The sequence below is a fragment of the Pseudonocardia yunnanensis genome (genome assembly GCF_039534065.1).
GTDB classification, from domain to species: domain Bacteria; phylum Actinomycetota; class Actinomycetes; order Mycobacteriales; family Pseudonocardiaceae; genus Pseudonocardia; species Pseudonocardia yunnanensis.
Window position 1 is genome coordinate 1 of the sequence record NZ_BAAAUS010000013.1, and the last position, 57,671, is coordinate 57,671.

The window sequence follows — 57,671 nt, forward strand, 5'->3', positions numbered from 1 at the left end:
GGCGAGCACTCTGATCGTGTCGACCGCCCTCCTGTCGAGATCGGTCCAGTCGCTGGGCACGTTGGCTCGAGTCAGGGTCTCGATTTCGGTGTCGGCCACGGCACTTCCTAGGGGGTCTTGTGGAGGCACGGGCGCGGGACGCCTCGACGCATCCGGCTTGCGGGTCAGCCTACCGAGGTGACGCAGGCAGGTGTGATCACTGGCAGAACGGTCACCCGCCGGTCTACCCGCGAGCACGCCCCGGCATGCCCCCGGTTACCATCGACAAGCCGTAGAACTCGGGAAGTCCGATTCCCCCACACGTTGGATTGAGGTTGCCGGTGAGTGTGCCCGTGTCGCAGCAGGGGGCGTCGCAGGTGCCGCCTGCCCCGGGCTTCCGAGCCGTGCTGCAGCGGGCGCAGGACACCTTCCGGGCGTACCTCGGCCTCACCAAGACGCGCATCATCGAGCAGCTACTCGTTGTCACCGTTCCGGCGATGTTCCTCGCCCAGCGGGGCATCCCGTCCGTGTGGCTGATCGCCGCCACACTTCTGGGTGGCGCGGCAGCGGCGGCGAGCGCGCACGCCCTCAACTGCGTGGTCGACGCCGACATCGACGCCGTGATGAAGCGCACGGCACGACGCCCGCTCGCGAAGGGCCAGGTGCCTCCCCGCAATGCACTGATCTTCGGGCTCACGCTCGGGGCGCTCAGTGCCGTCTGGCTGGGGCTCACCACGAACTGGCTGGCAGCGGGGCTGTCGGTGGCTGCCATCGCGTTCTACGTGCTGGTGTACACGCTGCTGCTCAAGCGGCGGACGTCGCAGAACATCGTGTGGGGCGGCGCGGCGGGCTGCATGCCGGTGGTGATCGGATGGGCCGCCGTGACCGGCACGGTGCAGTGGCCCGCACTGGTGATGTTCGGTGTGATCTTCTTCTGGACCCCACCGCACTTCTGGGCGCTTGCCATGCGTTACCGCGAGGACTACGCCGCCGCCGGTGTGCCGATGCTCCCCGTGGTGGCCACGCCGGCCCAGGTCTCGCGCCGCATCGTCGCCTACTCGTGGGTGATGGCCGCATGGACGCTCCTGCTGGTACCGGCCACCTCCTGGATCTACACGGGCGTGGCGCTGCTCGGGGGTGCCTGGTTCGTGTTCCAGGCGCATCGGCTGCACGCCGGTGTCGCGGCCGGGCGTGACGTCACCCCGATGAAGCTCTTCCACCTGTCGAACATGTATCTCTGCATCCTCTTCGCCGCCATCGCGGTGGACGCCGCGGTCGGTCTTCCCGTCCTGCGGTTCTGACCGACCATCGGGTCGCGTCCCGAGTCTCGGTGCAGCGGGGGCGTGCCCGTCGCCGCTAGCGTGCGTAGCCCGACCCGGTGCCCGCGGAGGGCGGCCGTCCGTGGAGGCGCTCATGCCGAACTCGCGATCCGTCCTCGTCATCGGCGGTGGCGTCGCCGGGCTGTCCACCGCGCTGCTCCTGGCCCAGGACGGCCACCGCGTGACCGTCCTGGAGCGGGATGCAGCGCCCGCGCCCGAGCCGGACCGGGCATGGGACGGCTGGGACCGGCGGGGCTGCGCCCAGTTCCGGTTGCCGCACTACTTCCTCCCGCGGTTCCGGCAGCAGTTGGAGGCCGAACTGCCCGAGCCGGCCGCTGCGCTTCTTGCGGCGGGCGCCGTCCACTACGACGTCATCGGCGAGCTGCCCGAGGCGCTGACGGGCGGCCGACGCGCCGATGACGACCGCTACACCGCGCTCGCCGTTCGTCGGCCGGTGCTCGAGGCCGTGCTCGCCCGGGCCGCGGCCGCGCAGCCGGGAGTCGAGGTGCGCCGCGGCGTGGTGGTGCGGGGCCTGCTGACGGGCACTCCTGATGTGCCGGGCATTCCCCACGTCGTCGGGGTGCTCACCGGCGACGGCGGCGAGGTGCGGGCCGACCTGGTCATCGACGCCGGCGGCCGCCGCTCGGCCCTGCCCGCGCTGCTCTCCGCGCTCGGCGGCCCCGTTCCCGTCGAGGAGCGGGAGGACAGCGGATTCATCTACTACGCCCGGTTCTTCCGGACCGACCGTGCCGGCTTTCCGGCGTTGCGCGGCATGGTCCACCAGTTCTACAACTCCGTCTCGGTGCTGACCCTGCCCTCGGACGACCGGACCTGGAGCGTCACGCTCGTGGCCGCCTCCCGGGATAGGGAGCTGCGGGTGCTGCACGAGCCCGACCGGTGGACGGCGGTGGCGCGCTGCTTCCCGTCCAGCGTGGCGTGGCTCGACGGCGAGCCGGTGACCGGTGTCGTGGCGATGGCGGGGATCGAGAACCGCATCCGCCACTACGTCGTCGACGGGCGCCCGGTCGTCACCAGTGTGCTGCCCGTGGGCGACGCGTGGGCGTGTACCAACCCCTCCCTCGGGCGCGGTGTGTCGATGACGCTGGCCCACGCGGTGCTGCTGCGCGACGCGCTGCGTGCGGGGGACGGGGAGCGCCCGGGGCAGCGGTCCGTGCGGTGGGCGGAGATGACGGGCACGGTGCTCGAGCCGTGGTACCGCTCCACCGTCGCCGGTGACGGCCTGCGGCTCGCCGAGATCGAGAACGACCGCGCCGGCGTTGACTACACGCCCGGTGACACCCGCTTCGCGCCGACCAAGGCGTTGCAGACAGCCGCTCATCGTGACCCGGATGTCCTGCGTGGGCTGCTCGACATCAGCTCGATGCAGGTACTGCCGCCGGAGGTGCTCAGCCGCCCGGGAATGGCCGCCCGCGTACGTGCGGCGGCCGGGACGAACGTGCCGCAGTACCCGGTGCCGGGCCCCGACCGCGCGGCCCTGCGCGCCGCCGCGGGGCTCGACGGACGCACCTCGCAGCACGTGAGGTGACCTCGCAACGCGCCGGCCTGCTGCGACGATGCACGGCGGGCTGCGACGACGCGGTTGTCCACAGGTTCTCCTGATTGACCGTTCCGGACCCGCGCGGCCGGGCAGGGTTGTCGTGTGGATCACGTAAAAGGCTGGATCACCTGGCGGCGGGAGCTGCTCGCCGCCGGGTTCGCGGCCGGTGAGGTGCGGCAGCGGCTGCGGGTCGGAGCGCTCGTGTCCGTGCGCCGCGGCGCCTACCTGACGCGTGCGCTCCCGCCCGATCGCGAGTTGCGGCACGTCATCCTGGTGCGAGCTGCCCTCCCCGACCTCGCCGCGGACGCCGTGGTGAGTCACGCCTCCGCCGCAGTGCTGCTCGGGTTCCCGCTGTGGAACGTGCCGCTCGGGCATGTGCACGTCACCCGGTGCCGCAGGTCGGGCGCCCGGCGCAGCAGCGGCGTACATGTCCATGCCGCGCCGCTGGAGCCGGATGAGATCGTCGAGGTCGACGGGCTGCGGCTCACCTCGCCGGCGCGCACGGTCGTCGACCTCGTCCGGTGGTTGCCGTTCGAGCAGGCGGTCGTGGCCGCGGATGGAGCGCTCCGCCTCCAGCTCGTCACGCGGGCGGGCCTGGCCCAGGCCGCCGAGCGCGCCGCACGCGACGAGAGTCTCCGCGTGGTCCGCTGGACGTGGTAGGAGTTGGACCACTTCGATCCGGTGGCCGAGCGGCTCCGGCGCGCGTTCGGTGCCCCGGAACGCACCTCGCAGCACGTGGGGTGACCTCGCAACGCGCCGGCGCGCTGCGACGATGCCCGACGGGCTGCGACGACGAGCCGGCGACGACCCTGCGACGAGCCCGCGACGACGACGCCCCCTGGCGGCCGCAGCCGTCAGGGGGCGCCGGGTCGGCGTTATGCGGCGGGGATCAACCCGTTGGGGTCGAGCACGTACTTGCGTGCTGCGCCCTGATCGAACTCCTGGTAGCCACGCGGTGCGTCATCGAGAGGAATCACGGTGGCGTTGACCGCGTCGGCGATGTGGGCCCTGTCGTGCAGGATGGCCATCATCAACTGGCGGTTGTACTTCATGACGGGGCACTGGCCGGTGGTGAACGAGTGGCTCTTCGCCCAGCCGAGCCCCAGCCGCACCTTGAGCGTGCCCGTCTTGGCGTCCTCGTCCGCCGCACCGGGGTCGCCGGTGACGTAGAGACCGGGGATGCCGAGCTTGCCGCCCGCACGGGTGACGGTCATGATCGAGTTGAGCACGGTGGCCGGGGCCTCGTGCCCGTCCCTTCCGGCTGCGCTGGCCTCGAAGCCGACGGCGTCGACTGCACTGTCCACCTCGGGCACGCCGAGGATCTCGGCGATCTGGTCCTCCAACGAGGCGTCCTGCGTGATGTCGACCGTCTCGCAACCGAACGAACGCGCCTGCGCCAGCCGGTCGGCGTTGCGGTCCCCGACGATGACCACGGCCGCACCGAGCAACATCGACGAGTACGCCGCCGCCAGCCCCACAGGTCCGGCACCGGCGACGTACACGGTCGACCCGGTGGTCACACCAGCGGTGTAGGCGCCGTGGTAGCCGGTGGGGAAGATGTCCGACAGCATCGTGAGGTCGAGCACCTTCTCGAGCGCCTGCTCCCGGCTGGGGATCTTCAGCAGGTTGAAGTCGGCGAACGGCACCATGACGTACTGCGCCTGGCCGCCTTCCCAGCCACCCATGTCGACGTACCCGTATGCCGACCCGGCGCGGGCGGGGTTGACGTTGAGGCAGACGCCGGTCTGGCCCTCCTTACAGTTGCGACACCGCCCGCAGGCGATGTTGAACGGCACCGAACAGATGTCGCCGATGTCCAGGAACTGGACGTCCTCGCCCTTCTCGACGACCTCGCCCATGATCTCGTGGCCGAGCGTCTGTCCGGGCGGGGCGGTGGTGCGACCGCGCACCATGTGCTGGTCGGATCCGCAGATGTTGGTGGCGATGTTGCGCAGGATCACCCCATGGACGGCTTTCTGCGTCAGCCCCTTGGCCTTCGCGACATCGGTAGGTACCTCGAGCTTCGGAGGGTCGTGGTCCTCAACCGTGACGACCCCGGGCTCCTTGTAGACGACGATCTTGTTACCACCCATGTGCTCCTCCAGACTGTGCCGACGTTGGCGTGCCCACGGGACATGAGCCATAAGCCGCCGAGAGGTGTGCGCAATCCCGAGTCTTCTCGGCCCGCGAATTTGCGCAAGGGCCCGTTAGCGCAGAATTTCCGGGGTTTGCCAGTCCTTGCCGTGCACATGGTGATCGAGAAATGCGGTGACCGTCTCGTACCAGAGCGCTGCGTGCTGAGGTGAAAGCACCCAGTGATTCTCGTCGGGGAAATAGAGGAACCGGTGCGGCAGGGTGGCGGGGTCGCCTTCGTGCCGGGAGACGAGGTCCCACCACAGGCGCAGGGCCTCGCCGATCGGCACGCGATAGTCCTTGTCGCCGTGGATGACGAGCATGGGCGTGCTGATGGCATCGGCGTGCCGGTGCGGGCTGTTGTGCTCGGCCATCTCCTCGGTCATCTCGCGCAACCAGTAGTGGGGAGCGTCAGTGGTGGTGCCGAACTGGTCGAGCGCCCAGAGGCTCGCGTGGGTGACGATCGCCCGGAAGCGGTCGGTGTGCCCGGCGATCCAGTTGGCCATGTACCCGCCGAAGGAGCCACCCATCGCCGCGGTGTGCTCGGCGTCGATGTCGGGCCGGGCCTCGGCGGCGTCGGTGATCGCCATCAGATCCGTGTAGGGCGCCGCGCCCCACGCGCCCCACCCGCGCTGGATGAAGTCGAGTCCGTACCCGGTGGACAGGGCCGGGTCGGGCAGCAGCACCGCGTAGCCGCGGGCGGCCATCAGCCACGGGTTCCAACGCCACTGCCAGGCGTTCCAGCTGCCCAGCGGGCCACCGTGCACCCACAGCAGCAACGGCGCCGGGGTCGTCTCCGACGCGGCGTCGGGCAACACGAGCCAGGCCCGCAGCGGGCTGCCGTCCTCGGCCGTGGCGTGGACCTCGGTGAGCGAGCCGGGCAGCGCGGGCGACGGTGCCGGAGCGGGCAGCGGCACGGGCTGCTGGTTCGCGGTGGTCGCGTCGAGCCGGACGGGCGCGGGTGGGTGGTCGACCGCGCTGCGCAGCGCGTAGACGTGCGCGCCGTCCGGTGCCACCTGCAGGTCGGTGTAGGCGCCGTCGTCGCCGGTCAGGCGCGTGATCGTGGAGTCGGCCAGCTCGATGCGGAAGACGGGGGAGCGGCCGCCGTCGTCGGCGGTGACGATCAGCGCGGTCGAGTCGGGAGTCCACCGGACGTCGCCGGGCCAGCGGTCCCAGCCGGGTGCCACGTCCCGTGGTTCTCCGCCGGCCAGTGGCACCACCACGAGCCGGGTGTCGGGAGCAGTGGTCGGAGTGGTGATCAGCTGCTGCCAGAACGCCACCTGCGCGCCGTCGGGGCTGACGACCGGGCCGCCGAACTCGTGGCCGGGGTCGTCGGCGAGTACTCGTCGGTCGCCGGTGGCCACATCGATCGCCACGAGCACGCTGCGGGTGGACGCGCCGGACTCGGTGATCTGCCATGAGGTGACGACCGTGGCACCGTCCGGCGAGATGTCGTGGTCCGTCTCGACGAGGGCCATGCCCGGGGCCGGGGTGAGATCGCGCCACTCGACCGGGCCCGCGGAGTCGGACACCGCCACCGTGCCGGCAATCAGCCGCGGCTCGTCCGGGCCGAGGTCGTGGTCCCAGAACCGCACGGGGTAGCCGGCGTGCAGGATCGCGCCGACCTTCTTCTCGCGGCGCTCCTTGCGGCGCTTCTCGTCGTCCTCGGCGGAGACGGCGGCCGGGAACGTCATCGAGGTGGCGAGGACGGTGCCCGCGACGCGGGCGACCACGGGCGCGCTCAGGCCGCCCGGCCGGCTGCCGACGAGGTGCGCCTCACCGCTCTCCGGAAGCCGCCACAGGGCCTGGGGAGCGTCCTCGGGCTGGTCCTTCGCCTCGGGGTCGGGGCGGGCCGAGGTGAACAGCAGCGCGCCGTCGGGGGTGAAGGCGGGGGAGGACTCGCCCGTCGGGCCGCTGGTGAGCCTGCGTGCGGATCGCCTGCCGGTCGGGTCGATCTCCCAGAGCGCGGTGCGGTAGCGGTTCTTCTCCGGGGCGAGCCCAGCCACGGTGGTGACCAGCCGGCTGCCGTCCGGGGACAGTGCGAGCCCGCTCAGGCGGGGCAGCGCCACGTAGTCCTGCAGGTCGTGGAAGGGGGTCGGGGAGGTCTGCGGGGTCTCCGTCACAGCCCGATGTCTAGCACGGTTTCGGGTGATCATCTCGGTGCTGGTTAGTCTCCTGCTGCGCACGACGGAGAGGACCCCATGGATCGACGACCCCTGCTCGCGCGGGGGAGCAGCATCGGCGCCGCAGGAGCAGCTGTGATCGCCCTGCTGGCCGGCTGTGCCGGTCCGGAGCAGGCCGGTCTGCCCGGCGGCGGGGGATCCGCTCCCACACTGACGATCTACTCGGGGCGCAGCGAGGAGCTCGTTGCGCCCCTGATCCCGCAGCTGGAGAGCGCGGTCGGACGTGATGTCGAGATTCGCTACGGCAGCACCGACGCCCTCGAGACGCAGGTCATGCAGGAGGGACCGGACTCTCCGGCGGACGTCTTCCTCGGTCAGGACGGCGGTGCGCTGGGCACGCTGAGCCGAGCTGGGCTCCTTGCCCCGCTCCCCGCCGATGTGGTGGCCCCGGTCCCGGAGCGCTACCGGGCGCCCGACCTCACCTGGGTGGCCACCTCCGCCCGCGCCAGGGTCGTGGCCTACAACCCCGGCCGGGTGGCGGCGACCGACCTGCCCTCGGGCCTGGACGACCTGCTCGCCCCGCGGTGGTCGGGGCGGCTCGGCTTCGCCCCGACCAACGCCTCCTGGCTCTCGTTCGTCACCGGCGTGCGTCTCGTTCGCGGAGAGGAGGGCGCCCGGCAGTGGCTCACCGCCTTCGCGGCGCAGCACCCCCGGCGTTTCGACGGCAACGGCGAAATCGTGGAAGCGGTGGCCGAGGGCACCATCGATGCGGGTCTGGTGAACCACTACTACCTGTACCGGAAGACCGAGCGGCTGGACCCGGCCACCTATCCGGTGCGCAACCACTACGTGCCCGACGACCCGCTCGGCCTGGTCAACGTGGCGGGCGCGGCCGTGCTGGCCTCGAGCGACGACCAGGAGGCCGCGCGCCGAGCCGTCGCGTTCCTGCTGTCGCGCCCGGCCCAGCAGCACGTCGTGGACGAGACGGGGGAGTACCCCGTGCTCGCCGGCGTGACGCCGAGCCGGCCCTACGACCTCGCGCCGCTGGAGTCGCTGTCCCCACCGGTGCTGGATCTGTCCGACCTCGGGTCGCTGGAGCGCTCCGAGACCATGCTGCAGGAGGTCGGACTGCTCTGACCAGCAGATATGCGGCGGTCAGGGCAGCAGGAGCAGCTTCCCCGTGGTGCGCCTGCCCTGCAGGTCCTCGTGGGCGGTGACGGCGTCCGCGAGCGCATACCGGTGGCCGATCCGCACGTCGAGCGTGCCGTCGACGACCTCGGCGAACACGTCGGTGGCCCTGGTCCGCAGCTCCTCCGGCGTGGGGATGTAGTCGAACAGCTTCGGGCGGGTGAGGAAGAGCGAGCCGCCGGCGTTGAGCCGCATGGGGTCGACGGGGGGCACGGGCCCGCTCGAGCCGCCGAACAGCACCAGCATCCCGCGGCGGCGCAGGCTCGCGAGGCTCGCGTCGAAGGTCGAGCGCCCGACGCTGTCGTACGCGGCGTGGACCCCCGCACCACCGGTCAGGCTCCTGACCGCGTCGGCGAGATCGGCGACGTCGCCGTAGCGGATCACGTCGGCCGCTCCGGCGGCGCGGGCGAGCTCCTCCTTCTCGGCGGTGGACACCGTGGCGATGACCCGGGCGCCACGGGCCGCGGCGAGCTGGGTGAGCAGCAGGCCGACCCCGCCCGCCGCGGCATGCACCAGTACGTCCTCGCCGTGCTGCACCGGGTGGGTGTCGTTGACGAGGAAATGCGCGGTCATCCCCTGCAGCAGAAGACCGGCAGCGACCTCGTCGGAGACCCCGGGTGGTACGGGCACCGTCTTGTCCACCGCCACCGTCACGCGCTCGGCGTAGCTACCCAGCGCCTCGACCCACGCGACACGGTCACCCACGGCGAAGTCGGTGGCGCCCGGACCGAGAGCGAGCACGCGACCGGCACCCTCCAGCCCGGGGACGTACGGCATCGCCATGGGATAGGTGCCGTTGCGCTGGTAGACGTCGATGTAGTTGACCCCTGCCGCGGCGACGCCGACGAGGAGCTCGCCCGGGCCCGGCTCGGGGTCGGGCAGCTCGGCCGGGATCAGGACCTCGGGCCCTCCTGCGTTGCTGATCTGGATGGCGCGCATCTGCCGATCCTGCACCCCGCACCCGGACGGTCGCGCACCCCTGCCGGGTGACGGGAGGTCAGTTCAGATCGGCGAGCGCGGGTTGCGGCTCGGACGCGACCGGCGCGGCGGCGGAGACGGCGGCCTGCGGGCGTTCCGTGGTGGCGGACCACAGGGCCGCGGCGGCAACCGTGACGAGTGCGGCCCCGAGGACGTGCAGCGACACGAGCGCCTCGGGCACGCCGAGTGCGTACTGGATGCCGCCGAGGGCGCCCTGGGCCACCACGGCGACGATGAGCGCGACGTACCGGCGACGCAGCCGCGACGGCGCGCGCACGGCCGCCAGGGTGAACCCGAGCGCCACGAGCATCCCGAGGTAGGCGAAGAGCAGGTCGGCGTGCAACTGCGCCGCCGCCGGCACACCGATGCCGAGGCGGGGGGTGTCCGCGTCGCCGGCGTGCGGTCCGGCCGCGGTGACGAGGGTGCCGGCGGCGAGCAGCGCGGCGAACACGACCGTGCTCGTGGCGATGAGCCCGCGAACGGCGCCCGGCACCGTGCGGCGCGGTGGCCCGTCGCCGTCGGAGGCGGCGTCGACGAGTTGCATCCCGAGCCACACCAGCACCATCGAGACGAGGAAGTGGACCGACACGCTCCACCAGACCAGGCCGGTGAGCACCGTGAACCCGCCGATCACCGCCTGGGCGACCACGCCGAGCGGCTGGACCAGCGCGAGGCTCGTGAGCCGCGCCCGGCGCGGGCGCGTGGCGAATGCCGCGATCAGGCAGGCGCCGGCGACGAGCACCACGGCGATCGTCAGCAGGCGGTTGCTGAACTCGATCCACTGATGGAGTCCGGCGACCTCGGGGTGCGGGGCGGGCACGAGACTGCCCGGGAAGCACTCCGGCCACGTCGGGCAGCCGAGTCCGGATCCCGTCACGCGCACCACGGAGCCGGTGACCGCGATGCCGCCCTGCGCGATGACGGCGGCCACGGCGAGCCGGCGCATCAGGGCGGGCGGGGTCGAGGGCAGGCGGTGCAGGAGTGCAGGTCGGGCCACACCCTGATGGTAGGTGGCACCCGCAGTCGGCCACCCACGGCGGGCCGGATGCCGCGGGCGGGACGGATCTCGGGCGAACCGGAAATTAACGCGTTCGTGCATTTTCCCGGGCACACGTGATCCGAGCGTGATTGGTCGATCCCGTCCGCGACATGGTCACGTATCGCTGTTCGACCGGCAATTGATCAGCGATCTGTGTCCATGTCGCGCTCCTGCCCACGGGGGCAGGCGGCGGCATTATGTGCGGGTGACGGTTCTGGCGGCCGGGTTGGCGCTACTCGCGGCCGGCCTCTTCGCGGTCTCGACGGTGGCGCAGCAGCGCTCCGCGGCCACCGTCTCGGACGAGCGCGCACGCGGCCTCGGGCTGATCCGCGTGCTGGTCGGGCGTCCCCGGTGGTGGGCGGGTGTGATCGGCGACGGCGGCGGCTACCTGGTGCAGGCCGCCGCGCTGGGGTTCGGTTCGCTGTTGCTCGTCCAGCCGTTGCTGGTCACCACGCTGCTCTTCGCGTTGCCGCTCGGCGCTGCGTGGGCGGGCCGGACGCTCACCCGGACGGACTGGGTCTGGGCCGCGCTGCTCGCGGTGTCGCTGGCGGTGTTCGTCGTCTCGGGCGACCCGACCGACGGGGTCGACCGCGCGCCCGTGCGTGACTGGCTGCCGGCGGGCGCCGTCCTCGCCGGGTTGTTCCTGGTCTGCGTCGTCGCCGCGGCCCGCACCAGGGGCGTGACGCGGGCGGTGCTGCTCGCAGCGGCCACGGCGCTGGCGTACGGAGTGGCGGCCGCGCTGACCAAAGGTGTCGTCGGGCAGCTCGACGAGGGCCTCGTCGCGTTGCTGGCGAGCTGGGAGGTCTACGTGCTCGTCGCCGTCTCGATCGCCGGCACGGTGCTGCAGCAGTCGGCGTTCCAGGCGGGTGAGCTCGGGGCGTCGCTGCCCACGATGATCGTGGGCGAGCCGGTGGTGGCCGTGGTGCTCGGGGCCGTGGTGCTGCAGGAGGAGCTGCGGGCGGACGGTGCCGAGTGGGCTCTCATCGTGCTGCTCGTCGCCGTCATGGTGGCAGCCACCACGGCACTCGCCCGCTCGTCCGCACGGACGACGGCGGTGCCCCGGCCCGCACCCGCCTGACGCACGGAGCGTCGGCCCACCGTCCGAGATCTCACGCGCGGGCCTCGGCCGGCAGCCCGCGCTCGACCACACGCGCCAGCGCGGGGATGACGGCGGCATAGCTCTCGGCGGTGAGATGGAGTCCGTCGTCCTCCAGGGGAGCGAAGTCGACATCCGCCAGCACCGTGGCGAGGTCGACGCAGGCGGCGGGCCCCACTGCCACGCGCAGGATCTCGCGGTACCGGTCGAGCTCGGCGTTGGTCCGCCCTGCCGTCTCCGGCCTGCCGACCTCGCGGATCACCGGCGGGAGCAACCCCACGACCGACGAGCTGCGGAACGCCTCGACCACGATCCTGACGTTCTCGGCGAACTCCTCGGGCGGCACCCGCTTCCAGGGGGCGCAGTCGTTCGCACCGAGGGAGACGACCACGACCGCGGGTGCGAGGCGGGCGAGGACGGCTGCTCTCGGCGCGCAGTCGGAGCTGTCCCACCCGCCGGCGGCGCAGTTGTAGACGGTGGCGGCATCGTTCAGCTCGCGTTCGAGCGCAAGGATGCGTGGCTTGGTGAACCTGCCCAGCATGCTGTCGCCGAACAGCATGACCATCGGCTCCGCAGCCACTCTCAGAACCTGAGCTGCCGGCGGACCGCGGTCAGGGTGTGCGAGGCCTGCACCGTGCGCTCGACGTCGGACGCGGCAACGGCCTGCGCCAGCGCGTCGGCCACGACGAGTGCGCTGACCGGCTCGCCGGTGAGTCCGGTCGGCGTGTTCGGTGCCTCGAGGACCACCGACACCGCGTCGGCGAGGCGCTCGACCAGCTCGTCGGTCACCAGGATCGTGCTCGCGCCGACGGCGCGGGAGCGCTCGATCAGCACCTCGACGTCGGTGGGCAGGCGCGCGGGGGCGAACAGGACCACGGCGTCGCCCTGCTCGATCCCCAGGAGATCGTCGGCCAGCCGGAAGCCAGAGGAGTGGACGGCACGGGAGCGGCGGCCCATCCGGCGCAGCTTCATGGCGAGATGCTCGGCGACGACGTAGGAGGCGCCGAAGCCGTAGGCGGTGATCTCGCGGGCGGCGAGCAGGAGGCCGACGGCGGCGCTGTAGCGGTCGAGGGAGAAGTTGCTGCGCAGGAGCTCGATCCGGTCGATCGACTCCTGCGTGACCCGATCCCAGATGTTCCCGAGGTCCCCGCCGGTCGACTCGATGCGCCGCCGCGCCCGATCGACCGGCGACGTCTCGCTCGTGAAGGGCCCCGCCACCTTGCCCTTCAGCTCGGCGAGGCCGGAGTAGCCGAGTCTCTGAAGTGTTCGGATGACCGTGGCGTTGCTCGTGCGCGTCTCGGTGCCGAGGTCGGCGGCCGTCGTATAGAGCAGCTGCTCCGGTGTGATCTCGGCCAACCTCCGGCAGACGGCGTGCGCGGCGGGCGCGAAGTCGTCCCAGTTCTCGCGGATGCGGGCTCGCAGCTCGTCGATCGCAGGGTTTCTCGTAGCGCCTATTACATCCCGGATGCCGTGTGTAGCATCCCGCTCATCCATGTATCGAACAATACAAGAGCCCGGCATCTGTAATGAGTCGATACACGACGGACCGGGGGTTCCCACGCATGTCACGTCCCAGAGTCATCGAGATCTCCGGCTCGACACCGCTCGAACGCGGCACCCGGTACGGAAGCGCAGCAGCCGACCTGATCGCCGACTCGATCGCGTACTACCGCCAAGCGTTCGCGCGTCAGGCCGGCCTCAGCTGGGAGCAGGTGCTGGACCACACCCGGCCGTGGCACCGGCTCGTCGAGGCCGAGTTCCCGGAGATGCTCGAGGAGATGGCCGGCATCGCCCGCGGCGCGAACCTCGAGCTTGCCGAGGTGGTGGCGCTCAACTGCCGCGGCGAGATCATGTACGACAACTGGTTCTCGCGGGTCGACTCATCCGATCCTGCCGGTGAGCAGCCCGACGGCTGCACGTCCTTCTCCCTCACCGACCAGGCCGCGGGGGACGGCCACGTCTATGCCGGGCAGAACTGGGACTGGCGCCACGCCGTTCGCGACACGGTCGTCGTCCTGCGGATCGTCCAGCCCCCCAAGCCCACGGTGATCATGCAGGTCGAGGCCGGGCAGATCGGCAGGCACGGAGCGAACTCCGAAGGTCTCGCCCTCAACGCGAACGGGCTCGGTGGGCGCTTCGACGATTCGGTGGGCATTCCGCAGACCGTCATCCGGCGCGCTGTCCTGGACGCCGCCGGCGTCTCCGACGCCCTCAAGATCCTCGTGCGCACGAGGGCGCACATCCCGAGCAACGCGCTGCTCACCCACCGCTCCGGGTTCTCGATCGACATCGAGACCACCCCCGGTCCGCACGGGTGGGAGTACCCCGTGGACGGGCTCCTCGTCCACGGCAACCACTACCAGGCCTTCGTGCCGCCCCAGCTGGCCGACCACCACCGGCCGATGTCACCGGACTCGCTCCTGCGCGTGCCGCAGGCTCGCAGGGGGCTCGTCGAGGCAGCGCGCCCGGAGAAGTCGGTGGACGTCCGCACCGCCATCCGGACCGCCATGTCGGATCACCTCGGCCGGCCGGACTCGCTGTGCGCCCACCCCGATCCCCGCATGCCGGAGATCGACCAGTGGTCGACGTTCCTGTCCAGCTGCGTCGACCTCACCTCTGGCGACTACTTCCTCACGTGCGGCCCGCCCTGCGCGAGCAGCTACGAGCTCATGCCGTTCAACCTCTACGGCTAGGAGCCCAGGACGGGAGTCTGGATGACCATGCACAAACCTGACGCACCGACGTCGGCGTTCTACGAGCGGGGCGCAACGCCGTTCTTCGCGTCGCAGTACGACCAGCGGCTGCACTACTGCCTGTATGTCCCGCGCGGGCTCGAGGACGCCGCAGCTCCACTCGTGGTGGTGCAACACGGCACGTCACGCGGGGCCGCGAGCTACCGTGACCGGCTCCGCGGCTTCGCCGACAGCCACGGCGCCGTCGTCCTCGCACCGCTGTTCCCGGCGGGCCTCGTCGACCCCGGCGACCTGCACAACTTCAAGTTCATCGCGTACGAGGGCATCCGGTTCGACAACGCCCTGCTCGCCATCGTGGACGAGGTCGCCGAACGCTTCCCGGTGGCCCCCGACCGCTTCTACCTGCACGGCTTCTCCGGCGGCGGCCAGTTCGCGCACCGGTTCCTCTACCTGCACCCCGATCGTCTGGCCGCGGTGTCGATCGGTGCGCCCGGACGCATCACGCAACTCGACGACACCCTGCCGTGGTGGCTCGGGACGCGGGACGTCGAGGCGCGGTTCGGCCGCCGGATCGATCTGGAGGCGGTGCGTCGCGTCCCCGTGCAGATGGTGGTCGGATCAGACGACGTGGAGACCTGGGAGATCAACAACCCGGGTGAGTCCAACTGGATGGACGGTGCCGAGAAGACGGGGACCACCCGCATCGAGCGGTTGCGGACACTCGAGCGGAACTTCGTCGCGCACGGGATCGACGTGACGTTCGACGTCGTGCCCGGTGTGGCCCACCGCGGGTCGCTCGTGCTGCCGACGGTCGAGACGTTCTTCGGCCGGCTCATCGACGCGACGAGGTCGATCACCCGATGACCGCCACGGTGTCGACGACCCGGACCCGACGGACAGGGCTCAGGCCACGGTCGTGCCCGTAGTGGCGCCGGGGCCCGACGGCGCGGTCACGCCCCCGACGGCCTTGGGCACCAGCAGCTCCCCGATCACGGGCACGGCGAGGAAGCCCTCGGCGCCGGCGTAGAGCAGCCCGACGCGCGGCAGGTCGATGTGGTGGCGGTAGGCGAGCACGCGGGGCAGCCACTCGGGGTCGAACTTGGCGTTGAAGTCGTGCAACGACCTGATCTGGAAGAACGGGTTGAGCACGCCGACCGCCCAGCGGGCCGCACGCTGGGCGGGGCTGAACGGGATGTCGTCGGCGAAGAGGCGGCCCCACATCGCGAAGTTCATCGAGAGGCGCCGCACACCGCGCTGCCCCAGCGCCGCGGCGGCGCCGGCGATGAGGAACTCCGTCATCCCGTTGGGGGCGTCCGGGTCGTGGCGCATGAGGTCGAGCGTGTAGCCGAACGATGGGCCGTAGGCCGGCACCACGCGCAGGAACCCGCCCGGGACGCCGTTCTCGTCCAGGGCGACGCAGAGCAGGAACTCCTGGTTCGCGCCGGCGCCGGTGACGTCCTGCGACAGCGACATCGTGAACCCGCGCTCGGGTGCCTTGCCCCGCCACTTCGCACTGATCGCGTTGAGCTGCTCCACCAGGCGTGGCGGGGCGTTGGACTCGGCGATGAGCTGGAAGCGGTGGGTCCGTCCGACGCGGCGCACCGCGGCCCGCAGGCTCTTGCGCCCCGGGCCGTCGAGGGTGAACCGCGCGCAGTCGAGGATGGCCTCGTCGCCCAGGTAGAAGCTGGTGAAGCCGCGGGAGGCGTAGAGCGGCATGCTGGCCTCGCGCACGGCGAGGAACGCGGGGTTCCAGGCGCGCTCGTCGCACATGTCGAGGAACTCGTCGAGCGCCCGCACCACCGACTCCGGCGCCCCGATCGGATCGGCGGAGACCAGTGCGTAGCCGCCGAGGTAGGTGTAGGCGAGCACCGCCTCGCCGTCGGAGGAGAAGAAGAAGCTCTTGTCGTCGCGCAGAGAGAAGTAGGCGAGGGTGTCCCACCCGTAGGTGCGGACGAGGCGGTTGGCGTGCTCCCAGTCGCTCTCGGTGTGGGGGCGGCGCCCGACCAGCGGCCGGAACAGCAGGATCGCGAACACGACCAGCCCGGCGATGCCGAGCGCCAGCAGCGCCGTGGGGAAGAAGTCGGCGAAGAACCGGGAGCGGTAGGTGTACGGGCCGTCCACCCCGACCAGCCCGCCCGCGACGGTGGCGAGCGCGCCATCCAGGGTGAACCCGGGTTCGATGCGGTCGCTTTCCACCCACAGCGCGACGAGCCCGAAGGCGAACACGCCGGCCAGGTAGAGCGGCACGAACCGGACCAGCCGCAGCAACGACGGAGGGTCGGCCGGGGCGCGGAACTCGTCGCGGTACCAGACCAGTGCCAGCAGCATCGCGACGCAGATCGTGACAGCCACGGGGTGCGGGCCCTTCGACAGGTGCGCGATGCCGCCCACGATGAAGAGTGCGACGGCCACCCGCCAGGCCAGGCGTTTGCGCTTGGCCAGCTGGTCGGCCAGCAGGATCAGGAGCAGCCCGACGATCACCGAGACGACGTGCCCGGCCACCGGGAGCCAGAGCTGGTCGATCGCGTCCTCGCGACCGTCCAGCCGGGCGTGCACGATCGGGATCTGGGCGAGCAACTGCAACACCCCGCCGAGCGCCGTGAGCACGGCGATGATCTTCACGGCGCGCCTGCCGTGTTCGGGATGCCGCTGTGGCGCCGGGATCGGGTGTGCGGCAGGGGCGAGATCGGGCAGCGCCGTCACCGGGGCCGTCACGTGGGTCGGCACGGAGCCGTCGCCGGCCGGGGTGGTGCCTGCCACGGGTGTCGGAGGCAGCACGGGACGCAGGGCACCCGCCGGTCCGGCGCCTTCGGGTGCGGCGAACTCGGGCCGTAGCGTCGGGAAGAGGATCACCTCGCGGATCGAGTCGACGCCGGCCAGCAGCATCACCAGGCGGTCGATGCCGACACCGAGGCCACCGGTGCACGGCATCCCGTGCTCCAGCGCGCGGATGTAGTCGAGGTCGATGTCGCCGGCCTCCGGGTCACCGCCTGCCTTGGCGCGGGCCTCCGCCTCGAACGCCGCGAGCTGCTCGACCGGGTCGTTCTGCTCCGAGTAGGCGTTGCAGAGCTCGAACCCGGCGACGATCAGCTCGAAACGCTCGACGTACGCGGGGTCGTCCCGATGCGCCCTGGCCAGAGGGGAGACCTCGCGGGGGTAGTCGATGCAGAACACCGGCCCGACGACGTCGTGCTGCACCTTGTCGTCGTAGACCTCCTTCATGAGCCTGCCCGCGCCCCAGCCGCGTTCGTAGGGGATGCGCAGCCGGTCCAGCACGGCCCTGGCCTCGTCGATCGGCATGCCGGGGTGCATGGTGGCGCCGGTCTTCTCGGCGATCATGTCGGCGAAGCGGACCCGCGGCCACGGTGTGGCACCCAGGTCGATGGCGTGCCCGCCGTGGTGCACGACCAGCGAGCCGTCGGAGCCGCCGAGGGCTGCCCGCGCCGCGGTCGTGATCATGCCCTCGACCAGGTCCATCATGTCGTGGTAGTCGGCGAAGGCCTGGTAGGCCTCGAGCATCGTGAACTCGGGGTTGTGCCGGGTGTCGATGCCCTCGTTGCGGAACACCCTGCCGATCTCGAACACCCGCTCCAGCCCGCCGACGATCAGCCGCTTGAGGTGCAGCTCCAGCGCGATGCGCAGGTACATGTCGAGGTCGAGCGCGTTGTGGTGGGTGACGAACGGGCGAGCCGACGCCCCGCCCTGGATCGTCTGCAGCACCGGGCCTTCGACCTCGGTGAAGTCGTGGTCCTCCAGATACCGGCGGATCGCGCGGATCGCGGTGTGCCGGATCCGGAAGATCTCGCGGGTGTGCTCGTTGGCAGCGAGGTCGACATAGCGCTGCCGGTAGCGGGTCTCCACGTCGCTGAGGCCGTGGTGCTTGTCCGGCGCTTCGAGCAGCGACTTGCCCAGCAGGGCGAAGTCCTGGACGCAGATCGAGAGCTCGCCGCGCCGCGTGGTCATCACCGTGCCCTCGACACCCACCCAGTCGCCGCGGTCGAGCTCGTCGAACTCGTGGTGGCGATCGGGCCCGAGCACGACCGTGTCGACGAACAGCTGGATCGTGCCCGTGCGGTCGCGCAGGACTGCGAAGCTCAGGCCGCCCTGGTGCCGGACGAGCTCGACACGGCCGGCGATGCGCACGTGCTCGGCTGTGCGGGTGTCGGGCCCCAGCGCGTGGTGGGACGCCCGGATCTCCGCGGTGGTGTGGTCGGTGGGATAGCGGTAGGGCAGCGCGTGTCCGGAACGTGCGGCCTCGAGCTTGCGCAAGCGGTGTTCCCGCTGGTCTGCGCCATGCCGGCCATCTGTACCGGACGTCATCATGGAAACGATAGAGTCGCCGGCCCCTCGGGCCCACAGGCTTCGATACCCCCGTTCGGGGTGTTCGGCAGATGAGGCGCCGCCAGGTCGGAACTCACGCGAAGACCAGTGCGAGGTGGGCCGCCAGGTCGTCGCCGCGCAACCGCGCGGCCCGATACCCGACGTGGCCGTCCGGGCGCACGAGGTAGCAACATCCGCCGACCGCGCCGTACGCGGCGCGGAACTCCCCGGCGGCGTCGCGCAGCACGGGCACCGGTGTGCCGCCGAGCAACCCGTCGGCCATGTTGTCCGGGATGTCCGCTCCGTCGGCGAGGACGATCCGGGCGTCGAGGTGGTCGCGTTCCCGCGGCCGCGCGATGGCCGCTCCCGCGGCGGCGAGCTCGGCGATCTGCTCCGCCTGGTCGACGTAGACGAGCAGCGTGTGCCGGCATCCGTCGAGCACCTCGTACAGCCGCAGGGGGAACGCCACGCTGGAGCGCCGCAGGCCGCGGCAGTCCGGAGCGCGCTCGCCCGGCGCCGGTCCGCCCTTGAGCTCCCCGGCCCCGTTGTCCCCGCCGACGATGGGGCTGTCGGGATAGCTCACGAGCAGCTGGGCCTCGCGCAGCATGATGGTGGCCGGATCGTCGCTCTGGTATCCGCCGCGAGCGTGTCGCACGGTGCGGCCCACCACTTCCTCGCCGACCGGCCGTCGTTCGGCGTCGTAGCTGGCCAGGAGTCCGTCGGCCGCGTCGCCGTGCACGGCGAGCGCGACCCGCCACGCCAGGGCGACGGCGTCCTGGATCCCCGTGTTCATGCCCTGCGCCCCGGTGGGCGGGTGGATGTGCGCCGCGTCCCCGGCGACGAACACGCGGCCGCTGCCGTAGGAGTCGACGATGCGGTGGCTGATCCGGAACACCGACGACCAGCGCAGGTGGGAGGCGTGCGTCGGCTCGGGGGCGAGCCTGTCCAGCACGGCCTGGATGTGGCGCAGCTCCGGCCTGGGGCCGGCACTCATCCCGTGTTCGACGGACTTGTCGGCGCCGTCGCCGTCATGGCTGAGCGTGGATCCGTTGTCCTGAGCGGACAGCTCCTCGGGCACCAGCATCGACATCCGGTACCGACGCCGTCCCGGGAGCGGAATGGCGACGAGCAGGTCGTCGACATTGCCACCGTCGGCGATGTGCTGGGCGCGGACGGCGTAGCCCGAGGGCAGGTGCCAGTCCACCTCCACGTCCCCGAGCATGTACTGCTCGGGGAAGGCGTCGCCCTCGAACTTGAGGCCCAGGCCCTTCCGGACCGTGCTGTGGGCCCCGTCGGCGCCGATGAGGTACCCGGCCCGCAGCTGCGACTCCCCGTCCGGCCCGCGGAGCTTGACCGAGACTCCCTCGGCGTCCTGTTCGAAGCGCACGAGCTCGACACCGCGCTCGACGTGGCCACCGACCTCGTTGTAGCGCTGCTCGAGCAGCCGCTCCGTCTCGTACTGGGGTAGCGCGGCGAAGCCGTACGGAACCTCCGGTGGCAGTTCGAAGTCCACCCTCGCCACCTGCTCGCCGTTCACGTACACGAGTTGGCCGCGCATCGGCGTCGAGGCGTCGAGGGCGCGCGCGAGCACCCCTGCCGACTCCCACAGCTCGAGGGTGCGGGGCTGGACCCCCACCGCCTTGGCGTACGGGATCGGCGCGAGAAGCCGGTCGATGATCCGGCACTCCACCCCACGGCGCCGCAGCTCGACGCCTGCAGTGAGCCCGACCGGGCCCGCCCCCACGATCAGCACGTTCTCAGCCATGCATCCTCCGTGGTCGTTGCTCAGGTCGTCTCCTCGCGTTTCGTTCCGGTAACGGGGACTCGCGGTGCGCATGGTCGGCGTTACTGCTGGTGGGAGGCTCGCTACACCCTGTACTCAGCTGAGTGAGGCCGTCCGGGCGGGCTCCGGACCGGACGGCGGGCCGGGGCCAGGGCCTGTTCCACCCGCTCCAGCTCGTCCACGAGCCTGTGGATCCAGCCCCAGCCATCGAACGCCCGCAGCGCCGCGGCCGGCGCCTCGGCGAAGCGCACGGCCAGGTGCTGGGCGGCGACCTGCGCGCGCAGCGCCGTCGCGTCCCCCGATGGCGCCTTGCCTGCCGCGACCGCCGCCGCGGCCGCGCGGTAGGCGTCGGCGACCTCCTCGGCGTCCGCCCGGAGGAGGACACCGAAGTCCGGCCAGGGCAGCGGATCGGTCACCGGGTAGCGCACGCACAGGGTCCGCGAGTACTCCGCGATGCGGTTCGCGACCGCAAGCACGACCAGCCATTCGGGCTCGGGGCCCGGTCTGGGCGGCTCGGAGCGGTACTGGGCATAGGTGTACTCGAACAGCGTCGACAGCCGGTTGAGCGGTTCCGTGGAGGGCGGAGGGCCCGTGCCGGTCAGGTACGCCGCGGACGCGACGATCTCGTCGGCTCCGGCGCGCATGCAGTCCGCGGCCACCCGGCGCACCTCGCCGGCGCCGCCGCGCGGCCACACTGCCGCCCCGATCAGCGCGCCCACCAGGCCACCGATGATCACGGCGAACACCCGATCCTCGGCGAGCTCCCAGTTCGCCGGTGCCACCTGGGCGAAGACGACCGAGACGACCAGCGTGAAGCCCGCCTGCGCCGCTCCCAGCCCGAGCAGTGGGCCCGCCGCGAAGGCCGCGAGCATCAGCAACGGGGTGAGCCAGGCGTAGACGTGGGTTTCCGGGCCGACCAGCGTCAGCAGGACAGCCGCGATGATCGCCCCGATGATCGTGCCGGTGAACGCCTGCAGGAGCACCGCACGGCTGGCGACGGCCGAGGTGCGCATCAGGCTCAAGGTGGCGAGCAGCACCCAGAAACCGTGGGTGAGCGCGAGCACGCCCGCGATGACCCGCGCGACGGCGAGGCCGACAGCGAGCCGGATGGCGTTCTGCAGGTAGACCGAGCGGGGCGTCAGGTGGGCCCGCAGTCGCCGCCACCACAGCGTGACGGGGGAGGCGTGCAGGAACCAGAAGTCGACGGGTGTGTCGGCCGGCGGCGGAGCAGGCGCGCCGAGGGTGGCCCGGGCCCCGAGCACCAGGCTCCGGACGGACTCCGTGACCGCGGAGACCGCGAGCTCGCCGCGCAGCCACGGGGCGGGGTCGACCGCACCGGCGAGCCGGAACGTCTCGCGCTCGACGTAGCCCGAGAGCGCGTGGTCGATGACGTCCCTGGGCGGCGGCGCGCTCTCGCCGAGCAGTGCATCGCGCACGGTCGCCAGCGCTCTCGCGTCCGTTTCGAGCAGGTCGGCGGTCTCGGGCGACGTGCCCGGTTGCCCCGGCAACGAGCGCGCCCCGGCGGGTGCCGGCGCGCCGGCCTGCTCGGTGGAGGTGGCCGCGGTGCGCTGCTCGGCCAGCCGGTCGGCGGCCAGCCCGAGCCGCCCGATGACCACCCGGACGGCGAGGGACGCGTGGGTGACGCTCCGGTCGTGGCGGCTGGGACCGGTGGGACGTGCGGCGGGTGGGAGGGTGCTCGCCCTCAGCTGCGCGCCGGCGCGGGCTGCCTCGGCGCGCAGGGCGTCGATCCGGCCGTCCACGTCGGGAACACCGGCGACGAGCCAGGTGCGCAGCCCGTCGGCGAGCGCTGCCGCGGTACCCGCCGCGTAGGCGATGCGTGGCACCAGGTCCGGGGGTGACGGAGCGGGCCACAGCAGCCGGTCGGCGAGCACGAGCAGCCCGACCCCGACCGTCAGGCCGATGAGGCGTTCGCCGAGCAGATCGGGCGTGTAGGGCGGAAAGCACGGCAGCACGTAGAACAGCTGCAGGCCGCTGGCGACGGCGGCGACCCGGGGGCCACCGACGGCGGCGAAGGACACCAGGAACCCGACCACCAGCATCCCGGCCGCGGCGGCCCAGGTGTTCACGGCGAGAACCGTGCCGAGCGACGCCAGTGCCAGACCGACGACGAGGGCACCGATGTAGGTGCGGGTGCGCTGGGCCGGCGTTCCGCTGACCTCTGACAACGCACCCAGCGCGACCGTCGCGAACAGCGCGTAGACGCCGGTGTTCACGTCGCCGACCAGATAGAGGCACAGGAAGAAGCCCGAGCTGGCGGCAATGGTGACGCGCAACGCGCGGTGGACGATGAGGAGCCCGGGGTCGCGCTCGTGCAGGAACGCCGCCGGCCGCCCCAACAGCCGCGGCCGGCGGCGTTCGTCGGTCACGTGTCCTGCCACCGCCGTCCCCGGCGACCTCCGGCCCGGTCGCCGGTCACGTCGGGCCCCACGTGCCGGGGGCGTAGGGCAGAGGCGCTGTGCCCGGGTCGAGGATCGGTTCGACGATTCGCCAGGCCTCCTCCAGGGAGTCCATCCGCGCGAAATGGGTGGGATCCCCGGCGAGGGCGTCGGCGAAGATCCGCTCGTACGCCTCGTGCACCGGGCCGAGCGCCTGCCGGAAGTCGACCCCCATCGGCAGCTCCGTCGCGATGTCGCCGCCACCGGGTTGCTTCGCGAGCAGGAAGAACGTCACCCCGGCATCGGGCTGCAGACACAACCGGATCCGGTTGGGCTCGAGCGTCCTGCCCCCTTCGCCGTGGAACAGCCGGCGGGGCGGCGGTCGGAACGTGACGACGATGTCCAGCAGGGTCTCGGCCAACGCCTTGCCCGCCCGGATGTGCACGGGTACCCCGGCCCAGCGCCAGGAGTCGATGTGCAGGGTGAGGGCCACGTACGTCTCGGTCGTCGAGTCGGGGGCCACCCCGCGCACGTCGCGATAGCCGGTGTACTGCCCGCGCACCACCTCGGACGGATCCACGGCCCGCACGGACGACAGGAGGGTGTACTTCGCGTCGCGCTGGTCGTCGGCGGTGTCGTGCTGCGGGCTTTCCATCGTGAGCAGGGCGAGCACCTGTAGCAGATGGTTCTGCACCACGTCGCGGACGGTGCCCACGGCGTCGTAGAACGAGCCGCGGTCGGCCACGTCGAAGTCCTCGGCCATCGTGATCTCGACGCTGTCGATCCAGGTGCGGTCCCACAACGGTTCGATCAGGGTGTTGGCGAAGCGCAGCACCAGGAGGTCCTCGACGGGCTCCTTGCCGAGGTAATGGTCCACGCGGAACAGCCGCTCCTCGGGCACGTGCCGGCGCAGCTGCGCGTTCAGCTCCCGTGCCGAGGCGAGGTCGTGGCCGAACGGCTTCTCCACCACCAGCCGGCACCGGTCGGTGAGCCCGACGGCGGCGAGCGCGTCGGCCACCGTGCCGAACAGCGAGGGCGGCACGGCCAGGTAGTGCACGACGAAGGCGTCCTGCCCGGCCTGCTCGCGAACGGCCGCAGCGAGCTGCTCGAACGTCGTGGGGTCGTTGTAGTCGCCCGCCACCATGTTCATGCTGCGTTGGAGCCGTTCGAGCACCGCGCCGTCGACGTCGGGCACCACGGCCCCCACCGCGTCCCCGACGTGCTTGCGCAACTCGTCGGAGCTCCAGTCGGACCGTGCGACGCCGATGACCGGCACCGTCAGCTCGCCCCGCTCGGTGAGCCGATACAGAGCGGGCAGGATCATCTTGCGTGCCAGGTCGCCGGTGACGCCGAACAGCACCAGCGCGTCGGCCGCCGGGCCCGGGCCCGTGATCGATCCTGTCGTGGGCGTCGTCATGACGCGGCCGGCTTCTCGTCGTGACCGCCGAACTCCTTGCGCTGCGCCGACTCGACCTTGTCGGCGAACAGTTCGCTCCCGCGCGAGGCGAACCGGCTGTAGAGCGCAGCGGTGAGCAGCGGCGCCGAGACGCCCTCCTCGATCGCGGCGATCGACGTCCAGCGCCCCTCACCGGAGTCGGAGACCCGGCCGGAGAACTGCTCCAGCTGCGGGTCGGCCGCCATCGCCTCGGCAGTGAGATCCAGCAACCACGAGCCGATGACGCTGCCGCGCCGCCAGACCTCGGTGACCTCCGCGAGGTCGATGCCGTCGTAGGGGTAGTAGCGGGGCTCGCGTAGCGGTGCCGTCTCGGCGTCGGCTTTCTCCTGGTGCTTGCCGACACCGGCGCTGCGGATGACGTTCAGCCCCTCGGCGTAGGCGGCCATGATCGCGTACTCGATGCCGTTGTGCACCATCTTCACGAAGTGCCCGGCACCGGACGGGCCGCAGTGCAGGTAGCCCTGCTCGGAGCGGGACACCTCGCCGGTGCGGCCCGGGGTGCGGCCCGCCGCGCCGACGCCGGGGGCGAGTGACGCGAAGACGGGGTCGAGCCGGTCCACCGCCCGGTCGGGGCCACCGATCATCAGGCAGTAACCGCGCTCGAGCCCCCAGACCCCGCCGCTGGTGCCGCAGTCGACGTAGTCGATGTTGTGGACGGCGGCCACCTCGGCCCGGTCGATGTCGTCGCGGTAGGAGGAGTTGCCCCCGTCGACGATCGCGTCACCGGGCTCGAGCAGGTCGAGCAGGTCGGTCACCGTGTTGCCGGTGACGGCCGCGGGGAGCATGAGCCACACCGTGCGGGGTGGCGCGAGTGCGTCGACGAGCTCTTTCAGGCTGCCCGCGCCCTCGGCACCCTCGGCGACCATCTGCTGCACGGCCTCCTTGGAGAGGTCGTGGACGACGCACTCGTGGCCGTCGCGGAGCAGGCGGCGCACCATGTTCGCGCCCATCCGGCCCAGGCCCACCATCGCGATCCTCATGCTCGGCTCCTCTGCTGCGAGACTGTTCTGCCCCTGGTGCTGATGTGCGGTGCGACTGCCGCGGACACGTGTCGCCCCGTCGGTCAGGGCGTCGGCCACCGCCGCACTGGGCGGTTCCCCCCATCGGCCCGGCGCCGGCCGGCAGGGTCACCGGGAGGCCGTCGCGGCCGTCGCGCCCCACGTCGGACGCCGGCCTCGGCCGCGGTCTCGCGGCGCGGGCCTGGCGCGAAACTACCGCGTCAGGGCCACCGAGAACCCCGATGAGCCGCAACAAAGGCCGGAGTGCCAACGAACGGGTGTCGACATTCCGGTACCGCAGCTCATACGGTCCACGCACGCGGATGTCGGCCGAATCGCAGCTGCATGCACAGGAGGCCCGCTCATGACCGCTGTCTCGCCGAAGCCGGTTGTCGCACGCCCCTACCCGGCGCGCCGATCGGTCAAGGGTTCGACGCTGGTCAGAATGCTGAAGACAACGGATCCTAAGGACATCGCGATCCTGTACCTGACGACGTCGTTCGGGTTCTTCCTCGCAGGCGGCCTGATGGCCTTGTTGATGCGCGGTGAGCTGGCGGTGCCGGGGGAGCAGTTCCTGTCCAACGAGCAGTACAACCAGCTCTTCACCATGCACGGCACGATCATGTTGCTGCTCTACGCGACGCCGATCCTGTTCGGCTTCGCCAACTACATCGTGCCGCTGCAGATCGGTGCACCGGATGTGGCCTTCCCGCGGCTGAACGCCTTCTCGTACTGGTTGTTCCTGTTCGGCGGGTTGATCGTGCTGAGCGGGTTCATCACCCCGGGCGGGGCGGCCGACTTCGGGTGGTTCGCCTATGCGCCCCTGCACAGCTCGACGTTCTCGCCCGGCGCAGGCGGAAGCCTGTGGACCGCCGGCCTGATCGTCGCCGGCCTCGGCACGATTCTCGGTGGCGTCAACTTCATCACCACGATCATCTGCATGCGTGCGCCGGGCATGACGATGTTCCGGATGCCGATCTTCACCTGGAACATCTTCGTCACCGCGATCCTGATCCTCGTCGCGTTCCCGATCCTCACGGCCGGGCTGTTCGCCATGCTGGCCGACCGGCAGCTCGGCACGCACGCGTTCGACCCTGCGAACGGTGGTGCGATCCTCTGGCAGCACCTGTTCTGGTTCTTCGGCCACCCCGAGGTCTACATCGTGGCGCTGCCGTTCTTCGGCATCGTCACCGAGGTCTTCCCGGTCTTCGCGCGCAAGCCGATCTTCGGTTACAAGGGGCTGGTCTACGCGACCCTCTCGATCGGCGTGCTGTCGGCGGCAGTGTGGGCGCACCACATGTATGCCACCGGGGCCGTCCTGCTCGCCTTCTTCTCCTTGACCACGTTCCTGATCGCGATCCCCACCGGGGTCAAGTTCGTGAACTGGATCGGCACGCTGTGGAAGGGAAGTCTGACGTTCGAGTCGCCCATGCTGTTCGCGCTGGGCTTCCTGGTCACGTTCCTGCTCGGCGGCCTCACGGGCATCGTGCTGGCCTCCCCGCCGCTGGACTTCCACGTCTCGGACACCTACTTCGTGGTGGCGCACTTCCACTACGTGCTGTTCGGCACGATCGTGTTCGCCACCTACTCCGGCATCTACTTCTGGTTCCCGAAGATGACCGGCCGGATGATGGACGAAACCCTGGGGAAGATCCATTTCTGGCTGACCTTCATCGGTTTTCACCTGACGTTCCTGGTGCAGCACTGGCTGGGCAACGAGGGCATGCCGCGCCGCTATGTCGACTACCTGCCCACCGACGGGTTCACCACGCTGAACATGGTGTCGTCGATCGGTGCGTTCGTGCTGGGGCTCTCGGTGCTTCCGTTCATCTGGAACGTGTTCCGCAGCTACCGCTACGGGCGGATCGTCACGGTGGACGATCCGTGGGGCTTCGGCAACTCGCTGGAGTGGGCCACGAGTTGCCCGCCGCCCCGGCACAACTTCACGGAGCTGCCGCGGATCCGTTCGGAGCGTCCGGCGTTCGAGCTGCACTACCCGCACCTGGTGGAGCGCTTCCGTGAGGAGGCGCACGCCGGGAACCGGCCGGCCGTGGCGGAGCAGATAACCCATGAGGTCGCCGAGGAGCAGCAGCCGGATACCGACGACCCGCGTTCGCGGTGACGCCGTTCAGCCGAAGCCGACCATCTGCAGGTTGAGCGGTAGCTGGTCGCGGTGCGGGCCGGCAAGCCTGCCCCTGTCGACCGGGATGACCGGGGCCACGCCGGGTGTCGTCTCCTCCAGGGCCTCTTCGCCGGCCACGACGCCTTCCCCGGTGAACCGGGACAGGACGAACGGCAGCCCGTTCGACTCGAGCGGGGACGGCCCGTCCATGACGTGGAAGTGCAGGTGGGGTGCATCGGTGTTGCCGCTGTTGCCCAGCCGCCCGATGACGTCGCCGGTGCGCACCTGCTGGCCCGGGCGTACCCGCAGCGATCCCGGCTGCAGATGTGCGTAGAGGGCGAAGCGGCCCCCGCTGAGATCGACCACGACGTGGTTGCCGGCCGCCGTCTCCACGGTGACGCCGCCGGGGCGCTTCCCGGGCGTCTGCTCGGGCATCCCGTCCTCGGCCGTCACCACCATGCCGTCGGCGGCCGACAGGACCTCGGTGCCGAAGTACGGGTAGGAGGTGACGTCGGTGGGCGGACCGCTGTAGAGCCGGCGCTGGGCGTCGAGCTGTACGAGGTCGACCGCGAAGCGCTCCGCGGCGTGCACAGTGCCGTTGATGGGGAGGACGGCCCCGCGGTGCGAGGTGATCGTGTCGCAGCAGCCGTTGGCGACGACCCATCCGGATCCGCGCAGCGGGGGCGCAAGGGTCACTGCCGGCTGCCCGGTGACCGCGACGGGGACGCCGGTGAAGTCGAGGTCGCGCATCGGTGGGGGTGCGGGGTCGGCATCGCGAGGGCCCACGTCCTCCGGGGCCTGTGCGGGCTGCGTCGCGACCGCGAACCGGTGGCGGACGAGGCGGGGCAGCGGGGCGTCGGGCGCCAGGGTGGCGTCCACGAAGAGGTAGCCGGACTCACCCGGCCGCAGGCTCGGCCCTGGCGAGTCGCCGGCAGGACGGAAGAGCCTGCCCAGTGCATCTGCGTCGAGCGTGGACAGCGCGGAGTCGCCGTGGGTGCCGTCGAGGACGGTCACGCTGCGTAGATGAACCTCCTCGCTGCTCGGGTTCGTGACGGCGAGCTCGTAGGCCAGGTGCACGCGGTCGTCGGCGCCCAGAACCGGGGCGATCTCGGCGACCGGGGACACCGCGATCGGGGTGAGCACCGTTGCGCCGGTACCGGGTTCGAGCGTCGGCACGCGGGTGGTCGGCGGCGCTGCGGTGCTGGTCGGGGCCGGGGCGGGGGGCGTGCCGGTCGGCGCGCACGCGGTGAGGACGCCCGCGAGCAGCACGGCGACGCGCGCGCGGGTCGCTGTCGCCATCGCCCCTCCCGAGTCGGGCCAGTCACTCCGGACCCATGAGTATCGCCCGGTCACAGGAGGGTCACCATGACTCGTTAGAGTTACTGCGCCACGGTAATGACATTCCGACACTCCCGGCGCTTACGCTGGCCGTCATGCCGTTCGCGCAGCCGCCCTCCGAGACCAACGGGGCCGCCCGTGCCCTCCCGGTGAACCCGGTGTTCGCGGCCGAGCCACTGGTCGTGCCGCGCAACGCGCTCCCCGAGGAGGGGATCGACTCCCAGATCGCCTACCAGATCGTGCACGACGAGCTGATGCTCGACGGCAACGCCCGGCTCAACCTGGCCACATTCGTCACCACCTGGGTGGAGCCGGGTGCGCGCCGGTTGATGACCGAGACCCTGGACAAGAACATCGTCGACAAGGACGAGTACCCGCGCACGGCCGACCTCGAGCTGCGCTGCGTGCGGATGCTGTCGCGCCTGTGGAACGCCGCCGACCCGATGGCGGCTCCCGGCTGCTCGACCACCGGCTCGAGCGAGGCCTGCATGCTCGGCGGGTTGGCGCTCAAACGGCGCTGGCAGCACGCCCGCCGGGCTGCCGGTCTGCCGACGGACCGGCCCAACATCGTGATGGGCATCAACGTGCAGGTGTGCTGGGACAAGTTCGCCAACTACTTCGACGTCGAGCCGCGGCTGGTGCCGATGGCCCCCGGCCGCTACCACCTGACCGCGGAGGAGGTGGTGGCGCGCTGCGACGACAACACCATCGGCGTGGTGGCGGTGCTCGGTTCCACCTTCGACGGCAGCTACGAGCCCGTGGCCGAGATCTGCGCCGCCCTCGACGCGCTGCAAGCGCGCACCGGCCTCGACGTCCCCGTACACGTGGACGGCGCTTCCGGCGCGATGATCGCGCCGTTCTGCGACCCGGATCTGGAGTGGGACTTCCGGCTGCCCCGGGTGGCCTCGATCAACACGTCGGGGCACAAGTTCGGCCTGGTCCCCCCGGGTGTCGGCTGGGTCGTCTGGCGGGACGCGGAGGCGCTGCCCGAGGACCTCGTGTTCCGGGTGAACTACCTCGGCGGCGACATGCCGAGCTTCGCGCTGAACTTCTCGCGCCCGGGCGGGCAGGTGATCGCGCAGTACTACATGTTCCTGCGCCTGGGCATGGACGGGTTCCGGCGGGTACAGCAGACCTGCCGCGACGTGGCAGTCTCCCTGGCCTCGCGGATCGGGGAGCTCGGTCCGTTCCGGCTGATCACCGACGGCAGTGAGCTCCCGGTCTTCGCGTTCACCCTGGCCGACGACATCACCAACTACTCGGTCTTCGACGTCTCCGCGAGCCTGCGGGAGCAGGGCTGGCTCGTCCCGGCCTACACGTTCCCCGCCGACGTCACCGATCTCGCCGTGCTGCGGATCGTCGTGCGCAACGGGATGTCGCACGACCTCGCCGACCTGCTGATGGACGACCTGCGGCGGGTGGTGGAGCGGCTCGAGTCGCAGAAGGCGCCGCAGCGGGGCCCGGAGTCGGCCTCCTTCGCCCACGGTGTGAAGGCCTCCACCTCCGCAGCGACTACGGCGTCCGGTGTAGGTCGCTGACCGGCGGCGGGGCCGAGGCGAACACGTCGACGAGCCGGTCCCAGCGGTTGCGGCGCCCGGCCGGGAAGCGGGCGCGCGCCCTGGCCATCCTGTGCTCGTCGTAGCGGCGCCGGGCCCACGCGGACGTGGGCCGCGCGAGGCGGAAAGCGGCGTAGAGCGACAGCAGCGGGACGAACACGCCGATCACGCCGAGCAGCGTGCGGCCCTTCAGGATCGCGATGAACGCGAACCCGAAGTTGAACAGCACGGTGACGGCGATGCCTGGAGCCCCGTCGCCGGTGTCGGGGTCGAACGGATCGGCGCCGACGAGCAGCAGGGCGAAGATCAGGGACGCGACCAGCACGGCGTCCACCGAGCTGCGGCCCTCCCGTGTCCAGTACACGTCGTCGAGGTGCAGCCACAGCGCGAACTCGTCGAGGGTGAGGGCCGCGCCTGCGCCGAAGAGCGCCGCCAGGATGTCCACCCAGGGCGAATCGGGGCGGTAGGTGAACTCGATCGTCCCGACCACGAGCAGCAGGAAGATGCCGTAGACCTGGTGGTGCACATGCACGCCGCCCACGCTCGCGTTCTTGAACGGGCCCTGGCCGCGCCGGATGGCCTTCGTGACAGCGCGAGTGACGAGGAACGTGATCAGGAAGGCCGCGAGTATCCAGCCGACGAGCAGGTGGCGACGCGTCAGCTCGGGCGAGAACACGAGGTCGATACCGGACAGGGGCGCACCTCCTGCCGAGGACGAGCCGGGCCTCCGAGGTCCTCGACGTGTGTCGTGCCCAGCGGGTACCCGCCGGAGCAGTGGCTCGATCCTGACACGAAACACCACTGAGCCGGATCGGAGTCACCGAGATGGCCGGGTCGCCGCCGCGTGCACCGGGCGGCTTCCGCCCGGGTGACGAGTCCGAGCCCTCGCTAACGGGCGCGGGACGGTCGCCGAGAGCGCGGGTGTCGGCGCTCGGCCGGCGCAGACAGGAGGGGCTCGTGGGTCGTTCGTGCAGGTCGTTCGCGGTGCTGGTGGCGCTTCTGGCGCTCGTCGGCGCCTGTACGACGTCGCCCGGCGGGGGTTCCGGTCTCGTGCCCCTGGAACCGGCGGACGCCGGCAGCCCCTTCGCACCCGCCACCGCGGCGGGGATCGAACGGATCGTGCACGATCAGATGCGCGCCGGTGCCGTGCCGGGGATGGCCGTCGGGGTGTGGGTCCCTGGGCGGGGACGTCTGGTGCAGGGGTACGGCGTGTCCGATGTCACGACCGGGTCCGCCTTCGCCCTCGCCGACCATGTGCGGATCGCGAGCATCACCAAGACGTTCACCGCCACCGCCACGCTCATGCTCGTCGACCAGGGCAGACTCGCCCTCGACGACCGGCTGCAGTCGTTCGTTCCCGGGATCCCGAACGGCCGTGACATCACCATGCGGCAGCTGTTGAACATGACGGCCGGCGTCTACGACTACACCCGGTCTCCGGAGTTCGACGCCGCCTTCGACGCCGATCCGCTCGCGCCTTTCCCGGTCGACCAGGTGCTCGCGATCCTGCGGAGCCGCCCGGCCGCGTTCACACCGGGCCAGCCGGGGGCCTGGCAGTACAGCGACTCCAACTACATCCTGCTCGGCCAGATCATCGAGAACGTGACGGGCGAGCCTGCCGGCACCTTCATCCAGCGCGAGATCGTCGACGCGCTCGGCCTGCCGGGCACGAGCTACCCGACGTCGCCGGAGATCCCCCCGCCCGCGTCACGCGGCTACATGATCGTCCCGCCGGGGGCGCCGGAGCGGGACGTCACCGCGCTCGACCCGGCGGTGGCGGGCACCGCAGGCGCGATGATCTCCACGGTCGAGGGGCTGCGGGCCTGGGCGGGTGCGCTGGCCGCGGGCACGCTGCTCAGCCCCGCCGCCCACGCCGAACAGATGGCCTTCGTGAACACGCGTCTCTCGCCGCCACTGCAGATCGGGTACGGCGCAGGCGTGATCGAGATCAACGGCTTCGTCGGCCACAACGGCGCGATCTACGGTTTCACCACGGCGATGTTCCAGTTGCCGGAGACCGGCGCCATCATCGTCGTGGTCGCCAACAAGGCGTCGAACGTCGACGGGGTCGGCCTGGAGACGTTCCTGCAGATCGCGAAGCTGCTCTACCCGGAACGGTTCTCGGCATGACGGCGCCGGGGACGCCGCCGGAGGACGTGGCCGGGCAGGCCCGCGCCATCGCCGCCGCCTGGTCGCCGGAGGGCGCCCCCGAGAGCTGGTGGCTCACGGCCGAGACGCTGACGGCGATCGCGGAGGAGGACGTGCTTCTCGATCTGGCCGCCGGGATCCCGCCCGACCGCCTGCCGCCGCTGCTGCTCGGAGCGGCCGTGGCGTACCTGGTACAGCAGCGACGGCCCGCGCTGGCGCGCTTCTACCCGGAACCGGGTGGCCCGCAGCCGCCGCGTGACGGCGGCTTCCGCGCCGAGCTCGTGGATTTCGCACGGACGGAACGGGACGGCCTCGCCGAGCTGTGTGCCACCCACCGCTACCAGATGAACGAGGTGGCCCGCTGCGCCGACGTGCTTCCCGCCCTCGCCGCGATCGGGGAGGAGGACGGGAGGCCTCTCGCGCTGGTGGATCTCGGCACCGGTGCAGGCCTGGGTCTGCACCTGGACCGCTACCACTACACCTACCGCAGCGTGGGCTCGCCGGACCGGACCGTGGGGGACCGCTCGTCTCCTGTGCAGCTGACCTGCGAGGTCCGGCCCGGGGGAGAGCCCCCGGTGCCCCGCGATCCCCCGGTGGTGGCCGACCGCGCCGGGATCGACGTCGAGCCGCTCGACGTCGCCGATCCGCACACCTATGCCTGGCTGGCGGCGTGCGTACCGCCGGAGGCCGGTGCCGTCACGCGCTTCGCGGCCGCGGCCGGTGTCGCACGTGCCGATCCGGCGCGCTCGGTGCGCGGAAACCTGCTCGACGTGCTGGGCGACGTCGTCGCGTCCACCCCGCCGGACGCGCTTCTCTGCCTCGTCGACGCGTACGTGCACGTCTTCCTGCCGCCGGCCGAACTGCGGCGGTTCGACCAGATCCTCGGCGAGCTCGGGCGGGAGCGCGACCTGGAGTGGATCTCGGTCGATCCACTCGTGCCACTCGGCCCGGAGGCCCGAGAGAGCGTGCAGGGCCTCGACGTGCCCGCGGGATGGGTGCAGGACGTCCGTCGCGGTGGCGTCTTCGGCGTGATCGGTCGGGTCGGCATCCGCCGGGGCCTGCGCACCGGATCGGTGCTCGGCCGGGCGCACCCCGGTGGCAGCTGGTTGGAATGGCGCTAGCGGACCTCGCCCGAGATCAGCGCAGCTTGACCGTGCGCACTGCCAGCAGGGATGCCGCTGCCGTCCAGAGCAGCAGCACGAGCACCTGCGTGGCACTCGGCGCGTGCCCGGCCGACAGGGCCGCGCGCAGACCCTCGGCCAGCGCGCCGGACGGCAGCGCCGCACCGACGGCCGCGAGCGGCCCCGGGAGCAGCCCGAGCGGGACGATGATCCCCCCGGCCAGCAGCAACACGAACCACACGAGGTTGGCCACCGCGAGGGTGATCTCGGCACGCACCGACCCGCCGAGGAGGATCCCCAACGAGCCGAACGCGGCAGTGCCGAGCACCAGGAGCAGCAGCGCCCAGCCCACGCCGGACGCCGCGGGTCGCCACCCCAGTGCGGCGGCGAGGCCGCAGAGCAGCACCACTTGGATCGCGACGACGCCCAGCACCGCCACCAGCCGGCCCGCGACCAGCAGCCAGCGTGGCAACGCCGTGGCGGCGAGGCGCCGGACCACGCCGTAGCGCCGGTCGAAGCCCAGCGCGATGGCCTGGCCGGTGAAGGCGCTGGACATCACCGCCAGCGCGAGCACGCCGGGGAGCACCGCCGCGATCCGCGGTTGCGGCAGCGGCACCAGATCGAGGGTGCTCAGGCCGACCAGCAGCACGATCGGGATGAGGAGGGTGAGCAGCACCTGCTCGCCGTTGCGCATGGCGAGGCGCAGTTCGGTGACCGACTGCACCGCGAGCATCCGCAGCGGCGAACCGGCGCCGGGGCGGGGCGTGAAGGTGCCGGGCGGGAAGAGGGTCACGAGCGCAGCTCCCGTCCGGTCAGCTCGAGGAACACGTCCTCGAGGCTGCGCTTGGCCACCTGTACGTCGTCGGCGAGCGCTCCCTGCCTCGCGCACCACGACGTGATGATCGACAGCACGGTGGGGTCGATCCGGCCCTGCACGACGTAGCGGCCGGCGATCGGCTCGGCCGCGCCGTACCCGTCGGGCAGGGCCGCCACGAGATCCTCGACGTCCATGCCGGACCGCGCACGGAACCGCAGCTCCTGCTGGTCGGTGTTGGCCGTGAGCGCCGCGGGGGAGCCCTGCGCGACCACGCGCCCGTGGTCGACGATCACCACCTCGTCGGCGAGGGCCTCGGCCTCTTCCATGAGGTGGGTGGTGAGCAGCACGGCCACCCCGTCGCGGCGCAGCGCCTCGACCAGGTCCCACACCACCCGGCGGCCCTGAGGGTCCATTCCGGCGGTCGGCTCGTCGAGGAATACCAGCTCGGGACGCCCGACGACGGCGCAGGCGAGCGCGAGACGCTGCTGCTGGCCGCCCGACAGACGCTTGTAGGGCGTGCGGGCGCAGCCTTCGAGTCCGAGCACGCCGGTGAGCCACTCGACGTCGAGCGGGTGCGCCGAGCACGCGGCGACGAGCCGCAGCATCTCCGTGGCGTGCACGGCAGGGTAGGCACCCCCGCCCTGAGGCATCACACCGATGCGGGCGCGGAGGCTGTCGGGGGCGGTGGCCGGATCGAGACCGAGCACACGCACCTCGCCGGCGTCGGCGGGGAGAAAACCCTCGCAGACCTCGACGGTGGTGGTCTTGCCCGCACCGTTGGGGCCGAGCAGGGCCAGCACCGATCCGGCGGCCAGATCGAGATCGAGCCCGTCGACCGCGGTGGTGCGGCCGTACCGCTTCACCAGCCCCCGGACCGCGACAGGGGGCGGCGGAGTCTTCACAGCAAAGCAGTCTAATGAGGTGCGGGATCCGGGCCCGGAGTCGGCACACGGCCCGGCCACGCGTCGACGTCCACGCCCCGCTGCCCGGCGAGCTGACGCCGCTGCACGAGCAGCAGGAGCACGAGCATGACGAGCCCGGCCACGATCGCCATGGGCAGCTGATAGGCGCGGAAGTTGAAGTCGGCCCCGGTGGGCGGGACGAGCAGGGCGAGGATGGCGGAGGCGGCCAGCGCAGCGCGCCGGTAGCGGGGAAGGCCCTGGGTGGCGGCGAGCGGGATCGCGGCCCAGAGCAGGTACCACGGATGCACGATCGGTCCGAGCAGCACGACCGCGCCCAGGCCGACGCCCATCCCGGTGACGGGGTCGAGCCGGCCGCGTAGCGAGGCGAGCAGCAGTATCAGGACCACGATGCCCCCGGCGAGCCCACCCAGGCCGCGGGTGAGCACGAGCACGGTGTCGGTGTGGTCACCGAGGCCGCCCACGATGCCGACCTGGCCCCCGATCAGACCGAGGTCGGTGGACACGGACATCCAGCTGCGGATGAGGCTCGGCGTGTCCAGCGTGGTGACCCACCCGAGCCCGAGACCGGTGACGAGTGCCAGCACGCCGTAGCCGACGACCGTGACCCCGCCGAGTACCCCCGCCGACACGGCGACGTCGCGCACCCGCGCGCCGCGGCGCCTGGCCCATTCCGTGCCGAGGAAGCCGAGTGCCAGCAGGGCGGGAATCTTGACCGCGGAGGCGCCGACGATCAGCAGGGCGCCGCACAGGAACCGCGTGTCGAGCACCCGTGGTCCTGCGCGGAGGCCGATCTCCATGCCGGCGAGCATCATCCCGATCATCAGTGACTCGTTGTGGATGCCGCTGACCAGATGGAACAGCACCAGCGGGTTGGCGGCGCCGAGCCACAGCGCGAGTCCGGTGTCGAGCCCGCAGCGCCGGGCGAGCTTGGGTAGCGCCCAGACGATCAGGCCGACGCCCATGAGGGCGAGTACGCGGTGCGTGAACAGGCCGAGGACGACGTCGTTGCCGGTGAGCGCGGTGATGCCGCGGCCGAGCCAGAGGAAGAACGGCCCGTAGGGAGCCGGGGTGTCGCGCCAGATGGTGGGGATGCTGCGGGTCAGCGGATCGTCGACGCCCAGGGCCTGTGCCGGCCCGAGAACGTAGGGGTCGAGCCCGCGGGCGAGGATGGCGCTCTGCGCCAGGTAGCTGTAGACGTCGCGGGAGAACAGCGGCGGTGCCACGGCCAGCGGGATGGCCCACAGCACAGCCGTGCGGGCCAGTTGTGCACGGTTGGGAGCGGGCGGCACGGCCCCGTTCGACCGCAGCATCTTCCCGATCCACAGCCACGCGACCACCAGCAGGCCGATGCCGGCGTAGGTGATGGCGATGGAGATGGTGGCGTTGCGGCTGGGCAGACCCAGCAGTCGCAGGCCGAACAACGGGTTGGGGACGGGGAGCGCGCCTGCACCGAGAGCGCCCACTCCCATCAGCAGCGTTCCGGTGAGCCCTAGCCGGCGAGCAGCGCGGCTCGGGTCGCGCGGGGGTGCCTCCACCGGAACCGGAGCGCGTGCGCCGTCCAGCTCCCCTGCGACCATGCGTGCAGCCTAGTGCCGAGGAAACGAGGTCGTCCTACCCGCCTCCGGCGCCTCGCGGCGTTGTCGTCGGCGCCGATTCAACACCTCCCCCACGTGAGCGTCGTCACCCGCCGCACGCCGCCTTTGCCCCAGTCGCCGATATACGCAACACTGGTGTTGTGAAAAGCAGGGGACAGCCGTCGGTCGACGCCCATGAGGGGCAGTCGAGCGGTGACGGCCGCACCCGGGCGAGCGTCGCCCGCCTGCTCATGGAGCAGGGGCCGATCACGGCCACGGCGGTCGCCGCCGAGCTCTCGCTGTCGGCTCCCGCGGTGCGGCGTCATCTCGACGCCCTGCTCGCCGACGGGGAGGCCGAGGTGCGGCAGGCGCCGCGCCGCGGCCCGCGGGGCCGGGGGCGCCCGGCTCGCCACTACCTGCTCAGCGACGCCGGGCGGGCCCGGTTCGGCCACGGTTACGACGACCTCGCCGTTGCCGCGCTGCGCTACCTCGCCGAGCACGGGGGAGAGGCGGCGGTGCGCGACTTCGCGCGCAGCCGGGTCGAGAACCTGCTCGGCTCCGAAGCCGAGCAGGTCGCGGCCACCGACGGGCGCGACGCACGCACGGGGGCGCTCGCCGACGTGCTCACGTCCCGCGGCTACGCCGCACAGGCCCGGGAAGCCGGGTCGGGTGTGCAGCTGTGCCAGCACCATTGCCCGGTCGCCCACGTCGCGGCCGAGTTCCCGGAGCTGTGCGAGGCTGAGACCCAGGCGTTCGCCGAGTTGCTCGGCACGCATGTGCAGCGGCTGGCCACCATCGCGCGTGGCGACACCGCGTGCACCACCCACGTTCCGCTGGAAGCTCCCGAAATCCAGCGGGGTTGCACCACTACCACCACGATCTCGACAGGGATCCCCACAGGTACGTCCCTGAGAGGGAGGCAGTCCGAATGACGACCACTCCTGAGGCACTCACCCAGGAGGAGACGCTCGCGACGCTCGGCCGCTACGACTTCGGCTGGGCCGATCCGGACGCCGCCGGCGCTACCGCACGTCGCGGTCTCTCCGCCGACGTCGTCGCCGACATCTCCGCACTGAAGAACGAGCCCCAGTGGATGCTCGACTTCCGGCTCAAGGCACTCGACCTGTTCGAACGCAAGCCGATGCCTCGTTGGGGCGCGGACCTGTCGGGCATCGACTTCGACAACATCAAGTACTTCGTGCGCTCCACGGAGAAGCAGGCCACGTCCTGGGACGACCTGCCGGCCGACATCAAGAACACCTACGACAAGCTGGGCATCCCGGAGGCCGAGAAGGCCCGCCTCGTCGCCGGTGTCGCCGCGCAGTACGAGTCCGAGGTCGTCTACCACCAGATCCGCGAGGACCTGGAGGAGCAGGGTGTCATCTTCCTCGACACCGACACGGGCCTGCGTGAGCACCCGGAGCTGTTCAAGGAGTACTTCGGCTCGGTCATCCCGAGCGGCGACAACAAGTTCTCCGCGCTCAACTCGGCGGTGTGGTCGGGCGGCTCGTTCATCTACGTCCCCAAGGGCGTCAAGGTGGACATCCCGCTGCAGGCCTACTTCCGGATCAACACCGAGAACATGGGCCAGTTCGAGCGCACGCTGATCATCGTCGACGAGGGTGCCTACGTGCACTACGTCGAGGGCTGCACCGCGCCGATCTACAAGTCCGACTCGCTGCACTCGGCCGTGGTCGAGATCGTCGTGAAGAAGGGCGGCCGCTGCCGCTACACGACGATCCAGAACTGGTCGAACAACGTCTACAACCTGGTGACCAAGCGGGCCAAGGCCGAAGAGGGCGCCACCATGGAGTGGGTCGACGGCAACCTCGGCTCCAAGGTCACCATGAAGTACCCGGCCGTCTGGCTGATGGGTGAGCACGCCAAGGGCGAGGTCCTGTCCATCGCCTTCGCGGGCGAGGGCCAGCACCAGGACGCCGGGGCGAAGATGGTGCACCTGGCGCCGCACACGTCCTCGACGATCATCTCGAAGTCGGTGGCGCGTGGCGGTGGGCGCACCTCGTACCGCGGTCTCGTGCAGGTCAACCCGCGGGCGCACCACAGCCGCTCCACGGTCAAGTGCGACGCGCTCCTGGTCGACACGATCAGCCGGTCCGACACCTATCCCTATGTCGACGTCCGCAACGACGAGGTCTCGATGGGCCACGAGGCCACGGTCTCGAAGGTCAGCGGCGACCAGCTCTTCTACCTGATGAGCCGCGGGCTGACCGAGGACGAGGCCATGGCGATGGTCGTGCGCGGGTTCGTCGAGCCCATCGCGCGCGAGCTGCCCATGGAGTACGCGCTGGAGCTGAACAGGCTCATCGAGCTGCAGATGGAGGGCTCGGTCGGATGACCGCACGCCTTTCCCACCTGCAGAGAAGGACTCACGAATCATGACCGTTCCGGAGACCGCGACCGAGGTCGCCGGCCTCGCCCCCGAGCTCGAGGGAGCCAAGAAGGGGCAGGGCGAGTCGCCTCTCGCGTCGGCGAGCGAGCGCTTCACCTCCTACGACGTCGAGGCCTTCGAGGTCCCCGGCGGCCGTGAGGAGAACTGGCGCTTCACGCCGATGCGGCGGCTGCGCGGCCTGCACGACGGCACCGCGGCGCTCGACGGCACCGCGAAGATCGAAGCCCCCGCAGCCGAGGGCGTCACGGTCGAGACCGTCGGCCGCGACGACGCGCGTATCGGCGAGGGCGGCGTCCCCGCCGACCGTGTCGCGGCCGCGGCCTGGTCCTCGTTCCGTGAGGCCACGGTCGTCACGCTGCACGGCACCCCGGCACCGGTCACCGTCACGGTCACCGGCCCGGGAGAGGGCGTCACCGCCGCAGGCCACCTGCAGCTGCGCACCACGCCCAACACCGAGGCCACCGCGGTGGTGGAATACCGCGGCTCGGGCGCGCTGGCCGACAATCTCGAGGTCGTACTGGCCGAGGGGTCACGGCTCACGCTGGTCGTCACGGGTGAGTGGGCCGACGACGCCGTGCACGTCGGTGCGCAGCACATGTCGATCGGGCGCGACGCGGTCCTGCGGGCCACATCGGTGTCGCTGGGCGGCGACCTGGTGCGGATCAGCCCCACCGTGAAGTACAGCGGCCCGGGCGGCGACGCCGAGCTGGCCGGGCTGGGGTTCGCCGACGCGGGCCAGCACCTGGAGCAGCGGCTGCTGGTCGACCACGCCGTGGCGAACTGCACCTCCAACGTGATCTACAAGAACGCGCTGCAGAGCGCGAAGGGCCTCACCGCCCACACCGTGTGGATCGGCGACGTGCTGATCCGCGCGGCTGCGGAGAACACGCGGACGTTCGAGTTCAACCGCAACCTGGTGCTCACCGAGCACGCGCGGGCCGACTCGGTACCGAACCTGGAGATCGAGACCGGCGAGATCGCCGGTGCCGGCCACGCGAGCGCCACCGGCCGGTTCGACGACGAGCAGCTGTTCTACCTGCAGAGCCGCGGTATCCCGGAGGACGTTGCCCGACGGCTCGTCGTCCGCGGCTTCTTCGGCGAGGTCCTGAGCCGGATCACCCTTCCCGAGCTGCGCGAGCGCCTGGAAGCGGCGATCGAGGCCGAGCTGGCCGTCACCGGCGCCTGACGCACCCAACCACACGGAGCACTGAACCAATGTCCACCTTGGAGATCAAGGACCTGCACGTCTCGGTCGCGACCGAGGACGGCCCCAAGGAGATCCTGAAGGGCGTCGACCTCACGATCCGCGCAGGCGAGACGCACGCCATCATGGGCCCCAACGGCTCCGGCAAGTCGACGCTCGCCTACGCGATCGCGGGGCACCCCAAGTACGAGGTCACCTCCGGTGAGGTCCTCCTCGACGGCCAGGACGTCCTCGGCATGACCGTCGACGAGCGCGCCCGCGCCGGCCTGTTCCTCGCCATGCAGTACCCGGTCGAGGTCCCCGGCGTCTCGACGGCCAACTTCCTGCGCGCGGCGGCCACCGCCATCCGCGGTGAGGCGCCGAAGCTGCGCACCTGGGTCAAGGAGGTCAAGGGCGCGATGAGCGACCTCGACATCGACCCGGACTTCGCCGAGCGCAACGTCAACGAGGGCTTCTCCGGCGGCGAGAAGAAGCGCCACGAGGTGCTGCAGCTCGCGCTGCTCAAGCCGAAGTTCGCGGTGCTCGACGAGACCGACTCCGGCCTGGACGTCGACGCACTGCGCGTCGTGTCCGAGGGGGTCAACCGCTACCGGGCGGGTGGCGACACCGGTGTCCTGCTGATCACGCACTACACGCGGATCCTGCAGCACATCACGCCCGACGTGGTGCACGTCTTCGCAGGCGGGCGCATCGTCGAGTCCGGTGGCCCCGAGCTGGCCGACGAGCTGGAGAAGACCGGGTACGTGCGGTTCACCGGGTCGGCGGCCGACGCGGCGGTGGCTGAGGCCTCGGTCTGATGACCACCGTCGAGGGCGTCGACGTCCAGAAGCTGCGGGCGGACTTCCCGATACTCGCGCGCACCGTCCGCGACGGCCGCCCGCTGGTCTACCTGGACTCGGGCGCCACGTCGCAGCGCCCGCGCCAGGTGCTCGACGCCGAGCGGGCGTTCCTCGAGCAGCACAACGCCGCCGTGCACCGCGGCGCGCACCAGCTCGCCGAGGAGGCCACCGACGCCTACGAGTCGGCTCGGGCGCGGATCGCCGCGCTCATCGGTGCCACGGCAGGCGAGCTCGTGTTCACCAAGAACGCCACGGAGGGCATCAACCTCGTGGCGTACGCGATGAGCAACTCGAGCATCCGCACCGGTCTCGGGCCGGAGTCGGAGCGCTTCGCACTCGGGCCGGGCGACGAGATCGTGATCACCGAGCTGGAGCACCACGCCAACCTGGTGCCCTGGCAGGAGCTGTGCCGGCGCACCGGCGCCACGCTGCGGTGGTACTCGATCACCGACACCGGGCGCGTGGATCTCGACTCGATCGAGCTCACCGAGCGCACGAAGGTCGTGGCGTTCGCGCACCAGTCCAACGTGCTGGGCACCGTCCTGCCGGTGGCGGAGCTGGTGCGCCGCGCCCGCGAGGTCGGCGCCCTGGTGCTGCTCGACGCGTGCCAGTCGGTGCCGCACATGCCGGTGCACCTCGGTGAGCTCGGCGTCGACTTCGCCGTCTTCTCGGGGCACAAGATGCTCGGGCCGTCCGGCATCGGCGTGCTCTACGGGCGCGCGGAGCTGCTCGACGCGATGCCGCCCTTCCTCACGGGCGGGTCGATGATCGAGCTCGTGCGGATGGAGCACACCACCTATGCCCCGCCGCCACAGCGGTTCGAGGCAGGCGTGCCGATGACGTCGCAGGCTGTGGGCCTCGGGGCTGCTGTCGACTACGTGAACGCGATCGGCATGGACGCGATCCACGCCCACGAGATGTCGCTGGTGCAGCAGACCATCGAGGGCTTGTCGCAGGTGCCCGGCGTCCGGATCATCGGGCCCACCGATCTCACCGACCGCGGCGGTGCCGTCGCGTTCGTCGTCGAGGGCGTGCACGCGCACGACGTCGGCCAGGTGCTCGACGACCGGGGCGTCGCCGTGCGGGTGGGCCACCACTGCGCGTGGCCGCTGCACCGTCGCTTCGGGGTGGCCGCCACCGTGCGCGCCTCGTTCCACGTGTACAACACACCGGACGAGGTCACCGCTCTGGTCGAGGGCGTGCGGGCCGCGCGTGACTTCTTCGGAGTGAGCTGACACATATGCAGCTGGAACAGATGTACCAGGAGATCATCCTGGACCACTACCGGTCGCCACACGGCGCCGGCCTGCGCGAACCGTTCGACGCCGAGTCGTTCCAGATCAACCCCACCTGCGGTGACGAGATCACGCTGCGCGTGAAGCTCGACGGCGACAAGGTCGCGGACGTCTCCTACGAGACACTCGGCTGCTCGATCAGCCAGGCGTCGGCGTCGGTGCTCACCGACCTCGTCGTCGGCCGCTCGGTCGAGGACTCGATGAAGGTGCTCACGGCGTTCCAGGAGATGGCGCAGGGCCGTGGGCAGGTGGAGCCCGACGAGGACGTGCTCGGCGACGGCGTGGCCTTCGCGGGTGTGGCCCGCTACCCGGCCCGCGTGAAGTGTGCGCTGCTCGGATGGATGGCGTTCAAGGACGCCGTCGTCCGCACCGCGCATGACGACCAGAGCAAAACGCGCGATGATGCCCGCAAGACGGAGGAAGCACAGCCATGAGCGAGCGTGCGAGCGAATCAGTGTTACAGCGCCTGCGCGCAGCGCCGAGCGAGCGTAGCGAGGGAGTGCGATGAGCGAGACCGCCGACGATGTGGTGCGAGGCGCGGTAGGCATGCCCGAGCCGCCGGCACAACGCGCTGAGGAGCCCTCGATCGAGGACCTCGAGGAGGCGATGCGCGACGTCGTCGACCCCGAGCTGGGCATCAACGTCGTCGATCTCGGCCTGGTCTACGGCATCCAGAGCGAGGGTGGCGTCGCCACCATCGACATGACGCTCACGTCCGCGGCCTGTCCGCTGACCGACGTCATCGAGGAGCAGGCCAGGGCCGCGCTCACCGGCACCGCAGGCCTGGTCGACGCCATCAAGATCAACTGGGTCTGGATGCCGCCGTGGGGCCCCGACAAGATCACCGAGGACGGCCGCGAGCAGCTCAGGGCACTGGGCTTCCGCGTCTGAGCCCACCGCAGTACACAACGAACGGCACTTTCGTCCGGTAGGTCCGGACGGAAGTGCCGTTCGTTCATTGTGGGATCTTTCTGGCGTGGGGCAGATCACTGTGTCGTCGTGAATGAATCTTCTAAGCTGAGGATTCCTTCAGTATGTCGCGTGTAGTTGCGATGGAATCATGGACAAGGGGAGGTCGATGAGTGGAGGGATCACTCTCGATAGGCACGGCAGCAGGCCTCGGTTCGTGCCGGGAATCCATTCGAAGTTGATCGCCGTGATCGGCCGTCATCTGTTGGGTGCTGCTGCTTCCCGGGCCCTGATGATGCTCTCCGCCGGACCGGCCGGACCGTCCGCGGACGGTTGCCAGAACGTGCCGCCGCGTTGGATGTGCTGGTCAGTGCCATCGGCCAACCTCATCGTGTGACCGAGCGGGTACAGGCCCTCTGCCACCCCGAGTCGAGGGCCTCCTGCACGACAACGGACGACGGACGCTCGCTCGATCCCCCGAGATCGGTCGATCGTGCTGATCCGACACATTGCACACAGCGGCTGCCCAACCCGGTGTCCATTTCGTAGCCGCTGGGGCATTCTTCCGAAACTGACTCCCCGAAATCATTGGCTCGCCGAATCGTGCGGGCCGGCGCTGAGCGCGTATTCACCGACCCTGCTGGACAGATAGAGGAGCGACGCCATGCCCGACGACAGTGAGAAGGCGCGGCGCCATTGCCGGGCCGCGGGGGTGGCCGGATGAGTGCGGAAGCCCAGGCGTCGGGGCCTGCGGACGCGTCTGCCGGATCCGTGGCGGCCGCAGCGGTGGCCGTCGGCGATCATGTGCCGGCGAACGCCGGGACGCTGCGTCAGCTGTGGCGGTTCCGCGCCTACGGACAGGCCGAGTTGCGGTCGCTGCTGGTCGGGGTGGTGATGCGCGGATGTGAGCTGGCCGCCGATCTCGCCGCTCCCTGGCCGTTGGCGCTCGTGATCGACGACCTGCTGCGGGGTGAGCAGAAGAGCGGCGCGCTTCATCGGGTGGCGGACTGGTTCGGTGGGTCGGCTCCGGCCGTGCTCGGCGTGGCCGCGGTCGCCGTTCTGCTGATCACCGTGGCGTCCGGGCTGTTCGACTATCTCGGCGACCGGATCATGAACGGGGCGGGGCAGCGGATCAGCTCGCGCATCCGCTCGGACGTGTTCGGTTACGTGGAGCGACTGCCGCAGAGCTATCACGACCAGCACGCCATCGGCGAGTTGACGAGCCGGGTGGTCACCGACACGGACCGGATCGAGGGCAGCCTGACGGACCTGTTCTCCACGCTGGTACCCGGGATCCTCGCGCTGCTGGGCACCGCCGTCGTCCTGGTGTCGGTGGACTGGCGGCTCGGCCTGATCACGTTGTGCGCGGCGCCGCTGGTCTTCATGACCGCCGTGCGCTATGCCCGCCTGACCAGGGTGAACTCACGCAAACGGCGTGCGGCTGTGGGTGAGCTGACCGGCTTCGTCACCGAGTCGCTCCAAGGCATCCGCACCGTGCACGCGTTCGGCAGCCAGGACCTGGAGGACGACCGCTTCGGGTCGACCAACAACCGCGTGCTGAGCATCGGGCTGCGCGGCGTGGATCTGAGCGCCCGGTTCACGCCCTCGCTGGAGTCCGTGGCGGCGATCGGCACCGCTGTGTTGTTGTTCGTGGGCGGGTACGGCGTGCTGCAGAACTGGTGGTCGGTCGGTCTGCTGGTGGTGGTCACCAACTACTTGCAGAACATCCTCAAACCGATGAAGTCGCTGGCCAAGCTGCTGCCGAGCTTCACCCAAGCGGCCGCATCGGCGGAGCGGATCGGGGCGATCCTGGACCAGCCCCGCGAGCACCTCGGATCCTCCCGCGGGCTGCCTCGCCGGGTGAGCGGCGAGATCGAGCTGTCCGGGGTGGGCCTGGACTACGGGCGTGGCCCGGTGCTGACCGGGCTGGATCTGCGGATCCGCGCCGGGGAGCGGATCGCGTTGCTGGGCGACAACGGTGCCGGGAAGTCGACCACGCTGTCGTTGATCGGCGGGCTGTACCGGCCCACGTCAGGGAGGGTGCTCCTCGACGGATTGTCGGTGCCCGACGTGCCGGAGCACTGGCTGCACCAGCAGGTGGCGATGGTCCTGCAGGATACGTTCCTGTTCTCCGGAACGCTGGCGGACAACCTGCGCTACGGCCGACCCGATGCCGACGACGAGGAGGTGGCCCGAGTGGCCGACGCCGCGCTGGTCAGCGAGTTCGTCGACCGGTTGCCCGACGGGCTGAACACGGTGATCTCCGCGGGCGGGATCGGCTTGTCGGGTGGGCAGCGCCAGCGTGTCGGTATCGCCCGGGCGCTACTCGTCGACTCACCGGTGGTGCTGCTGGACGAACCCACCGTAGGACTGGACGTCAACGCCGAGGAGCTTGTTGTGCAGGCACTGACTCGCCTGGCTGAGGGCCGCACGGTCATCATGACGACCCACCAGCCGGCGTTGACCAGGCTGGCCACCCGCACCGTGTACCTGCGCCGGGGTGGCGTGCTCGACGAGCGGCCCACGCGGCCCGCCACGCAGCGCCCGCTCGATGCACTCGTGGCAGGGGCGCCCGCATGACGAGCGGCACTTCCGAGGACGAGCACGTGATCATGGTCATCCGGCACGCGGAGAAGCCGGGCCACGCCGACGGCCCGCGCGGCATCACGCCGGACGGGGAAGCCGACAAGCACTCTCTCACCGTGGACGGATGGGTCCGCGCCGGTGCGCTGGTCGGCCTGTTCGCTCCGTCCCGAGGGGAACCACCCGCAGGCCTGCTCCGACCGAACACGATCTACGGCTCGGGCTTCGGGCGCGGGCAGAGCAAGCGATCCGTCCAGACGGTCAGTCCGCTGGCCGCCCGGCTCGGGCTCGACGTGATCAACCGATATGCCGAGGGCGAAGAGGCGCGGCTGACCAAGGAGTTGACCGCCCGTCCCGGGGCCACGGTGGTGTCCTGGCACCACGAGGCGATCCCCGAGATCGCTGCCCACCTGGGTGAGGTCACTCCGGCGCCACCGGCGAACTGGCCGGGCGACCGTTTCGACGTGGTCTGGGTCTTCGCCCGCAACGGCGGCGGCTGGCGGTTCGCGCAGGTGCCGCAGTTGCTCCTGCCCGGTGATCTGCCCTATCCGATCGTCGATCCGGACCACGCGTCCAAGGCCTGAGATCGAGCCCGTACCGGCTCGGCATTCGGCCCCGCCTCGCCGCGTCTCCTGTGAAGATCGACGACTGCGATTGTGTGGATCTGCGGCCGGATTGAGATCTTGCGCGGATTCAACCCCTGTATGGGGTATGTCACAGACTTCGCAGATGATGAATTAGCGTGCCCCTACCTGGCGTTCAGGAAATATTAATGTTGCTGTTCTTGATCCGTAGAGCCATGTGCTTGTGGTCCGAATAGTGACATCTGTACTAGGCCGATGAGGGGAGTGGCAGTGGCGGCCGTGTCAGAGGTGGGGGAGATGGCTCGGCGCCATTGCCGGAGCTTGGTGGTGAATCAATGAGTGTGGAGGCGGCGGCAGCCGGAGAGTTGCCGGATCGCGGGCAGGGCGAATCGATTCCGGGCTGGGTGCGCACCGTGGACAAGCGGTCGCCGGAGAGTATCGGGACGTTGCGTCAACTGTGGAGGTTCCGCAGCTACGGGCAGTCGGAACTGCGGCCGTTGTTGACCGGTGTGGGGATGCGGGGGCTGGAACTCGCCGCAGACCTGGCCACTCCGTGGCCGTTGGCCCTGGTCATCGACGATCTGCTCAGGGGGGAGAAGCACGGCGGGCCGTTGCACAACGTGGCCCAGTGGTTCGGTGGGTCGGCGATTGCCATGCTCGGAGTGGCCGCGGTCGCCGTTCTGCTGATCACCGTGGCGTCCGGCGTGTTCGATTACCTGGGCGACCTGTTCATGAACGGGGCGGGGGAGCGGATCAGTTCACGCATCCGCTCGGACGTGTTCGGTTATGTGGAGCGGCTGCCGCAGGATTATCATGATCGTAATTCGATCGGTGAGCTGACCAGTCGGGTCGTGACCGACACCGAGCGTATCGAGGGCAGCCTGACCGATCTGTTCTCCACGCTGGTGCCTGGAATCCTGGCGCTGCTGGGAACCGCTGTGGTGCTGGTTTCGGTGGATTGGCGACTCGGCCTGATCACGTTGTGCGCGGCTCCGCTGGTGTTTCTCACCGCGGTTCGTTACGCACGCCTGACCCGGGTGAACTCCCGCCAGCGTCGGGCAGCGGTGGGTGATTTGACGGGTTTCGTCACCGAGTCGCTGCAGGGTATTCGCACCGTGCACGCGTTCGGCAGCCAGGCGGTGGAGGACCGGCGTTTCGGCTCGACGAACGACAAGGTGCTCAGTATCGGGCTGCGTGGCGTGGATCTGAGCGCCCGGTTCACCCCGGCGCTGGAGTCCGTGGCGGCGATCGGCACCGCCGTGCTGCTGTTCGTCGGCGGGTACGGCGCCTTGCAGAACTGGTGGTCGGTCGGTCTGCTGGTGGTGGTCACGAGCTACCTGCAGAACATCCTCAAGCCGATGAAGTCGCTGGCCAAGCTGATGCCGAGCTTCACCCAGGCCGCCGCGTCGGCAGAGCGGATCGGCGCGATCCTCGACGAGCCTCGTGCGCACGTGGGGTCGGCCCATGGGCTGCCCGGCCGCGTCACGGGCGAGATCGAGTTGCGTGGCGTGGGTCTGGACTACGGGCGGGGCCCGGTGCTGTGCGGCTTGGATCTGAAGGTCGAGGCAGGTCAGCGGGTGGCGTTGCTGGGGGACAACGGTGCCGGCAAGTCGACCGTGCTCTCGTTGATCGGCGGGCTGTACCGGCCCACCGAGGGCAAGGTGCTGCTCGACGGCCTGTCGGTGCCGAACGTGCCCGAGCACTGGCTGCACCAGCAGGTGGCGATGGTCCTGCAGGACACCTTCCTGTTCTCCGGAACGCTGGCGGACAACCTGCGCTACGGCCGGCCGGACGCCACCGACGAGGAGGTGGCCCGGGTGGCCGAGGCGGCGCTGGTCACCGAGTTCGCCGACCGGCTCCCCGACGGGTTGAACACCGTGATCTCCGCAGGTGGGGTCGGGCTGTCAGGCGGGCAGCGCCAGCGTGTCGGCATCGCCCGCGCACTGCTGGTCGACTCACCGGTGGTGTTGCTGGACGAGCCCACAGCGGGGCTGGACGTGGTGGCCGAGGAGGTCGTGGTGCAGGCACTGACCCGGCTGGTCGAAGGCCGGACCGTCATGATGACGACTCACCAGCCGGCGCTGACCAGGCTGGCCACCCGCACCGTGCACCTGCGCCGGGGTGGCGTGCTCGAGGAGGCCCCGTCGCGTCCGGCTCCGGAAGCGGCGGCAGAGGTGGCGGTCTCGGGGGTGCTCGGATGATGTCCGCTACGAGCAACGTGTGGCTGCTGGACGAGCCTGTCGAGGCCGAGCAGGTCATCATGATCATTCGGCACGCGGAGAAGCCCGGCCGTTCGGGCAATCCGAAGGGCGTCTCACCGGAGGGGGAGTTCGACAAGCACTCCCTCACCGTGAACGGGTGGCTCCGGGCAGGGGCGTTGGTCGGGCTGTTCGCCCCCGCCCGGGGAGAACCGCCGTCCGGGTTGTACCGGCCGGACACCGTCTACGGCCCGTCGCACCGGGAGGGCCACAGCAAACGATCGGCGCAGACGGTGACGCCACTCGCCGGCCGGCTCGGCCTGGATGTGGTCCAGCGCTACGCCGTCGGTGACGAGGCAGCACTCGCCAACGAGCTTCGGGCCCGCCCCGGTGCCGCCCTGGTGTCGTGGAAGCACGAATCACTCCACAAGATCATCGAGAACCTGGGCGAGGTGAGCCCGGCTCCGCCCGAGCACTGGCCCAGCGACCGCTTCGACGTCGTCTGGACCTTCACCCGCCACGGCACCGGTTGGCGGTTCGCGCAGGTCCCGCAGTTCCTGCTGCCCGGTGACCTGCCGTATCCGATCGCCGACCCGGACCCGGTCGACGACCGGATCAGCGCCTGACGACTGGACAGAGCCGGCGGGGCGGGCGACGCGATCACTGCGTCGCCCGTCCCGCCTGCTGCTGAACGGACCGGTCCCCGAACCCGTACGTGCTTCGGGACGAGGTGGCCTGCGGGCGCTGTAGCGGTTCTATGCCTTGGCCTGCATCGAGCTACGAGCGCGGTTGCTCTGCTTCTCGGCTTTCGGGTCGGTCTCGTCCGCCTTGGCACGCACCCCGGCCTCGATCCGCTCGCCGATGCCCTTGTCGACGTTGCGCCAGTAGTCGAACGCCCGCTCCAGCACGGGCTCGGTGACCCCGTTGAGCAGGTGTCCCACGACGTTGTCGACGAGGCGCTCACGGGCGGCGTCGTCCAGCACCTCGCGCACGAGCGTGCCGGCCTGGCCCCAGTCGTCGTCCTCCGCGTGGTCGACGTAGGCGGCGCGGGTGATGTCCCCGTCGGTGTGCCAGCTCGGGATCTTCCCGACTCGCGAGATGTCGGCCGCCGGGCCGCCCTTCGAGTTCGGCGCGTACACCGGATCTGCGACCTTCACCATGCGCATCGCCCCGTCCTTGCTGTACGAGTGCACCGGAGACGTCGGGGCGTTCACCGGGATCTGCTGGTAGTTGGCGCCGAGGCGGTGCCGGTGGGCGTCGGCGTAGGAGAACAGCCGGGCCAGCAGCATCCGGTCCGGGCTCGGCCCGATGCCCGGAACGAGGTTGTTCGGCTGGAACGCGAGCTGCTCGATCTCGGTGTGGTTGTCCGTCGGGTTGCGGTCCAGCGTCATCCGGCCGACCTCGATCAGCGGGTAGTCGCCGTGCGGCCAGACCTTGGTGAGGTCGAAGGGGTTGAAGCGGTAACCCGGCGCGTCGCCGTACGGCATGATCTGCACGTACAGCGTCCAGCTCGGGTGCTCCCCGTCCCGGATGTGCTCGAACAGGTCCCGCGTGTGGTAGTCGGTGTCGGCAGCGGCCATCTGGTCGGCTTCGTCCTGGGTGAAGAACTCCACGCCCTGATCGGTCTTGAACGTGTACTTGACCCAGAACTCCTCGCCGGCCTCGTTGATCCACATGTAGGTGTGCGAGGTGTAGCCGTTCATGTGGCGCCACGTGCGCGGGATCCCCCGGTCACCCATCAGCCAGGTCACCTGGTGCGCGGACTCCGGCGAGAGGGTCCAGAAGTCCCACTGCATGTCGTGGTCGCGCAGGTTGTTGTCGGCGCGGCGCTTCTGGGATCGGATGAAGTGCTGGAACTTCATCGGGTCCTTGACGAAGAAGACCGGCGTGTTGTTGCCGACCATGTCGTAGTTGCCCTCGGCCGTGTAGAACTTCAGCGCGAAGCCGCGAGGGTCGCGCCAGGTGTCGGGGCTGCCGCGCTCCCCGGCCACGGTCGAGAACCGCGCGGCCATCTCGGTCTTCTGTCCCGGCTGGAACAGCGCGGCCTTGGTGTAGGCGCTCACGTCGTTCGTGACCTCGAACCGGCCGAACGCGCCGCTGCCCTTCGCGTGAGGCTGCCGTTCAGGTATCCGCTCGCGGTTGAACTGCGCCATCTGCTCGATCAGGTAGCTGTCCTGCAGCAGGATCGGGCCACCCGGTCCGACGGTGAGCGAGTGTTCGTCGCTCTCGGCCGGGATGCCGGCATCAGTCGTCGTGAACCTCGAAGTGGGATCGCTCACCAGTGTTCCTCCTCGTGATGGGGCTCGTGCAGTTCGGGTGCACGTTCAGCAGAGGGGTTTCGTCCTGGCGTCGCCCGAGCGTGGGGAGTGGAAGGTGGACACGTTCGAGCGCGGCCGGACAGCGATGACCGCCGCGGTGGCCACGCGGCCCGCGGCGGTCATCGCTGCATCGGCAGTCATGCCTCAGGTGCTGACGAAACCATCACCAGCGCTTGCCCGGTCGCAGCGCGTCCAAAACCTGGACGCTCGCCGGTGCCGGGGCGGCCGCAGTGTCCGCCGGGGCCGTCAGAACGCCAGGTTGATCACAATCGAGGCGAGGATCGCGACGAGCAGCCCCGCCAGCCCGAAGAACAGCGGACTCCTGCCCCATGGGGTTCTCGCATCCAGGGACAGGCGGCCGGCGCCGGCGAGCAGCAGCACCAGTGCGATCACGACGAGCGTGAGCTCGAACTCGAAGCCCGTTCCCGCGCCCTCGAAGAAGCCGCCGCCGTGCTTGGCCCAGACCACGCTCAGCTGGACCCCGAGCACCCCGGCGGCCGCCAGGGGGGTGGCCAGGCCCAGCACCAGCATCACGCTCGCGCCGACCTCGGTCAGCCCGGTGACCCAGGACAACAGGGTGATCCCGCGGGTGAAGCCGTAGCCGTGGAGGACCTGGGCGAAGCTGCTGAGACCGGGCCCGCCGAGGAAACCGAACACCTTGATGAGCCCGTGCGCACCGATCGTCGTGGCCAGGATCAGGCGCAGGAGCAGGAGCGCGACGTCCAACCCCGTGCCGCCGTATCGGTCGTCGGGGGCACGGACGGCGGTCTCCTCGACGGTCACCGATTCCGTCGTGCCGCTTGCGAGCGACGTCGTGCCCTGGTTGCCGTGGTTCACGTGTGGACCTCGCAGTGCAGTGGTCGGAGGAGGGCGGCGGTGTGTGGACTCCTGGAACGGGGTCGGCATCGGCACGCCGGATCAGGCGGTCGACCTCCGTGTCGACCAGCCGCACGGGGGCCATGCTAAACGCCGTACCCTCGAGCTGCCGTCGCATCGTGACCGAGCAACTCACATAGCGGGCGTACCGCGGCTGCGACGCGGTCAGCCTCCGTGCAGCCGGGTGATGTAGTCGTGCGCCATGAGGGCGAACTCCTTCCACTTGTCGAGCGGAAGCTTCGTCATCTGGGAGGCGCGGAACTCGAAGATCCCGGCGTCCTGGCGTGCGTTGTCCGGCCCGACCTGCTCGGTCCTGTCCTTCAGCGCCCCCATGTTGGTGGGGGCGAAAACGCTGTTCAGCTTGTCGTCGTTCTCGGCGATGGCCGTCAGCCAGTCCTTGATCGTCAGGTCCCGGACGCCCGTGCGCTTGGTGCCCGCCTCGATGACGTTCTTGTTCGGGTCGATGGTGCCGCTCAGCTTGCCCGCTGTTGCGGCATCGACGACCAGATCCACCCAGAGTTGCTTGTCGGCCTCGAGGATCGTCCGTTCGGCGGCCGGCAACAGCAGGAACAGCTTGGCGAAGTCGGTGCGCGCCATGAGGACGTTGGCGATCTGCTTCGGATAGGCGAGCTGCTGGGCGGTGACCGAGCCTTTGATGATGTAGCTCGAGATCACTGCGATCAGGCCTTTGAGGTCGTCGCTGGGCGTCGGAATGGCACCCTTGCCCGTCACGCGGCGGGCGTGCCCTGCGAGATACGCCGCACCTGGCTTCATCGCCGCAGGTGCGGGTCTGTCCTCGGGCGGTTGAGGCGCAGGCTGCTGTCCGGCCGCGGGGGCGGGCGGCGGGGGCGGGGCCATCCGGGTGATCGCGCTGAGCGCCAGACCGAGGGTGACCTGCGGGCTCCCGTCGAGCGACCCTCTCGGAGTGATCACGAAGTTCTTGTCCGGCTTCCGGCCCGTGGCCTTGTCCTGCGTGAAGTGCTCCGTCCCCTTCCCGGCCCGCTCCATGCCCTTGCCGACGTCGGTGAGGTTCTTCATCACGGTCTCGAGGCGCTGCTTGCCGTCGTCGCCCTCCTCCACCGGCGGGTCGACCACGAACTCGATCTCGGACCGTTTGTCGGGTGCGATGTCGGCGGTCACCTTGAAGCCGTCGAACGGTTCCCCGACGACGTCGTACTTCTTCAGCGGCTTGCCGGGCTTCGTCTTGCCGATCAGCGGCTTGTCGGCCGTGTCGACGTACCACCCGGTCTCGATCTCGATTCCGACCTTGCGCTGCACCGTGAGCTGGTCCGATGCCGGCCCGGCGTGGGCGTGCGGTGGCTCGGGTGCGCTCTGACCGAGCTCGGTGGGCGGGCGCCGCAGCGCCCGGCGGGCGTTCGCCTCGGCGGCTCGTTCGTCACGGTCGCTCGGGTCGCTGATCCTCAGCCCGTCACCGCGGACGGTTCCTGCGACCGGCCCTCGTCGTTGCTGGATGACATGGGTGAGTTCGTGGGCGAGGGTGTGGCGGTCGTCGGCGCCGGGGCCCAGGACGACGTGCTCGCCGGAGGTGTAGGCCTGTGCGCCGATCGCGGCGGCGGACCGGCCGGCCGCGGGTCCGGTGTGGACGCGGACGGAGCTGAAGTCCGCGCCGAGGCGGGCTTCCATGTCGCGGCGGACCGGGATGTCGAGCGGCCGTCCCGACGAGCGCAGTACCTCGGGGACGCCCGACCGCTGCACCGTCGGTTCCTCGACCGGTTCCTCTGCTCGGCTCGTCCGGAGGAAGGCGACGACGGCCGCATTCCCTGCGTTGCGCTGCAAGGTCAGAAGTGCGGCCGGGACCCCGCTGGACCGGGCTGGGGCGGGCGGGCGAGCGGGGTGGGATGTCCCGGCCTGGTCGATGTCGCGCCCCGCAGTCGACTCGTGACGGCGCACGGGGCCTCCTTCGCGAGGAGTGATCAACAGCCCCCTCTCGGTGACACTAGGGCCGGGCTGATGGGCGGACAGGAATCATCCGGGCACATCGTCGGGCAATCACGTTGCCCGAATGGCCATCCGGCCGGAGGTCAGGAACTGGCCTCAGGGTTTCCTACCGTCCAGTCATGACGGAGAAGACGATCAGCCCCGTTCCCCCGGGCTACACCACGGTCACGCCGTGGATCATCGGACGGAACACCGACGGCCTGCTGGCGTTCGTGCACGAGGCGTTCGGCGCGGAGGAGCTCGCCCGCGTACAGGGCCCGGACGGAACGATCGGGCACGCCGAGGTGCGGATCGGCGATGCGGTCGTGATGATGTTCGACGGGACCGTTGACTGGCCCGACACCCCGGCCTTCCTGCGCCTCTACGTGCCGGACGGGGACGCGGTGTTCACCGGCGCGCTCGCGGCGGGCGCCACCGCTGTCACGGCGATGACCGAGATGTTCTGGGGCGACCGCGTGGGCCGTGTGCGCGACCCGTACGGCAACCTCTGGTGGATCCAGACGCGGGTGGCCGAGGTGGACGCGCAGGAGGCGGAACGCCGTGCCGGGCAACCGGAGTTCATCGCGGCGATGGAGTACGTGACGAGCGGTGAGTTCGTGCGCTCGACGTGATCGGGCCGGCCTTGTCGACGTACGCGGTGTGTCCGGGGATCGGCGGGGGTTGCTCAGAAGAGCCGGCCGAGCGCTGCGTCGAGGTCGGGCAACCCGGACAGGTCGATCCGGAAGTTCTCCTCCAGCACGGCGCACATCTCGGCCGGGGTCTGCAGGGCACGGCGCTCGCTCGGGCCGCCGAGGTGGTGCACGGTGAGGGTGGTGCCGTTGAGCGCGTAACGCCGGTCGGTGTCGGGGCGCGCCGCCATCGCGGTGGAGAGGAAGTGCGACGCCGGGTGGTGCCCGAGGTACCAGTTCGTCACCTCGTAGTCGGCGAGGCACTGCTCGGTGAGGTCGAACCGGTAGAGGGGGCGCCACTCACCTGCGACCAGCGCTTGCATCACGAACCCGGCGCCGTCGGGCCACAGGCGGAACGGCTCGTGCGGGGTGGCCTGTTCGACCTCGGGCTCGAGCGCCAGCACGCCGGTGAGCGTCAGACCTCCGAAGCCGACGTCGACCACGTGCGGGCCCTCGGGCAGGTCGATGTGCAGCAGCATGTGGCTCCGCGGAGTCGCGGGCGCATCGGCAGGGCGTCCCCACAGCACCCGCGCCGCGAGGCCCGTGGTGCGGTAGCCCAGCGCGTCGAGGGCGCCGCGGAGGAGAAGGTTCTGCTCGAAGCACCAGCCACCCCGTCCACCGTGGACGAGCTTCGCGCAGAGGCTCTCCTGGTCGAGCCGCACGTCCCGGCGCGTGAACGGGTCGAGGTTCTCGAACGCGATCGACCCCGTGTGCGCAGCGACGATGCGCCGCAGGGCAGGGAGGTCGGCATCGCGAGCGCCGGGCTCGCCGATCCTGTCGAGGTACGAGGTCAGCGTCGACGTCGCCGAGCCGGTGGTGGTCATGGTCGACATCCTGGACGCTACGCCCAGCCCGTGGTCAAGCGGCATTCTCGATCAACCATGGATGCAGGTTCCGGTACCCGCGAACGGCGAGGGGCCGCAGCGGGCGCAGCGTGAACCGGCGGTCGTCCGCGAGTTTCTGGGCAACCGTCCGGTCGACGAGCACGGAATCCGGGTCGGCGTGCGTGGTGAGCCTGGACGCGATGTTGACGACCTCACCGTAGACGTCCCCGTACCGCACGAGGACGGGGCCGGCGGCCAGCCCGATCCGCAGCCGGGGGAGCAGGGGCTCGCCGCGCACGCGGTCGCGCAGGCCCAGCGCGATCGCCGCCCCGTCGGCGATCTCGTCGGCGACGAACAGCACCTCGTCCCCGACCGTCTTGACGATCCGGCCGTGTCCGTCGGCGATCACCTCGGTGGTGGTGGAGCCGAAGCGTTCGATCATCTCGCCGAGCTCCGCGCTGCTGCGGCGCCGCGTCGTGCGGGTGAAACCCACCATGTCGGCGAAGCCGACGACCAGTGGCCAGGTGTCGGGGGCCTCCTCCTGGGTGCCGGAGGTCGCCAGCAGGCGGTGGACGGTGGCGGCAAGGTGCCGGCGCCACACATAGGTCTGCAGTGACTCCAGAGCGGGGAGCACTGCGGCGGTGGTCTCGAGAGCCTGCTGCGCCGTGACGTCCTCCGATCGGCTCTCGATCAGCCGTTTCACCAGGCCGACCTGCCACTCCGCGAGCCGCGACATCTGCTGTGCCACAGCCCGGGCGACCGCCTCGCGCACGTCGGGTTCGAGCACACCGGCCGCGGTGAGGCCCGTCATCAGACGGACGGCTTGTACGTCGCGCTCGGTGAACAGCACGGCGTCGTCCGCCACCTCGGCGAAGCCCAGCGAGCGCCACAGCCTGCGTCCCTCGTCGAGGTCGAGGCCGGCTGCCTCGCTCACCTGCAACCGCGTGTAGCGCCGCGGTGCTCCCAGCACGATCTCCTCGATCGCCTCGTCCAGCGGGCGGTCGGCCGTGCCCACGTCAGGTCGTGTGGACGATCAGCACGTCCACTCCCGCGCGGCGCGCGGCGTCGGACGGGACGGAGCCGAGCAGGCGCCCGCTCAACGTGTTCAACCCGCGGTTGCCGACGACGAGCAGGTCGGCGTTCGCGTCGGCGACGGCTTTGCGGAGCACCTCCACCGGCGCGCCGTCGGCGGCCACCGTGCGGACCCTGCCGGCGCCGGCGGCGAGTGCCCGGTCCTCGGCGGAGCGCAGCGTCTCCTCCGCCGGAGTCCAGCCGCGAACGAGGAAGGCCTCGTCCTTCAGGACGTCCTCGGCCTCGGCGGTGTCGCCCCGTCCGGTCGGGGTGTACGCGCACACGATCACGAGCTCGGCGTCGGTGTCGCCCGCGACGGCGGCGGCGCGGTCCACAGCCGCGAAGGAGGTGGCGGATCCGTCGGTGCCGACGACGATGGTGCGGTAGGCGGACATGGAGGCCTCCGGTCGGGGGAACGTCGGCCTGGAGGTTACCGGCGGTAGCGGGCGGCCCCGGTGAGCGGTGGGGGATCACCCGATCGTGGGCACCTCGTCGATCACGGGGGGTGCGGGCCGGCGCAGCGCGGGCCCGACGAGCCGCCGGCGCAGCCGCCAGCCGGCGCGAGCGAAGAGCGCGTTCATCGTGGCGGCCATCCCGCGCAGGTCCTGGCGCCCGGTGAGGTAGGCCCAACGGTGGCGCTCGGGCAGGCCGAGGAACACCTCGAAGAAGGCAGGCACCTCGTCGGGCGGCATGCGCAGCAGCGCCTCGAGCCCGACGCGGCGCAGGCGGTGCACCGCGCGTGCCGCCCGGGGCCAGATGGTCGCGTCGGCAGCGGCCAGCGCGGCCTCGGGGCCGGCCGCGAGGTGCGAGGCCACCGCATCGGCCACTGCGGGCGCGAGGCCGAGCGTCGCGGCGAGGTTGAACCCGCTCGCCGGGTGCACGAGCGGGGCCGCCGCCCCGAAGCCGAGCACCCCGGGCGTCCGGTGCAGCGGGGAGTCGACGGGGAAGACCACCCGCTCGACCGGTGCGGTGGACTGCGGTGCGATCCCGTGGTGGGCCAGCCGCGCGAAGAGCCTGCGCTGCAGCACCGGCAGCGGAAGCCCGGGACGACGCGCCAGTGAGGTCTCCTCGAGCAGGACCGAGCCCCCGCCGAGCGGCACGGCGTAGAGGAACGTCGGCCAGCCCTCCTCGCCGTGGTCGCGGCGCCAGTCCATGAACAGCGCGGTGCCCGCTGCGACGAGGGCGGCGGCCTGCGACTCGTCGACCACCACGCCGTACGCCGTCTGTTCCGCGGCGGGACGCCGTCGGGTGGATGCCGAGCGCAGCGGCTGGCGC

47 protein-coding genes (1 of these 47 running past the window's edge) are annotated in these 57,671 nt (G+C 70.9%); 23 read left to right on the top strand and 24 right to left on the bottom strand.

What is annotated here, in order from left to right; genetic code table 11:
• The first annotated feature begins 356 nt into the window (after positions 1-356).
• The 3 genes from ABD743_RS13780 to ABD743_RS13790 all read left to right on the top strand — a co-directional run bounded on the left by ABD743_RS13780 (position 357) and on the right by ABD743_RS13790 (position 3,516).
• A complete protein-coding gene (locus tag ABD743_RS13780) occupies positions 357-1,280 on the top strand; it encodes a heme o synthase (protein ID WP_344722791.1) in 924 nt (307 codons plus the stop codon).
• Between the two features lie 112 nt (positions 1,281-1,392).
• A complete protein-coding gene (locus tag ABD743_RS13785; protein ID WP_344722428.1) occupies positions 1,393-2,844 on the top strand; it encodes an FAD-dependent oxidoreductase in 1,452 nt (483 codons plus the stop codon).
• Positions 2,845-2,958: 114 nt separating this feature from the next.
• Positions 2,959-3,516, top strand: a complete 558-nt coding sequence (locus ABD743_RS13790; RefSeq protein ID WP_344722429.1) for a hypothetical protein — start codon at positions 2,959-2,961, stop codon at positions 3,514-3,516.
• 215 nt (positions 3,517-3,731) lie between these two features.
• Here ABD743_RS13790 and fdhA read toward each other — a convergent pair whose 3' ends face one another.
• Together fdhA and ABD743_RS13800 are read right to left on the bottom strand one after the other, a co-directional pair.
• Positions 3,732-4,949, bottom strand: a complete 1,218-nt coding sequence (gene fdhA, locus ABD743_RS13795; protein WP_344722430.1) for a formaldehyde dehydrogenase, glutathione-independent — start codon at positions 4,947-4,949, stop codon at positions 3,732-3,734.
• Positions 4,950-5,063: 114 nt separating this feature from the next.
• On the bottom strand, positions 5,064-7,112 hold the full coding sequence (locus ABD743_RS13800; RefSeq protein WP_344722431.1) for a S9 family peptidase: 2,049 nt from the start codon (positions 7,110-7,112) through the stop codon (positions 5,064-5,066).
• A 78-nt stretch (positions 7,113-7,190) separates the two neighbouring features.
• On the opposite strand from ABD743_RS13800, the gene ABD743_RS13805 reads away from it, so the two are divergent.
• The gene (locus tag ABD743_RS13805) at positions 7,191-8,249 is read left to right on the top strand and encodes an iron ABC transporter substrate-binding protein (protein WP_344722432.1); all 1,059 of its coding nucleotides are present in this window, start codon (positions 7,191-7,193) and stop codon (positions 8,247-8,249) included.
• An 18-nt stretch (positions 8,250-8,267) separates the two neighbouring features.
• Here ABD743_RS13805 and ABD743_RS13810 read toward each other — a convergent pair whose 3' ends face one another.
• Both ABD743_RS13810 and ABD743_RS13815 read right to left on the bottom strand, forming a co-directional pair.
• Positions 8,268-9,239 carry a quinone oxidoreductase family protein gene (locus tag ABD743_RS13810; RefSeq protein WP_344722433.1) on the bottom strand — a complete coding sequence of 324 codons (972 nt, stop codon included), beginning with the start codon at positions 9,237-9,239 and terminating at the stop codon, positions 8,268-8,270.
• A gap of 58 nt (positions 9,240-9,297) precedes the next feature.
• Entirely contained in the window at positions 9,298-10,275 is a 978-nt protein-coding gene (locus tag ABD743_RS13815) for a COX15/CtaA family protein (RefSeq protein WP_344722434.1), read from the bottom strand.
• Positions 10,276-10,522: 247 nt separating this feature from the next.
• Between ABD743_RS13815 and ABD743_RS13820 the strand changes: the two genes are divergently transcribed.
• On the top strand, positions 10,523-11,395 hold the full coding sequence (locus tag ABD743_RS13820) for a DMT family transporter (protein ID WP_344722435.1): 873 nt from the start codon (positions 10,523-10,525) through the stop codon (positions 11,393-11,395).
• A 31-nt stretch (positions 11,396-11,426) separates the two neighbouring features.
• On the opposite strand, the gene ABD743_RS13825 is transcribed toward ABD743_RS13820, so the two are convergent.
• Positions 11,427-11,993 (bottom strand): GDSL-type esterase/lipase family protein, encoded by a 567-nt coding sequence (locus ABD743_RS13825; RefSeq protein WP_344722436.1) that lies wholly within the window; start codon positions 11,991-11,993, stop codon positions 11,427-11,429.
• 2 nt (positions 11,994-11,995) lie between these two features.
• On the bottom strand, positions 11,996-12,907 hold the full coding sequence (locus tag ABD743_RS13830) for a MurR/RpiR family transcriptional regulator (RefSeq protein ID WP_344722437.1): 912 nt from the start codon (positions 12,905-12,907) through the stop codon (positions 11,996-11,998).
• A 68-nt stretch (positions 12,908-12,975) separates the two neighbouring features.
• On the opposite strand from ABD743_RS13830, the gene ABD743_RS13835 reads away from it, so the two are divergent.
• Both ABD743_RS13835 and ABD743_RS13840 read left to right on the top strand, forming a co-directional pair.
• The gene (locus tag ABD743_RS13835) at positions 12,976-14,106 is read left to right on the top strand and encodes a C45 family autoproteolytic acyltransferase/hydrolase (RefSeq protein ID WP_344722438.1); all 1,131 of its coding nucleotides are present in this window, start codon (positions 12,976-12,978) and stop codon (positions 14,104-14,106) included.
• A gap of 21 nt (positions 14,107-14,127) precedes the next feature.
• The gene (locus ABD743_RS13840; RefSeq protein WP_344722439.1) at positions 14,128-14,970 is read left to right on the top strand and encodes a PHB depolymerase family esterase; all 843 of its coding nucleotides are present in this window, start codon (positions 14,128-14,130) and stop codon (positions 14,968-14,970) included.
• Positions 14,971-15,009: 39 nt separating this feature from the next.
• On the opposite strand, the gene lysS is transcribed toward ABD743_RS13840, so the two are convergent.
• The 5 genes from lysS to gnd all read right to left on the bottom strand — a co-directional run bounded on the left by lysS (position 15,010) and on the right by gnd (position 25,041).
• Positions 15,010-18,429, bottom strand: a complete 3,420-nt coding sequence (gene lysS, locus ABD743_RS13845; protein ID WP_344722440.1) for a lysine--tRNA ligase — start codon at positions 18,427-18,429, stop codon at positions 15,010-15,012.
• 91 nt (positions 18,430-18,520) lie between these two features.
• Entirely contained in the window at positions 18,521-20,191 is a 1,671-nt protein-coding gene (locus tag ABD743_RS13850; protein WP_344722441.1) for an FAD-dependent monooxygenase, read from the bottom strand.
• A 101-nt stretch (positions 20,192-20,292) separates the two neighbouring features.
• Positions 20,293-22,596: an FUSC family protein gene (locus ABD743_RS13855; protein WP_344722442.1), complete on the bottom strand. Its 2,304-nt coding sequence runs from the start codon at positions 22,594-22,596 to the stop codon at positions 20,293-20,295.
• Positions 22,597-22,642: 46 nt separating this feature from the next.
• Positions 22,643-24,022, bottom strand: coding sequence for a glucose-6-phosphate dehydrogenase (gene zwf / locus ABD743_RS13860; protein WP_344722443.1), 1,380 nt, complete (start codon positions 24,020-24,022; stop codon positions 22,643-22,645).
• Positions 24,019-25,041 carry a phosphogluconate dehydrogenase (NAD(+)-dependent, decarboxylating) gene (gene gnd / locus ABD743_RS13865; RefSeq protein ID WP_344722444.1) on the bottom strand — a complete coding sequence of 341 codons (1,023 nt, stop codon included), beginning with the start codon at positions 25,039-25,041 and terminating at the stop codon, positions 24,019-24,021. Before gnd ends, zwf begins: the two co-directional genes overlap by 4 nt.
• A gap of 382 nt (positions 25,042-25,423) precedes the next feature.
• Here gnd and ctaD point away from each other — a divergent pair, with 382 nt between their 5' ends.
• Positions 25,424-27,181, top strand: a complete 1,758-nt coding sequence (ctaD, locus tag ABD743_RS13870; protein WP_344722445.1) for an aa3-type cytochrome oxidase subunit I — start codon at positions 25,424-25,426, stop codon at positions 27,179-27,181.
• A 6-nt stretch (positions 27,182-27,187) separates the two neighbouring features.
• Here ctaD and ABD743_RS13875 read toward each other — a convergent pair whose 3' ends face one another.
• Positions 27,188-28,480 carry a M23 family metallopeptidase gene (locus ABD743_RS13875; protein WP_344722446.1) on the bottom strand — a complete coding sequence of 431 codons (1,293 nt, stop codon included), beginning with the start codon at positions 28,478-28,480 and terminating at the stop codon, positions 27,188-27,190.
• A 134-nt stretch (positions 28,481-28,614) separates the two neighbouring features.
• On the opposite strand from ABD743_RS13875, the gene gad reads away from it, so the two are divergent.
• Entirely contained in the window at positions 28,615-30,057 is a 1,443-nt protein-coding gene (gene gad, locus ABD743_RS13880) for a glutamate decarboxylase (protein WP_344722447.1), read from the top strand.
• Here the strand turns inward: gad and ABD743_RS13885 are convergent.
• Positions 30,032-30,751, bottom strand: coding sequence for a hypothetical protein (locus ABD743_RS13885; RefSeq protein ID WP_344722448.1), 720 nt, complete (start codon positions 30,749-30,751; stop codon positions 30,032-30,034). The genes gad and ABD743_RS13885 overlap by 26 nt on opposite strands.
• A 281-nt stretch (positions 30,752-31,032) precedes the next feature.
• Here ABD743_RS13885 and ABD743_RS13890 point away from each other — a divergent pair, with 281 nt between their 5' ends.
• Both ABD743_RS13890 and ABD743_RS13895 read left to right on the top strand, forming a co-directional pair.
• Complete coding sequence (locus tag ABD743_RS13890; protein ID WP_344722449.1) at positions 31,033-32,205, top strand: serine hydrolase domain-containing protein; 1,173 nt, start codon at positions 31,033-31,035, stop codon at positions 32,203-32,205.
• Positions 32,202-33,344 (top strand): DUF2332 family protein, encoded by a 1,143-nt coding sequence (locus ABD743_RS13895; RefSeq protein ID WP_344722450.1) that lies wholly within the window; start codon positions 32,202-32,204, stop codon positions 33,342-33,344. The genes ABD743_RS13890 and ABD743_RS13895 overlap by 4 nt, the downstream gene beginning before the upstream one ends.
• Before the next feature lie 16 nt (positions 33,345-33,360).
• Here the strand turns inward: ABD743_RS13895 and ABD743_RS13900 are convergent, their stop codons facing one another.
• From ABD743_RS13900 to mptB, 3 genes are read right to left on the bottom strand one after another with little or no spacing between them, the layout of a single operon-like run.
• Positions 33,361-34,077, bottom strand: a complete 717-nt coding sequence (locus ABD743_RS13900) for an ABC transporter permease (RefSeq protein ID WP_344722792.1) — start codon at positions 34,075-34,077, stop codon at positions 33,361-33,363.
• A 56-nt stretch (positions 34,078-34,133) separates the two neighbouring features.
• Positions 34,134-35,063, bottom strand: a complete 930-nt coding sequence (locus ABD743_RS13905; RefSeq protein WP_344722451.1) for an ABC transporter ATP-binding protein — start codon at positions 35,061-35,063, stop codon at positions 34,134-34,136.
• An 11-nt stretch (positions 35,064-35,074) separates the two neighbouring features.
• Positions 35,075-36,661 carry a polyprenol phosphomannose-dependent alpha 1,6 mannosyltransferase MptB gene (mptB, locus tag ABD743_RS13910; protein ID WP_344722452.1) on the bottom strand — a complete coding sequence of 529 codons (1,587 nt, stop codon included), beginning with the start codon at positions 36,659-36,661 and terminating at the stop codon, positions 35,075-35,077.
• 248 nt (positions 36,662-36,909) lie between these two features.
• Between mptB and ABD743_RS13915 the strand changes: the two genes are divergently transcribed.
• The 11 genes from ABD743_RS13915 (at position 36,910) to ABD743_RS13965 (ending at position 49,306) form a co-directional block, all read left to right on the top strand.
• Complete coding sequence (locus ABD743_RS13915; RefSeq protein WP_344722793.1) at positions 36,910-37,590, top strand: helix-turn-helix transcriptional regulator; 681 nt, start codon at positions 36,910-36,912, stop codon at positions 37,588-37,590.
• Positions 37,587-39,014, top strand: coding sequence for a Fe-S cluster assembly protein SufB (gene sufB / locus ABD743_RS13920; RefSeq protein ID WP_344722453.1), 1,428 nt, complete (start codon positions 37,587-37,589; stop codon positions 39,012-39,014). The genes ABD743_RS13915 and sufB overlap by 4 nt, the downstream gene beginning before the upstream one ends.
• Positions 39,015-39,054: 40 nt before the next feature.
• Positions 39,055-40,254 carry a SufD family Fe-S cluster assembly protein gene (locus ABD743_RS13925; RefSeq protein WP_344722454.1) on the top strand — a complete coding sequence of 400 codons (1,200 nt, stop codon included), beginning with the start codon at positions 39,055-39,057 and terminating at the stop codon, positions 40,252-40,254.
• A gap of 29 nt (positions 40,255-40,283) precedes the next feature.
• A complete protein-coding gene (gene sufC, locus ABD743_RS13930) occupies positions 40,284-41,069 on the top strand; it encodes a Fe-S cluster assembly ATPase SufC (RefSeq protein WP_344722455.1) in 786 nt (261 codons plus the stop codon).
• Entirely contained in the window at positions 41,069-42,346 is a 1,278-nt protein-coding gene (locus tag ABD743_RS13935) for a cysteine desulfurase (protein WP_344722456.1), read from the top strand. Before sufC ends, ABD743_RS13935 begins: the two co-directional genes overlap by 1 nt.
• Positions 42,347-42,351: 5 nt before the next feature.
• Complete coding sequence (gene sufU, locus ABD743_RS13940; protein WP_344722457.1) at positions 42,352-42,840, top strand: Fe-S cluster assembly sulfur transfer protein SufU; 489 nt, start codon at positions 42,352-42,354, stop codon at positions 42,838-42,840.
• 70 nt (positions 42,841-42,910) lie between these two features.
• Complete coding sequence (locus tag ABD743_RS13945; protein WP_344722458.1) at positions 42,911-43,297, top strand: metal-sulfur cluster assembly factor; 387 nt, start codon at positions 42,911-42,913, stop codon at positions 43,295-43,297.
• Positions 43,298-44,035: 738 nt separating this feature from the next.
• Positions 44,036-45,895: an ABC transporter ATP-binding protein gene (locus ABD743_RS13950; protein ID WP_344722459.1), complete on the top strand. Its 1,860-nt coding sequence runs from the start codon at positions 44,036-44,038 to the stop codon at positions 45,893-45,895.
• Positions 45,892-46,482 (top strand): hypothetical protein, encoded by a 591-nt coding sequence (locus tag ABD743_RS13955; RefSeq protein ID WP_344722460.1) that lies wholly within the window; start codon positions 45,892-45,894, stop codon positions 46,480-46,482. The genes ABD743_RS13950 and ABD743_RS13955 overlap by 4 nt, the downstream gene beginning before the upstream one ends.
• A 335-nt stretch (positions 46,483-46,817) precedes the next feature.
• Positions 46,818-48,683: an ABC transporter ATP-binding protein gene (locus tag ABD743_RS13960; protein WP_344722461.1), complete on the top strand. Its 1,866-nt coding sequence runs from the start codon at positions 46,818-46,820 to the stop codon at positions 48,681-48,683.
• Complete coding sequence (locus ABD743_RS13965; protein WP_344722462.1) at positions 48,680-49,306, top strand: hypothetical protein; 627 nt, start codon at positions 48,680-48,682, stop codon at positions 49,304-49,306. Before ABD743_RS13960 ends, ABD743_RS13965 begins: the two co-directional genes overlap by 4 nt.
• Before the next feature lie 129 nt (positions 49,307-49,435).
• Here ABD743_RS13965 and ABD743_RS13970 read toward each other — a convergent pair whose 3' ends face one another.
• The 4 genes from ABD743_RS13970 to ABD743_RS13985 all read right to left on the bottom strand — a co-directional run bounded on the left by ABD743_RS13970 (position 49,436) and on the right by ABD743_RS13985 (position 53,785).
• Positions 49,436-50,959, bottom strand: a complete 1,524-nt coding sequence (locus tag ABD743_RS13970) for a catalase (protein ID WP_344722463.1) — start codon at positions 50,957-50,959, stop codon at positions 49,436-49,438.
• 45 nt (positions 50,960-51,004) lie between these two features.
• Complete coding sequence (locus ABD743_RS13975; RefSeq protein WP_344722464.1) at positions 51,005-51,139, bottom strand: hypothetical protein; 135 nt, start codon at positions 51,137-51,139, stop codon at positions 51,005-51,007.
• A 105-nt stretch (positions 51,140-51,244) separates the two neighbouring features.
• On the bottom strand, positions 51,245-51,835 hold the full coding sequence (locus tag ABD743_RS13980; protein ID WP_344722465.1) for a DoxX family protein: 591 nt from the start codon (positions 51,833-51,835) through the stop codon (positions 51,245-51,247).
• A 204-nt stretch (positions 51,836-52,039) separates the two neighbouring features.
• Positions 52,040-53,785: an eCIS core domain-containing protein gene (locus tag ABD743_RS13985; RefSeq protein ID WP_344722466.1), complete on the bottom strand. Its 1,746-nt coding sequence runs from the start codon at positions 53,783-53,785 to the stop codon at positions 52,040-52,042.
• 167 nt (positions 53,786-53,952) lie between these two features.
• On the opposite strand from ABD743_RS13985, the gene ABD743_RS13990 reads away from it, so the two are divergent.
• Positions 53,953-54,444 carry a VOC family protein gene (locus ABD743_RS13990; RefSeq protein WP_344722467.1) on the top strand — a complete coding sequence of 164 codons (492 nt, stop codon included), beginning with the start codon at positions 53,953-53,955 and terminating at the stop codon, positions 54,442-54,444.
• A 53-nt stretch (positions 54,445-54,497) separates the two neighbouring features.
• On the opposite strand, the gene ABD743_RS13995 is transcribed toward ABD743_RS13990, so the two are convergent.
• The 4 genes from ABD743_RS13995 to ABD743_RS14010 form a co-directional block, all read right to left on the bottom strand.
• On the bottom strand, positions 54,498-55,325 hold the full coding sequence (locus ABD743_RS13995; RefSeq protein WP_344722468.1) for an arylamine N-acetyltransferase family protein: 828 nt from the start codon (positions 55,323-55,325) through the stop codon (positions 54,498-54,500).
• A gap of 34 nt (positions 55,326-55,359) precedes the next feature.
• Complete coding sequence (locus ABD743_RS14000) at positions 55,360-56,340, bottom strand: adenylate/guanylate cyclase domain-containing protein (protein WP_344722469.1); 981 nt, start codon at positions 56,338-56,340, stop codon at positions 55,360-55,362.
• Between the two features lies 1 nt (position 56,341).
• Entirely contained in the window at positions 56,342-56,791 is a 450-nt protein-coding gene (locus ABD743_RS14005; RefSeq protein ID WP_344722470.1) for a universal stress protein, read from the bottom strand.
• A gap of 75 nt (positions 56,792-56,866) precedes the next feature.
• A protein-coding gene (locus tag ABD743_RS14010; RefSeq protein WP_344722471.1) for a lycopene cyclase family protein crosses the window boundary here: on the bottom strand, positions 56,867-57,671 show its 3' portion. It continues 407 nt past the right edge of the window; only the last 805 of its 1,212 coding nucleotides appear in the window; its start codon lies beyond the right edge, outside the window; the stop codon is at positions 56,867-56,869.

Bases quoted from the DNA above. Each gene is read 5' to 3' on its own strand.
- ABD743_RS13785 (WP_344722428.1), top strand. From the start codon at position 1,393: ATGCCGAACTCGCGATCCGTCCTCGTCATCGGCGGTGGCGTCGCCGGG.
- fdhA (WP_344722430.1), bottom strand. From the start codon at position 4,949: ATGGGTGGTAACAAGATCGTCGTCTACAAGGAGCCCGGGGTCGTCACG.
- ABD743_RS13805 (WP_344722432.1), top strand. From the start codon at position 7,191: ATGGATCGACGACCCCTGCTCGCGCGGGGGAGCAGCATCGGCGCCGCA.
- ABD743_RS13810 (WP_344722433.1), bottom strand. From the start codon at position 9,239: ATGCGCGCCATCCAGATCAGCAACGCAGGAGGGCCCGAGGTCCTGATC.
- ABD743_RS13830 (WP_344722437.1), bottom strand. From the start codon at position 12,907: ATGGATGAGCGGGATGCTACACACGGCATCCGGGATGTAATAGGCGCT.
- ABD743_RS13835 (WP_344722438.1), top strand. From the start codon at position 12,976: ATGTCACGTCCCAGAGTCATCGAGATCTCCGGCTCGACACCGCTCGAA.
- ABD743_RS13840 (WP_344722439.1), top strand. From the start codon at position 14,128: ATGACCATGCACAAACCTGACGCACCGACGTCGGCGTTCTACGAGCGG.
- lysS (WP_344722440.1), bottom strand. From the start codon at position 18,429: ATGATGACGTCCGGTACAGATGGCCGGCATGGCGCAGACCAGCGGGAA.
- ABD743_RS13850 (WP_344722441.1), bottom strand. From the start codon at position 20,191: ATGGCTGAGAACGTGCTGATCGTGGGGGCGGGCCCGGTCGGGCTCACT.
- zwf (WP_344722443.1), bottom strand. From the start codon at position 24,022: ATGACGACGCCCACGACAGGATCGATCACGGGCCCGGGCCCGGCGGCC.
- gnd (WP_344722444.1), bottom strand. From the start codon at position 25,041: ATGAGGATCGCGATGGTGGGCCTGGGCCGGATGGGCGCGAACATGGTG.
- ctaD (WP_344722445.1), top strand. From the start codon at position 25,424: ATGACCGCTGTCTCGCCGAAGCCGGTTGTCGCACGCCCCTACCCGGCG.
- ABD743_RS13875 (WP_344722446.1), bottom strand. From the start codon at position 28,480: ATGGCGACAGCGACCCGCGCGCGCGTCGCCGTGCTGCTCGCGGGCGTC.
- gad (WP_344722447.1), top strand. From the start codon at position 28,615: ATGCCGTTCGCGCAGCCGCCCTCCGAGACCAACGGGGCCGCCCGTGCC.
- ABD743_RS13895 (WP_344722450.1), top strand. From the start codon at position 32,202: ATGACGGCGCCGGGGACGCCGCCGGAGGACGTGGCCGGGCAGGCCCGC.
- ABD743_RS13900 (WP_344722792.1), bottom strand. From the start codon at position 34,077: ATGCTCGCGGTGCAGTCGGTCACCGAACTGCGCCTCGCCATGCGCAAC.
- mptB (WP_344722452.1), bottom strand. From the start codon at position 36,661: ATGGTCGCAGGGGAGCTGGACGGCGCACGCGCTCCGGTTCCGGTGGAG.
- ABD743_RS13915 (WP_344722793.1), top strand. From the start codon at position 36,910: ATGGAGCAGGGGCCGATCACGGCCACGGCGGTCGCCGCCGAGCTCTCG.
- sufB (WP_344722453.1), top strand. From the start codon at position 37,587: ATGACGACCACTCCTGAGGCACTCACCCAGGAGGAGACGCTCGCGACG.
- ABD743_RS13925 (WP_344722454.1), top strand. From the start codon at position 39,055: ATGACCGTTCCGGAGACCGCGACCGAGGTCGCCGGCCTCGCCCCCGAG.
- sufC (WP_344722455.1), top strand. From the start codon at position 40,284: ATGTCCACCTTGGAGATCAAGGACCTGCACGTCTCGGTCGCGACCGAG.
- ABD743_RS13935 (WP_344722456.1), top strand. From the start codon at position 41,069: ATGACCACCGTCGAGGGCGTCGACGTCCAGAAGCTGCGGGCGGACTTC.
- sufU (WP_344722457.1), top strand. From the start codon at position 42,352: ATGCAGCTGGAACAGATGTACCAGGAGATCATCCTGGACCACTACCGG.
- ABD743_RS13945 (WP_344722458.1), top strand. From the start codon at position 42,911: ATGAGCGAGACCGCCGACGATGTGGTGCGAGGCGCGGTAGGCATGCCC.
- ABD743_RS13950 (WP_344722459.1), top strand. From the start codon at position 44,036: ATGAGTGCGGAAGCCCAGGCGTCGGGGCCTGCGGACGCGTCTGCCGGA.
- ABD743_RS13955 (WP_344722460.1), top strand. From the start codon at position 45,892: ATGACGAGCGGCACTTCCGAGGACGAGCACGTGATCATGGTCATCCGG.
- ABD743_RS13960 (WP_344722461.1), top strand. From the start codon at position 46,818: ATGAGTGTGGAGGCGGCGGCAGCCGGAGAGTTGCCGGATCGCGGGCAG.
- ABD743_RS13965 (WP_344722462.1), top strand. From the start codon at position 48,680: ATGATGTCCGCTACGAGCAACGTGTGGCTGCTGGACGAGCCTGTCGAG.
- ABD743_RS13975 (WP_344722464.1), bottom strand. From the start codon at position 51,139: ATGACTGCCGATGCAGCGATGACCGCCGCGGGCCGCGTGGCCACCGCG.
- ABD743_RS13990 (WP_344722467.1), top strand. From the start codon at position 53,953: ATGACGGAGAAGACGATCAGCCCCGTTCCCCCGGGCTACACCACGGTC.
- ABD743_RS13995 (WP_344722468.1), bottom strand. From the start codon at position 55,325: ATGACCACCACCGGCTCGGCGACGTCGACGCTGACCTCGTACCTCGAC.
- ABD743_RS14005 (WP_344722470.1), bottom strand. From the start codon at position 56,791: ATGTCCGCCTACCGCACCATCGTCGTCGGCACCGACGGATCCGCCACC.